This window comes from Microvirga sp. TS319 (assembly GCF_041276405.1).
In the GTDB taxonomy this organism is placed as follows: domain Bacteria; phylum Pseudomonadota; class Alphaproteobacteria; order Rhizobiales; family Beijerinckiaceae; genus Microvirga.
The window spans coordinates 1,372,501-1,429,633 of record NZ_JBGGGT010000001.1; the positions used below are offsets into that span (position 1 = coordinate 1,372,501).

Genomic DNA, 57,133 nt, shown 5'->3' on the forward strand with positions numbered 1-57,133 from the left:
GACCGCCTCGTTGATGATTTCAGCCGGGAAACGGAAGCCGCGGTACGAGTTGGGAGTCATGCTCATGCCCGAGCCCCTGCCACAGACCTGAACTTTACCTAACCTGACAGTACCCGAGGATGGGGAGGTTCGCTGGTTGAAGGGCCTCTTACCAAGCAGCAGAGTGAAGTCGCCGTTTCCAGCGCTCCTGGCGCGGGAGTTGAGCAGCGGCCTCACGTCTGGTGTGCCGACGATGATCGGTCTGCGGTGATCTATTTACAGGCAGAGCTCCAACCCCTTGCGTTTCAGATGCTGCCTCTGGCTGGGACAAAGGCTCGGGCTCTATCACCGGATCGACTATCTTTGAGGCCTTCTTCCGGGGCTTCCGTGGCTTTGTCTTCGTGCTCTCGGGCTCTTGAACTTGATCCTCAGGAATAGGTGACGCGCCTTCTTCACCAGAAGGAGCGCCTGCCTGAGCCAGAACTTCCGGCATCACGGGAGTGTCTGTGGGTGCATCAATCGCGCCTTTAGAGGAAATCGTAGTCAGGTCGAACTCTATCTGCCTCTGCTGGAGCTTTGATCTTGAAGTGCCCTTGCGACGAATAGGCTCGACGACCTCCGAGTTGCTCCACACTGGCTCAAGGATGCTGGCCAGGATGCGTGGGGCAGCCGCTGGCTGAGCGATCGCTTGCGGCTCTTCTTTCTGGACGATCGTTGGGGCTTGAGCCGGCGTCAGCGCGAACAGACGCGTTGGTGCGAGTTGATGACGCTGTCCATGAGTGCGGGACTTCTTGATCTCAACAGAAAAAGGTTTTGGTTTTCGCTTCATCACAGATGCTGATTGTGAGCTTGAAAAATGATGACCTAAGGGCTTGCTTGTGCGAGTTCAAGGTCAAGGACTTATGTTGCTGTTCCTCCAAACTCTTGGAGAGTTCAGTTCAGAACCAATTCTGCATTTGCGTCCGTCTAAGCAGCACGCCGGGTGAACAGCCTGTGCAACAGGCCAGGCTTGTCCCTTCGCGTGCTGATCTCGGCCACCCCACTCTTCAGCCGGCGCGCGGCATCAAGATAGGCCCGAGCCGGTGCGCCGCCGGGGTGGCCCAAGGTCACCGGCGCTCCAACATTCGAGGAGCGCAGCACGTCCCCGCTCTCCGGGATGATTCCGAGCAGCGGAAGGGACAGGATCTCGAGCACGGTCTCCACCGTCGTGATCTCCCCGCGCCGGGCCCGAACGAGATCGTAACGGGTGAGGAGTAACTGCTTCTCGATGCGTTGTCCGTTCTCGGCTCGTGCGGTCTTCGCATCGAGCATGCCGATGATGCGGTCTGCATCGCGGATCGACGATACCTCCCGGTTCACGACGACCACGGCCACATCGGCATGCCGCATGGCCAGGGTCGCGCCTTTCTCGATGCCGGCCGGGCTGTCGCAGATGATCCATTCGAACAGCGCCCGCAGTTCGGCCATGATGCGGGCCACGCCGTCGTCGGTCAGGCTGTCCTTGTCGCGGCTCTGCGAGGCCGGCAGGAGCGCGAGCGTGTCGAGGCGCCTGTCGCGGGTGAGAGCCTGCGCGAGCTTGGCCTCGCCCTTGATGACGTTGATCAGGTCGAAGACCACCCGGCGCTCGGCCCCCATGACGAGATCCAGGTTGCGCAGCCCAACATCGAAGTCGACCAGAACAACCTTTTGGCCGCCCTGAGCCAGGGCCGCACCCAAGGCTGCCGTCGAGGTGGTCTTGCCGACGCCGCCCTTGCCGGAGGTCACCACCAGGACCCTGCCCTGCCTGGGTTTCGTCTTCGCCTTGGAGTGCTTTGGCCTTGGCTTCTTCATCGCTGGCATCTTTCAGGAGAGACCGTGAGGAGGCACGGCACCCACGCAAGCACAGACGGTTCAAGCAGCGGCAAAACGGAACGGAGCCGGAACGAACGCGAGCGGCAACAGCCATGCCCCCGATCAGCGAACCTATTCGGCGCCCAGAATGGTTACCAGACCGTTAAGATGGCTAATCCACTCCATCGAGGTGCGATGAAAACCCTTCTGATCGCGTATCATTCGATGACCGGAGGCACCCGTCAGATGGTAGAGGCTGCGGCCCGTGGCGCAGCTTCGGAGCCGACCGTTCGCGTGCGCCTGCTTCCGGCGCCGGATGCTCAGGCCGCCGACCTCCTCGAGGCGGACGGCTACATCTTTGGCACTCCCGAGAACTTGGCCGCCATGGCCGGACTGATGAAGGACTTCTTCGACCGGACCTACTATCCGGCGCTTGATCGTATCAGCGGGCGCCCCTACGCGACGCTGATCTGCGCCGGCGGCGACGGCCACAACGCCGCGCGTCAAGTGGAGCGCATCGCGACCGGGTGGCGGCTCAAAGCCATTGCGGATCCGCTGATCGTCTGTACCCACGCCCAGACACCGGAAGCGATCCTGGCCCCAAAGGTCATCGGTCCAGACGATTTGATGCGCTGCGAAGAGCTCGGGGCAGCTCTGGCGGCAGGAATGAGCATCGGGGTGTTCTAGGAAGCCTGGCGCAGGGGCCTATCGGAGCAGACATTCTCTGTTGCGAGGAGCCGGACCGGGCTGAACCGGGAGGAGGCAGCTGCTAGCCTTCAATGGGTGGCGTTGGAACCGCCTTCGAGTGCACCTCCCTTTTCCAGAACGATCTGCCCAAGGGCTGCGAGCGCATGCGCCATCACGTTGGACCGGTCGCTGTCGGGCGCGAGCAGGATTAGGTCGGCGAGACTCTCGACCATCATGGAGGCCATCTCGACCAGGTTGGTGTCGCCGCGTGCAAAGCGCTCCTGCACAAGCTGGTTGATCTCACAGTGCAAACAGTCGGACATTTCATTTCCCTCTTTGGCAGCGGATCAGATCTGGCCTGCGCGCGACGCCGCTTTAGCAAGGCTTTTAGGAGCTGTCTCGCCAAGATGCGGGTGCGAGCGAGCCGCTGTGACAAGGAGGAGACTACACCTTCGCGCTGTCAAAAGTACCACGAGCTATCGGCCATGCTGGGCCTGCAGAGCCCGGGCCAGCTCGCGAATGATGGCATCATCAATTCCAGGATCATCGATTTCCTCATCCGCCTTGGTGTCCGATCCAGGTACCGGCGTCTCTGACGGCGGAGAGGAGCCGGCCGCCCGGTTGTAACCGATCTGCAGCCGGCGCTGGATGTAGCTCGTCGACGCCTTCTTGTGCCGGAGCACAATTCCGACAGCCTGCTCGTAGATGTCCGACGCTCCCAAGCCCACATCGTCATCCTCTGCAGGAAGCTCCGGCGCTTCGAGGTCCTCGGCCTCCTCGTCATCCGCCGTCACGGCATCGAGGTAGACCGGCTCGCCCTGGCGCTTGAGGTGGTTGACCACCTTTTCCACTTCCTCGTCGGAGCAGAAGGGGCCGTGGACACGGGTGATGCGTCCGCCGCCGGCCATGTAGAGCATGTCGCCCTGGCCCAGGAGCTGTTCGGCGCCCATTTCCCCCAAGATCGTGCGGCTGTCGATCTTGGACGTGACCTGGAACGAGATGCGGGTCGGGAAGTTCGCCTTGATCGTGCCGGTGATCACGTCGACCGAGGGGCGCTGGGTCGCCAGGATCACGTGGATGCCGGCGGCGCGCGCCATCTGGGCCAGGCGCTGGATCGCGCCTTCGATCTCCTTGCCGGCCACCATCATCAGGTCGGCCATCTCGTCCACGATCACCACGATGTAGGGCAAGGGATCGAGATCCATCACCTCGTCCTCGTAGATCGCCTCGCCCGTCTCGCGGTCGAAGCCGGTCTGCACCGTGCGGGTGATGGTTTCTCCGCGCGCCTTGGCTTCGCTCACGCGGGCGTTGAAGCCGTCGATGTTGCGCACCCCGAGCTTCGACATCTTGCGATAGCGGTCCTCCATCTCGCGCACCGCCCAGCGCAAGGCGATGATCGCCTTCTTCGGGCGGTCACCACGGGGGTGAGCTACCGACGGCCTCCATGAGAGGACCCGTGTCAGGATCATCGTCGGTCGTAGCATTCGGCATGATCGGCGTGAAGGTGTTACCCAACCTGAACGGTTGAATGGAAACGGTACTTGCCTGCCAGGCAAAGCTCGCTGTCACCGGCGCAACCCAAGAGGCGTTCTGCAAACGCTGAGGCCCTCCTTCAGAGGTCATTGCGTCCTCGCGTAGGGATGCTGTCACGTCTGTCTCGACCGGGTGAAGAGCTTCTACTGGAGGCACCGGCTCGACAGCTTCCGCACCCGTTGTGGTCCTTGTTTCAAGAGCCATGCTTGGTTCGGTGCTTTCCTCTGGCTCACCTCCGAACTCCGCTTCGATCTGGGCAAGTTGGCGATGCACAACAGGAGCCGATTGGGGCTGTGGCGTCGACAGAAGCTGCCCAACCGAGGGTGATGCGGGGCGTTTTGAGGAAACCAAAGGGCGGCGCTCGGAAATAGATCTGGGGCGGGTCAAATGAGTTTCTTTCAATTCTGTTTCTTGTTGTGATGCCCGGCCCGGATGGTCTGGGATGCGGGTCAAAACGAGATTCCGGTCGACCACAAACGCCTTCCACCAGCCCGGTTCCGGCAGGCCTGCGGCCGCTCACGGCATCGTCTAGGAGAGATTGGTCGCGCCATAATCCTGACGATCCGGCGCAAGACGGCGGCGCGGCGGACAAAACGGGGGTTTCGAGATCGGTCGCATGATCTCTGGGCACCTGGATGCCGCGTGTTCGGCGCTGTTAAGGATCCCCAATGATTTAGGCACAACAGGTAAAAGGAGGGTTAGAGGCGAGACGTGGAGCTCAGGCTGAGGACGTGTCCCGAACGCCTTCAGATGTTCCAGCCTCTTCGAAGGAAGAGATCTGTCTTCAGCCGAGTGCAGCAGCATCAACGAAGCTTACTTGGGTCCTGTTGTCGAAATACGACACAGTCAGTGTTTCTGCTGTACTGACCTAGTGTTGACACTCCGTTCATGTCTAGTGCGCATCCTCAGCCGAGCACAAGGCTGCAGCAACACAGGACTTATGTCAGTCAGGGGTGCACCATGAGCGATACGCACGCAAGTCAACGAGGATCGGTAACCAAGCTCCAACCCGTCGCGGCTCCGCCCATTGATGAGAATACGGCTTCCGTGATCGACCTGTTGCAGGAACATCTGCGGCTCGCCCGCGAGGGAAAGCTGCGCTCGCTTGCCGTGGTGTCCGTGTCCGCCGATGGCTCGGCGATTGGAACCCAGTGGTCGTGCGATCCTTGTGATATGGCATCCTTGCAAAGGCCAACGTGGCGCACTGGTGTCCGAGGCGAACCCTTCGTGACGGCCATTCAAGATTGAGGCCGGAAACTACACCGTCGCGTCCCACGAGGACGCTTGCGCCCTGGCACTGCGAGCCTACGCAGAACCAGCGTGTCGCAGGTCCTGATGCAGCAGGCTATAGTACAGCAAGTTGGTCGCGCCCTGCGACGTTAGGACCTCGGAGAGCGAGCATTCTTCGTCGGAGGCTTTCAGTATCGCATGAGCGACAGGCCCACCAACCTCCCAGCGACCCACAAAACATCGACGATATTCCCCATGAAGCCGGAAGACAGGTACGTTGTCATCGACGTCGAGACAGCGCAATCGTATGATCATATCATCGAAATCGCCGCTGTTGAGGTCATCGGCAGGACGATCTCGCCTCGCACGTTTGTCCGACGGGTCAAACCCCGGTCAGCCATGAGCCCTTTCTGCTACGCAGTGCATCGCATTTCGTTGGCCGACCTGGAGGAGGAGCCGTACTTCGAGCATGTTGTTCACGACCTGATTGACTTCGTGGGCAACGACACCATCATCGCTCACAATTACGCTTACGAGTACAATACGCTCAAACGAGAGTTCGAGCGTGCAGACCAGCCGACCTATGCAAGAGACCGCTTCGTGTGCACCATGGCTCTGGCGAAGCGATCCGGTCTTCCTGGCAAACTCCGTCAGGCCTGTGCACAAGTTGGCATCGGCATTGCTCACTTGCGGGCCGAGCACGATGCCTTGAACGATGCACTGCTGGCTGCTCATCTGTTTCTGGAGCTTAGCCCGATCGAACAATGAAACCGGTCCCGCCGTCGCGCGAGCCTTGATTTCGCGCTGATCGGCGATCGATGGACTGCCTTACAAGGGACGTCACGCCGGTGCATGACGGCCATGAGGCTTCCAATCATTGCCATATGTTGCGAACGAGAGCCGCCGATGGCGCGCTCACAGGTCCGTATAGCCCTTGTGCTGCTGGGCTGTCGCCCAGGTCTCCAGCGCCTGAGCGGCTTGGGTCTCATCGGAGAAGATCTCGACCCGCTCCCAGCCTCTGGATCCGACCGGCCCCAGTTGCGGACCAGCCGGATCGTGCCGAACAGATCACGCTCGATCATCAGGCTGAAGAACCGCGCCCTGCCCTGCTCCGAGGCACGCCGGTAGAGCACCCGGTGGTGCCGGATGGGCGAGCGGGCATCGGGCATTTCCCAGCGGTCCTTACGCGGGTTTGCCTTTCGGGTGTGTCCGCTCCATGTCGCGCATCATGGCGTCCTCGATCTCGTCGAGGTTGACTCCGACGGATTCACCGCGGGTCTGCGCCTCGGGCCGAGTGACGGTCCTCTGCGCTGGGGCGGAGAAGCGGCTGTCCAGCGTATCGACCAGGCTGTTGAGCGCGGCATCGGACAGCGAGATCTCCGGAGCCACATCGAGCCCTCCCAGGGCCATGGACCGATGAGTATAGCGAAGATCTCCCGTCACCTCAGGGCCAAACCACTCGGGAGGACCACCCCCCACGCCTCCTCTGCGGTGTCAAACGCCAGGGTGACGAGGTGCAGGACACAGGGGCGGAGGATTTTGTCGACCAGGGCCGGATTGTCGCCGAGCGGCAGGACGGTCCGGCTGTAGTCGACTGCGCCGGCGCAGGCCCCGAGCAGTGCCTCGGCCTGGGCCCGCGGGATGTCGGCCTCGTCCTCGACCTCGCCGTGAGAGCCGGCCGCGGTGAGGATCAGCACGCCTCTGTCCTCCTCGAGGCGGACCCAGGCGGACCGCTCCCGCTGTTGGGGAAAGAAGCCTTCGATGTAGCGCAGCCCACCCCGCTCGCGCCGGATCAGGCGGGCGAAGGACGGGGGAAGGACAGGGGAAGGAGAAAGTGGCGAACAGTCATGAAACCAAAGAACTGAAAGGGATTGCGGACGCCTGCTCTTGGTACAGGGTGGGCGACGAGCGAGGCAACCCTGAAACCTGCAATATGGTCTCTGCTCAGCGCTAAGCCCGAGACTTCCCACGCCGGCCTTCGTGCCTTATCAAGCGACGCTAGAACGCTTCGTGCGCAAGGCTGTTAGGACCGGTGTCGGCGCGCCGAGCGCATGATCGAGGATCGCGCCTGCTATGATTGCGGCCTTGGCGAGTTGATCGCCCGTGACGAGATCGCGCTTGTCCTTCGGCGTCAGGAGAAAACGCAGGGCTGATTGCGGCCGGTTGAAGCCAGCCAACAGGCGAAAGGCCGGAATGCCATCGGCGGCGAAATTGGCGTGGTCGGAGTTTTCCTTGAAGGGCTCGAACATGTCGAGGGACAGATCAGTGTCGCGCAAGGCTTCCCTCAAGAAGGCTGGAAGCGCCACGAAATCGGATGTCAACGCGGTGAAATGATCGTCCCCGGCGACAGCATCGAGGTTAATGTTAAGAACGATCCTTTGGCGCTCCGCCTCGCTCAAACCGTCGAGCCAGCGGCGCGAGCCACCGAGGTTCCACTCCTCCGCTGAGAAGAGGCAGATTTTGACCGTGCGTCGCAGCGGCGCCGGCTGCGACGCCACCGCCCGCGCGAGGGCGATCGCCACGGCAAGGCCGCTGGCATTGTCGATAGCGCTTTCCCCCAGCGGATGTCCGTCCACATGAGCGCTGACAACGATGGTCTCACCGCTCTCGCCGGGGAAGGTGGCGACGATCGTTGCGAGAAGCGCAGTCACATCGCGCCCGACGCAGACGATCCTCGCGCTGACGGCGCTTCCTCCGGAGTCCGTGAGGCGCACCGCCGCCTCTGCGCTGAGCCCCAGCGCCGGAATGCCACCCTTGCCGGTGCGGCCGTTCGACCCGGAAATCGGTCCGACGCCGGCTTCGGGAAACGCGATGAGGAAAGCCGCGGCACCGCTCTCTTCGGCGAGGCGCACTTTCACGTCCCGATGCATGTGATCGTGCATGAACGGGTATTCGTGCCGCACTAGCGCGATACGGCCGGCGAGTCTGTGTCGCTCGCGCGCGAAATCCTCAGGTCGGCCGAGACCGAGATCCACGACCTCGGCGGTCAGCCCCTCGAGCGCGGTCGAAGCCGTGCCGAGGAGCGGCGTCGCGGGGAGGACCTCGCCGCTATCCGCGTGAGTGAGGCTGACCCTCACCGCCTCCCACACGGGAAAGGCGTCCTCACTCACAGTCACGTGGCTGCCGGAGATTGCCCTAAGCCGGTCTGCAGACCAGCGGGCGGCCTCGCGCTCACCAGCGGTGCCTGCGAGGCGCCCGCCAAAACTGCAGAGGGTGTGAAAATCGGCGAGAAGTGCGTGATCAGCGCCCAGAGTGCGCAGGATGGCTGGGAGATCGTTCGCCGAGCGATAAACTGTCATGGGACTTGCTTAAATCTGTGGTGCGAACTTGGACAGGCGCCGGGCGGTGCCTGTCCGATGGACGATCGAGGCGGGATCAATTCTTGGGCGAGACGTCGGTATTGAACCACTTCTCGCTTAGTTTCCGCACCGTTCCGTCGGCGATGGCTGCTTGAATGGCACTGTCGAACAAATCACGCAGATCCATGTCAGCGTGCCTGACACCGACGGCGACACCGTCGCCAAGAAGGCCGCCGACGAAGGATGGGCCGGCCTGCACGAGATCAGCCATTTCGGGCTTGGCGAGGCTGGCATTCATGGCGATGACCGTCTCGAAAACCAGATCAATGCGGCCGGCCGCGAGATCAAGATCGTGCTGATCGGTGGTCTTGTACTCGCGGATGTCGACGAGGCCCCTGAAGTACTTTTCCGCGAAGGCCGAATTGGTGCTCGAGGTCTGAACCCCGACGGTCTTGCCCTTCAGCAGCGCCTTCATCTCCTCGATGGCAGCCGTCGCTTTCTCTTCGTTGGCGGAGATATCGAGCAAGGTATTCGCATGGGGCAGCTTGGCGAGGGGCGACGTCTTCACAACGGCAAAGCCGTTTGGCGGCTTGGCGTAGGGCCGCGAGAATCCAATCGCCTTGAGCCGTTCGGAGGTTTTGCTCATGCCAGCCATGATGGCGTCGTACTTCTTGGCCTGGAGAGCCGGGATGATTCCGTCCCAATCCTGCGCCACGATCTCGCACTCGACCTTCATGCGGGCACACAGATCGTTAGCCAGATCAATCTCGAAGCCGTCGAGCTTGCCTCCGGGCCGGGTGAAGTTCCATGGCTCGTAGGCGCCCTCCGTCGCGATTTTCACTTTCGTCCACTTCGTCTGCGCCTCGACAGCCGGAGCGATCATAAGGGCCGCGCATGCAGCTAGCCACAGGGTGGTCTTCTTGGACATCGTCGTCTCCGTGTCAGGTAATCAGGTTTCGTTCTTGTCGTCAGCGTCAGCGTCAGCCGTCGCCGGCCTCTTCGTAAGTGCGTAAGGACTCCTCGAGCGTGGCAAGGAAGGCCGCCGCCACCTGCGATGCTGGCCGCTGCGGTTGAAAAATCAGGAATTCGTAGAAGAGCGCGGGTGCGAAGGGCCTGACGGCCAGGCCGCGGCTCTCGAAGAGCGATGCAGTGATGGGGTCAAAGATGGCAGCGCCGAGGCCCCGCAGGACGAGTTCACCTTCAGTGGCGCTCATGTCCACTTCGGCCGCAACCGTCCATTCACTTTCGGCCTCATCGAAGAGCCGCCGCAGGGAATGGTGGAACGGGCGATCCTGCGCTGGGACGATCAGCGGATGCCCCGAAAGATCCCGAGGCGTGATGACAGATTTTTGGGCGAGGGGATGGCCAGGCGGCAGCGCGCAGACGGATGACAGCCGATGCCGGCTCATGTTGAGGAAGCGCCTGTCGAGCGGCGGCTCGGCCAGACCGATGTCGAAGGCCTGCGCCAGCGCCATCTCGTTCAGGCGCGGCGAGTTGGCAGTCTGCAAGCGGACATGGACATCGGGGTGAGCCAGCCGGAACGCGGCGATGACCGGCGGCAGAATCGCGGTCGCGCCCAAGGGATGACTGATGAGATGGAGTGCTCCGGCCCGGTTATGCTGAATCTCCTCAGCGAGATCAGCGAGCCGCGCCAAACCCGAGAGTGCACTCCGGGTCGCCTCGTAGAACCGGATTCCCTCCGGCGTCGGGCGTGAGCGTCCCTTGGCATGCTCGAACAGCGGAAAACCCACGCGCCGCTCCAGGCGCTGGATCGCGTTGGTCACAGCAGGTTGCGAAATGCCGAGACGCTCAGCCGCACGCGTGACTGCTCCAAGCTCGATTACGAGCCGAAAAGCCTCCAGATGACCGCTCTCAAAGTTATAACTCATTGAATGATAACCCATCATCCAGTAAATAAAGGGCTATTTTTTCAGTTAAGGCAACCGAAAAGAAAGTTATAACTCAAGCTCGTTGGATTGATCCCTGTTTTTTGAACGGCTCCAAACTCGGGGATCAGATGAGGGTTTCCACCATTAGGGGGCAGCACAAGATCTGTTCCTGATTATACGCTAAGCTAGAACGAACAAAGAACCTTCATTTTCGTCCGGTCAGATCATGCGGCGCGGGCCATGGCCTTCGGCAGTCGCAAGGGGACCTATGGCGGAAACTGGGTGATGACGGTGTGAGAAGGGCGGCGTATCGAGGCGGGTGTCGAGCCTGCCAGAACCTCTTCGAGAGAGCGAGACGCCATGAACGAGACTACCAATGTTTTCCGCTTTCGTCAGCCCGATACGATTGACGATCCTCTGACGGATATTCTTCGAGCTGGTGCTCGCAAGTTACTGGCCCAAGCCATTGAGATCGAGGCTGAGGCCTATCTTGCCAGCATGCGCGACTTGAGGCTGCCGGATCTTTCCCGGCACCCATCATCAGCGCTGCTGGCTGCACAAGACCGCCAATGTGCTCAACAAAGTGCCGAAGTCGGTGCAGCCCGGCATGAAGGCGGCCCTGCGCGAGATCTACCTCGCCCCGACCCGCGCCCAAGCCGAAGTCGCTGTTGATCTGTTTGAGGGCGCGTATGGGGCGCGCTATCCCAAGGCGGCGGAGTGCGTGCGCAAGGACCAGCGGGCGCTGATGGCCTTCTATGATTGGCCCGCTGAGCATTGGATCCATCTGCGGACGACAAATCCCATTGAAAGTGGGTTCGCGACGGTGCGGCATCGGACCGTGCGCACCAAGGGCTCGTTGTCGCCAACCACCGCCCGGCTGATGGTGTTCAAGCTGGTGATGGCAGCCGCGAAAAACTGGCGTCGGCTGATGGGCGAAAACCAGTTGCCGAAGGTCATCGCGGGTGTCAGGTTTAAGGACGGCAGTGAGGTCATTCCGATGCCGACAAACAGCGCCGCCTGACCGGCCCTGTCACCTAAAATCCGTCATAGCTCTCCTCCTTCGGCTCAATAGCCATACTTCAGGGAGGATCACTTTTCAGGAGGCAGACCACTGCGCTTGAGGCGGCGGGCATAGTCCGGTCCAAACTTCAGAGCCCAGCGGCGGACGGTCTCATAGGAGACCGCAGTACCGCGTGCGAGCAGCATCTCTTCGATCAACCGCAGGCTCAGAGGAAACCTGAAGTACAACCAGACCGCATCGGCGATGATCTCAGGTGGAAAACGATGGCGCTTGTAGCTGACGGGCTTGGTCATGGCAGTCGATCTACACGGCCCGCCGTCAGGACCGAGTTAACCTGACAACACCGCCTCGCCATGGGCAGAGCGGCCTAGCGGACCATTGGGATCAAGGCGGCATCAGGAAAGCAGGTCTCCTCACGTTGATTTCGCGCTTGCCAGTGGCCGAAGGCAGTGCGGGTTGCAAAACCCACCAGACCATCGACTTTTCCGACATCATGACCCTGGGCCTTCAGGCGCCTCTGCATCGTCCAAATATCGCCTCGCTTCATAGGACCTATTGGCCTCCACGCTGTCAGAAAGCTGGCGCCGCCACGCAGCCGGTCGGCCAGATGGCCGATGAACAGCGCATAGAGATCGGACTCGTTGTACTGCTTGAGCACATAGAAATTCTCCGACACCAGAAAAGCCGGTCCCAGGCGTCCGGCTGGCATCAGCAAGAACGCGGCTGCATCGCTGTTCTCGTCTGACAGGGACGTGTGATCGGCACGCGTGAGCCCAAGCTGGGACCACTCCTTCAGCGGCTTGCCCTGCAAGGGCCCTTCCAGGGTGCAGGAGACGCTTGCCGGAACATGGACCTCGATCCCCCAGCCCCACGCTCGCTTCCAGCCATGTTCGCGTAGATAGTTCGCAATGGAACCGAGGCTGTCGGGCACCGAGCGCCAGATGTCACGTCGACCGTCCCCATCCGCATCAACAGCGTAGCGCAAGAACCTCGATGGCAGAAGCTGCGGCTGCCCCATGGCCCCTGCCCACGAGGACAGCAAGGTCTCCTCTGGCCAGTGATTCTGCTCGAGGATCAGCAGCGCCGCCAGGAGCTCTGGGTAGTAGAGAGCGCGCTGTCGGCCCATGAAGGCCTGCGTGGCCAGAGCCCTCATGGCATGGTGCTTGGGCCTGACGCGGCCGAAATGCGTCTCGCGGCCCCAGATCGCGACAAGGATTTCGCGCGGTACGCCATAGCGCTGCTCCAGTTCGTCGAGAATGGCGGCCCACTTGTCCAGAAGGGTTCGCCCGGCTCTCGCGAGCAAGGTGAGTTGGTCTTCCGAGAAGTAGCGGCCGGGGCTCTGGAACTCGGCTTGCCGCTGATCATCAGGCAGGGGCTCTTGGCCGGGAGGCAGCAGTTCTGGCAAACTCCAGTCGAGCGTGAGGGTCGCAACGGCACGGTCGAACGTCTCGCGCGACACGCCCTGCTTTTGCGCAACGGGCCAGACAGTAACCGCCAGCCACTCGCGGAACTGAGCCTGAGCCTGTTGCCGTGTGTCTGATTGCTGCGCCTGCGCAGGCGAGCGCTCTGCGGCAGCAAGGGCGCAGAGAAGGATCATGACCAAGGCTGCAAGCATGCGGCACAGGTAACGGGCGAGCATCACGAGCGTCCTTGTGCATCGTGCGAAAAGTGGATCCGGTTTTCACTGACGTGGCCCTTCGGGTGCGCACCCAACGATGCGATCTTCCAGAGAGTGAAGCGTGGCATGATCTCGAGGAAACTACATCGGGTCGACGTCTGGAGGGCCTTATGTCCTTTTCTCCTTGAGGGGCATCTCTCGAACTGATGGAGTTCCTAGCCTGTTCACGGCCTGCGAAAGAGAGGAGAGCCAATCAACAATCTTGCCCCGCTCAAGACCTCTCTTGGAGCGGGCGCTCGCGAGGCGCTGCTCTTCAAGCCTCTGTTGGCGCTCGGCCGATTCATTTACAGCAGCGGCAACACGCCCGAAGTAGGCAGCGGGAGCGCCCGCACCGGCAAGAGCAGGGCCGGTTTCACCGCGGCGGCGCCCCATCCAGACGCCAAGCACTCGCTGCTCGCTCCAGCCGATAAACCAAGCATCGGTGTTCCCGGTTGAGGTGCCGGTCTTGCCATAGGCGGGCCAGTGCCTCAACCGCGCCGCGCGTCCGGTCCCATTCTGGACGACTTCACGTAGAACCGACCGTGTTAGCTCGACACACTTCTCCGGGATAATCCTCTCTCGCATAGGAGTGAGAAAGTCGGCCCGGACTTGGCCCCGGCCATCAACCACCGCCAGCACGCCAGATGGGTCGACACGGAAGCCGCCATTGGCCACCGCCGTATAGGCTGCCGTCATGGCCATGACATTGCTCGAGGAGGAGCCGAGGATAAATCCTGCATCAGCCGCAGGACCGGGATCGATACCGATGCGCCGGCTGACGTCGGCTACAGTGTCAATTCCGATCTCTTGTGTCAGTCGCACGGCCGCCGCATTGCGCGATGAAGCAATGGCTTCCTTCAGCGTCGTCTGCCCTCGATAGCCGAGTGCGCCGTTCGACGGCCAGGTCGCTGTAAGCGGCTGGTCTAAGACCCGGCTCTCCGGTGTCTTGCCGGCCACACAGGCGGCTACTAGAAGCGCCAGCTTGGCTGTCGAGCCGACCTGAACATTGGCTTTCAGCGCGTTGTTGAACTGGCGCTGAGACCAGTCAATCGAGCCGATCATCGCCTGCACCCGTCCATTCGGTGCCATCATCACCGCGCCCGCATCATATGCAGGCGGAACGGCGCCTTCCTTGACCATCGTACTGAGATGCTGCTCGGCCAAGTGCTGGATCCGCGGGTTCAAGGTGACGAAGAACCGGATCGTCTCGCCCGGCTGAACGTACCTCTCGCCCCAGGTCTCGACCACCCATTCCGTAAACGCCTGCGGCTGGATCTTGAACTCCGGCAACATGCCGGGGCGGATCCCGGCCGCTTCGGCCTGACGGCGCTCCTTGTCTGTGATCAGGCCCTGCTCGGCCATGAGCTTCAACACGAGAAGCGCTCGTTCATGTGCCCGCTCCCGGGTCGTTTCGCGGAGCGGGTTGAGCCGCGCCGGCGCTTTGACCATTCCGGCCAGCAGAGCGGCCTCGTAGAGGGTCAGATCCTTGGGCTCCTTGCGGAAGTAGTGACGGCTCGCCCGGTACAGCCCGACGATATCGCGTCCGCCGAACTCGACCTGGTTGAGATAGGCGGCCAGAAGCTGCTCCTTCCCGACCGCTTCATCAAAGGGGCCTGCATACCAAACCTCGGCACCTTTGCGCTCGATACGCGTCAGGACGTCACTGGCGCGCAGATCGTGAAACACCAGGTTCTTGAGGAGCTGCATCGGGATCGTGCTGCCGCCACGAGTCAGGCCGCCTTTGAGCACGGACAGAAGCGAGACGACATCAACCCCGCCGTGGTCGAAGTAGCGCCTATCTTCGACGGCCACAATCGCCTGCTTCATCACCTTCGGGATCTCTGAGGGGGTGAGAACGACCGGGCAGCGGCAGTAGGCGTCCCATCCGGTATTGGTGCGGGTGACCATCACTTGTGGTGAGGCCACCAAGAGGCGGAGGGACCGCGGCTGGAGATCCCAGAAGTGCACCGGCTCTACGGCTTGTGCGGCGGGTTCAGGGGAGAGGCTGGCAAGCAGGAGTGCAGTGGCGAATGCCAGAGCGCGGGTCATTGGAGGCCCTATGACGCGCCGACCGATTCGGCGCCCAAGTCTTCAACAAACACGAAGACTATGGCTGAAACCGGTATGACGTTAAGGTCAAGCTGCCTCACGCATACCGAAGCCGGGCGGACCGCCGGCTCTCTTCTTCGAATGCGGACAAGGTCTCAGGTTCTCGAGAACCTTCGCTAGACATGGGCAACTCGGCCTCTGTTGGAAGGGGTTGCACGATTGCCTGACAACCGGAAAGGACTGTGCCCCTCCCCCTCGCCAGCAGGATCTGAGAAGTTCAGAGCCAGCACTCCACCTGAGCGGAAACCCAATTCCTTGGCAGCTATACGGTTGCTGGGCTGCTGAAGGCTTTTCTCAATGTGCCGGTAAGTCATTGAGAACGATGGTGAGCGCGCTGGGACTCGAACCCAGGATCCTCTGATTAAAGTTAGATCCTCTTTTCGGCTTTCAGGCCAGCGGCCGCCGCTTCCAGGTCTGGTCTGAGGGAGTGGGTCAGCAGCCCAACGGACCGGCGGGGCTTTCCGCTGCGGATAGGGACCGGAACAAGATCTCTCAACGATGGGGGGACAGCTCCCGCTCCCGACAATGCCATGGTAAGCACTGTATTGGACGGACGATAGGGAGCGGAGATCCTTCAATCAAGATGCAATTCCCACAGGCGTCGCGTTTTGGGCCGCACTCAAGCAGGAGTTCGCAGCTTAGGACGACCGCCCGCGGACGCGATGCTGCTCCACATTGCCCGCATCCGCATCCATCCAACTGCGCCCCTTTTTTTGCTGCCGCCGGAGCTTCGGGCCCCTGTCCCGCCGTGATCTCCCGTCGGGTCTCCCGTGGTGGGACACAGAGCTGGCAACGAGCTTCTCCTCGATTTTAGCATTGAGGTTTGCTCGGAGGTCTACGACTGCCTCCATGTCCTCGAACACGCCCGGATACCGCTGAGCCAGCCAGAGCCAACTGGTGACGATCTTCACCCGGGCTTCCAGTTTCAGGAGATCGGTGTTGATGCCGAAGTCCGGCGCCTGAACGCGCCCGTCACGCACGTGCTGCCGGGCCCAGTCGAGCAGCAGGTCGACCGCCATTTGCTCCCGGCCATCGACGGGCGCCATCGAGTACGATAGGCGGACGAGGATCGGCAGATCCACGGCGTCGAGGAGTGTTGCCAGTTCGATCATCTCCTCCATGTCTGCCATGCGAAGATCCGGATGGCCGGCAACCAGGGTGTCGTTCAGATGCCGGAGAACACGACCGAGCCGATCAGTTTGCAGTACTTCACTGGCCGACGAAACCGTCTCCTGGTTGGGGCGGACATAGGCCTTTCCCCGCAGCTTGCCGGCGTCGCCTTTCAGGGCATTTCCAATCATGGTCTCGACCTGCGCATAGCCTCCCGCTTCCGGCAGGGCCGTCACAAGCCCTTCGTCATGGTGACCGAAGCGCCCTGCCCGGCCGGCGATCTGCTTGATCTCCATGGCAGTGAGTTGCCGCTCGCGCACACCATCGAACTTGCGCAAGGTGGAGAACACGACGCGGCGCAACGGGCCGATGTTCAGGCCCATGCCAATGGCATCCGTCGCCACGAGAATTTCAGCCTCGCCGTTACGGAAGCGCGCCGCCTCGGCCCTGCGAACCTCCGGTCCAAGGGCGCCATAAACGGTGGCAACCGTGCGCCCGGCCTGCACCAGTTGCGCCCGGAGATCGTGAACATTCCTGCGGGTGAAAGCTACGACCGCATCCCCGCGGGACAGCTTCTTGAGATTGGCCGGAACGCCTTCGACGCGCAGCTTGCCCTTGCGCTTCAGGATCTTCACCTCCAGCCGTTCACCGGTCATCGCGAGCAGGTGCTCGACGAGCGGGATCGCCTCCGGCGCGCCAGTCAGGACCACCAGGCGCGCGGGAGCTCCGATCATGGCCTGAGTCCATGCCCAACCCCGGTTCGGATCACCGAGCATCTGGACCTCATCGATCACGCAGACATCAACCACCCGGTGCAGATCCAGCGTCTCGATGGTGCGAGCGATATGGGTCACGCCTTCGGGCAAAACGCGCTCCTCGCCCGTCACCATCCCCGCGGCCATGCCCGCCTCGCTCATGCGCTCATAGTGCTCCAGCGCGAGGAGGCGTAAGGGGGACAGGATCTCGGCCGTCTCGGCCTCACCGGCGAATTGCAGAGCCTCATAGGTCTTGCCGGAATTGGTCGGTCCGGCCAGGAACAGGAACCTGCGGTTCAAGGAGCGGGCTACCGGAAAGATCGCGGCATAGCGCTCATAGCCGGATGCCTCGCGGATCTGCGCCTCGCGTAGGTGCCGGAGCCGTCTGGCAGCAGCCTTGGAGCGGAGATCGTCGAGCTTTTGCCGCAGCTTGCGCCCAGCCCCGGCCGGGCCGCCCTTGTCTGAGGCATGGATCCGGTCGAGCCTCTCGATCGCAGCCTGAATACCGTCCAGGATGGCTTGGCGCTCTGCAGCGTCGTCATAAGCGGCAAGATAGGTCTCAAGCTCATCGCGCCAGCTTGCCAGTTCCGCCTCACAGACTGCGAAGGTGGCATCGCGCAGCTCGATCAGCCTGGCCTTGAGGGCATCAGATGCCGCGGCAATTTCATCCCGCCCGACACGGGCCGAATCCAGGACCACGGCTGCAACGTCCAGGGGCTCGGCAAAGGCGAACTCGATGACGATATCCGTGGAGCCGCGGTCTAGCAGGATCTGCATAGGCTGGCTGAACACCGCCCGGTAGCCGGCAAAGACGCGCTCCGACTTCCACCGGCCGCTTTCGATCTTGCGGACATCCTCCGCCACATAGATGCCCGTGTTCGTCCGGACAGGCGCGAGGATGCTCTGCCGCCGCCGATGGGCCGCATCATCAATCGGCTGGACGGTAGGGGGATCGACTCTCTTGGGCTTGGAGCGCGCATGTCTTTCGGCATCACCATTCTCCCCCTGCATTCGCCACGCTGGGACCTCGGCCGCCAGCTGGGCAATAGTTTCAGGGTCGAACATGGGAGCTTCAACAATGCGCCCTCGCTTCTGGAGCGTCCGGTACTCGGCAACTGGGATCAGTCCGGCCTCGATCCAGCGCTCGCACTCGGCCGCGCTGGCAAGCAGGAGCCCGGGTAGGTGATTGATGCCGACGAAGGCTTTCGATTTCTTAGACATCTATAATTCCGCAGGGCAAAGCACGTTTGCCATTGCTCCAGACTCGTTGAACGGGCGCCTTCTACCGCAGCATTGGCTACGCGCCGGAGTTCAACTCCGGAAGAGCGCAGTTGTTTTCAGGAGGGTGGTGTTGAGCGCTGCCGCCCGGGGCTTTCGGACACGTTCCTGACTTCGCATGGATTTCGAGGTTTGTGTATGGAGCTGTCAGGTTTTTTCTTGGTTTTAGATGTCGATGGCGGGCTCCGATATCAAGGGATCCGCCGTCGTGGGCGGACTTCATTCACACCATTTGTTCCGATGAAAAGCTCGCCGGCCCGATCCGGCGAGCTCGCTGGAGACAGCAAAGTTTGGTCAGAAGGGGATTATCTGCGCCTCTCAAAAACGTCCATGTTCCTCGTCCGAGGAGACATTTGGCTGCCATTCGGAGCCCAGGTTCCCACATCAATTGTGGAACTGATCAGGCATTCAGGTGTCAACGGGCGTTCTTGACCAGGGCAAGGAGGCAAGTCGCTTCCATATCGCCACCTCTTGAAGCCCGTTGAAGGACTCGCTCGATGGTTTCGCCGTCACCGGGTGAGTGCCGGTCGCCGACGGCAAGCACGTGCTCGTACAAGGCTCGATCCGCTGGCTCGAGGCCCCACACCGAGGCGAACGCCGCCTGTGTCTCCTCCTGGGTGGCGTCGGGGACGTCCGCTGCCACAAAGGCGTAGGCCAACTCGCACAAACCGCCGGCGCCGATCGTCCGGTCCTCCGCAAGTGACCCGAAGGCCCGCCGGACCGCTTGCTCGATCAACTGTTCACGCTCATCGGTCACCAGGGCACCTCCAGCGGCTGTCAGCATCAGGCTACCCGAACTCCCGTCACCGACGATAGGCGGGATCCTTGCAGGTGTTGGCTTCCGAGAACACGACCGGCTGGCGCTCAAGCCCCCACACCCACTCGCCCGCTCGCTCGGGGTGGGCTTGGAAGTGGGCATTGCGTTCAGCCAGGTAGCGGTCGATCGCTGCGTTCGCCTCCTCCGCAGAGGGATACTTGCTGTTGTGGATGACGGCGCGTGCCATGCCGCTGAAGACGGCTTCAATGACATTCAGGAACGGCGCACAGGACGGCAGCGGCACAGCCGTGATCTGCGGCCCACCCCTGACCTGAGCCTCGGCATTCTGCTGCGCCAGCCAGTCCTTGAGCCGGTTCGACGTGTGCCAGGACGCCGCGTCCCAGGACAGGTAGAGCTGACGGCACGCCGCATACTTCGTGGTGAGGATCTCGATCAGCCGGATCATCTCGGCTGTGTTCTTGTTCGCGCTATAGACATGCGTGACCTGGTTCGTCGACAGCTCCAGGGCTGCGGTCAGGATCAGCGTGCCGCGCGCCCTCTGCCGTGCAGGGACCGTCCGGACCGTGCCAGGAGGCGTCAGGGCTGTGCCGCCATGCTGCCTTACAATGAACGGCCCATACTCATCGATCGAGAAGAAGGCTTCGTTTGCTTGCACTGAAGCGAGCGTCGAGCGCAGGGTGCGAACCCTCTCCGAGTAGTCCGGGTCGGTCGATGTGAGCACCTTGCGGGCTTTGAGCCAGCGCCAGCCGGCCTGGTGCGTGATCATGCGGATCGTATCCCGGCACGCTGGGCTGCCTTTCACCGCCAGAGCGTGCTGCAACGTGCGCATGGTCCAGGCCGTCCGATTGATGCCATAGTTGAGCGGCGGCTCATGCAGGATCGTGAAGATCAGCCTCTTCAGGGGCTCGCTATCGACCTTCTTGTGGGTTGGCGGACGGGCGGCAAACAGCGCTGCTGCGCCGCCCCGTTCATAAGCCTGGCAGTAGCCGCCATAGGTCTTTTTCTGGATGCCGGGAAAGGCGCAGATCGCCGGCGGCGGCCAGCCCCGCAAGCTGCCGAGGACCACGAGCGATCGGTTGCGTACGTGGCGGCTATCATCCTGAAGCCGGCCCAGGAGCACGCCCGACCTATAGCGGAATCGTACCGACGCCAAACCTACACGTGGGAATTCGGTGGCGTTTACTCCCGAATACCGAAACGAACTCTTGCCTCGACCTGTCCCCATGGAATGGACCGCCTCGCCGATATGGCTATGCAGAGAGGGCGAAGATTGACCTGAACTCTCCCAGTCCCTCGCAGGTGAAGGTCACCGCCCGTCCGGCATCACGCCGGACCCAACCCTTCTCAAGCAGCCGTGACAGGATCGCGGCTCCCAATGCGCCGCCAAGATGGCTGCGCCGCTCGCTCCAGTCGAGGCAGGCCCGGCACACCGGACGGCGGCCTTTTTCCAACCGGATCAGGTCAATCCCGAACTCACCGAAGAACCCTCTTCCCTTGTCGGTCAGGAGCAACGGATCTTCGCCCGCGATGAAGCCCTGCTGCCTGGCTCCGTGCAGCAGCTCGACTCCTCGTTCGCCCGCGAGGTGATCGTAGCAGATGCGGGCAGCCCGCAATGCAGCATCCTTCGGCCCTGTTCGGACCCGGGTGGCACCCGTGCGCTGGGCCAAGCCCATCAACGCCTCCAGGACCTGCGCCACGTCCGGGCCCGAGAGCCGGAAGTACCGATGCCGTCCTTGCTTCTCCGCCGTGAGCAGGTTGGCGGCATCGAGCTTCGACAGATGCCCGCTGGCAGTCTGGATCGTCACGCCCGCAGCCTCGGCCAGTTCACTCACCGTCAGCGCTCGCCCGTCCATGAGGGCCGTGAGGATGTTGGCCCGGGCCGGATCTCCCAGGAGCGCGGCCACGGAAGCGATGACAGGACCTTCTTTCATACTTCGACCGTAGCCGAAGCAACGCAGTCGGGCAATCGGTTAGAAATCAATTCTCACGCGCTTCAAGAGGACACCCGAGCATGATCACCTGTTTCATCCGCTACGAGATCGACCCGTTCAAGGTCGGTGCCTTTGACGAGTACGCCCGCAACTGGGGCCAGGCCATTCCCCGCTGCGGCGCGGACCTCATCGGCTACTATTCTCCCCACGAGGGCTCGAGCACGGTCGCGTATGGGGTTTACAACATCGAGAGCCTGGCCGACTACGAGGCCTATCGCGAGCGCCTGCGCAACGATCCACTCGGACGAGCCAATTACGAGTTCGCCAAGAAGGAGCAATTCATCCGCCGCGAGGACCGGATCTTCCTGCGCCTAGCCTCGGCACCGTATGCGGATCGGATCCGGCCATGATCGCGGTGATCTTCGAAGTGCGCCCGGCCGAGGGCGAGACGCAGCACTACCTCGATCTGGCGGCCGCCCTCCGCGATGATCTTGTCTCGATCGACGGCTTCATCTCCATCGAGCGCTTCCAGAGCCTAACGGAGCCGGGAAAGATCCTCTCGCTCTCGTTCTGGCGCGATGAGGAGGCCGTGCGGCAGTGGCGCAACCGTCCCGGGCACCGCGCGACCCAGGCCAAGGGACGCAACGGCGTCTTCGCTGATTATCGCCTGCGGGTTGCCAGCGTCATCCGGGACTACGGCCTGCATGACCGGGATCAGGCCCCAGCCGATAGCCGCCGTGTTCATGAGGAGCGCCATGCTGTCAAAGGCTGCTGATCAGGGAATGGTCCGCTCACGTCATCTCGTCGGAGCAGCGCTCGGCCATTTCATCCGCGGAAGACCGGTGAGGCTGGACGATCTTTGAAAACCCTCCTTGGACCTTCAGTCGCTGATCTCCACTGTGGTGGCTTCTGCGACTGAATGCCGGAAGCGACCGTCACGCAAATCTCGGGCCTCCTGAGGGTGCTCGCTTCTGGGAGCGAGGCTCGGCTCTGGGTCAACCTTTCGCATTCTGGCCGCCCATTGAATGTCAGCTCCTGAGCACATAGGCGGACAATGCGCTAGCGTCTCAGGAGTGCCAGGAAGAGACCTTCCGCAGCCCCTCGTTAGGCTCATCCCCATCTGGCCAACTCAAGCTCGACACAGCATTTAGAGAGGAGTAAAATGACTGACTAGTCAGTCAGGAAGCGAGGCAGCGACGGTGGTGGCAAAGCGACATGCCTTTAAGAAAACCCCTGCCCGAAGCGAGAGCGATCGCCAAGCCAAGCTTCAGGCGATCCTCGACGCCGCGCTCGACGTCTTTCTGGAAAATGGTTTCGCAGAAGCCCGCCTCGACGACGTAGCCGCCCGGGCCGGCGTCGCCAAGGGTACGATTTACCTCTACGTGCCGTCCAAGCAGGCCCTGTTCGAGGCACTGGCACAATCCGGAATCGGCGGGGCGATCGGAACGCTCGAGCAAAAGGTACTTGCCCTCGACATTCCAGCCGAGGAGCAGTTCAAGGCCCTCTTTGCTTTCCTGCGCCAAGAGGTGCTTGGCACCCGCCGGGCCGATATCGTGCGCCTGCTGCTGCGGGAAGCGTCCCGCTTCCCCGAACTCGCGGAAATCTATCATCGCGAGGTCATCAGCCGCGGTCTGGGCCTCCTGCGCACCATTGCCGAGCGCGGCATCGCCCGCGGCGAGTTCCGCTCGGACGAGCTCGTGCGGTTTCCCCAGCTTGCCATTGCGCCGGGGCTGGTGGCGCTTCTCTGGACGAGTTTGTTCCAGCGCCTCGAGCCAATCGACGTCGGCGCGATGCTGGAGGCGCACCTCGCCCTGATGATGAAGGCGCTGAAAGGCCCCTCGTCATGAAACGCAGGCTGGCCATCGCTGCTCTTGTGGTCCTGCTCTTGGCGGGCGGAGCCAGCGCTTGGTTCCTGCTGCGCCCATGGGGAGGCGACGTCGGCTTTCAGGGCTACGTCGAAGGCTATTTGATCTTCATGGCGCCGGAAGACGGCGGGCGCATCGGACGCCTTGCAGTCGATTCCGCCGACCGGGTCACGCAAGGCCAACTGCTGTTCGAGCTCGAATCCTCCATGCAGATTGCTCAGCGTAATGAAGCCGACGCGCGGCTGCATCAGGCCAGGGCCCAGCTGACCGATCTCCAGGCTGCTCTGCAGCGCCCGGAGCAGATCGCAATCCTGAGGGCCCAGGAGGAGCGGGCAAAGGCGCAGCTCAGTCTCTCACAAGCCGAGCTCGACCGGCAACGCACTCTCTTCGAGCGCGGCATTGCCGCTAAGGCCCAGTTCGATCAGGCCCGCACGGCCTTCGAGCGCGACCGGGCCGCTGTGGAAGAGGCACAGCGCCAGATCGAAGCCGGACAGATCACTGGTCGTACCGCCGAGATCAGGGCTGCTGAAGCCTCCGTACAGGCCGCCGAGGCGGCTCTCCGCCAAGCCGAGACACGCCTCGCCCGCCGCCAGGTGTTCGCGCCCGCGGCAGCCCAGGTCCAGGACGTCTATTTCCGCGCTGGTGAGACGGTGAGTGCCAGCCAGCCGGTCCTCGCGCTGCTGCCGCCGGAGAACCGGCGCATCCGCTTCTACGTTCCGGAGCCGCGCCTCTCTACCCTTGTGCTGGGCACCCTCGTCGGTGTCTCCTGCGACAGTTGCCCGCCGGGCCTCCAGGCCCGCATCAGCTTCATCGCCCGCGAGGCCGAGTTCACCCCGCCTGTCATCTTCAGCGAGGAAGAGCGCGCCAAGCTTGTCTTCCGGGTTGAAGCGCGCCCCGTCGACAGCGCTGAATTGCCGATCGGCCTGCCTGTGACTGTCACACCCATCGAGACGGAGGCTGGATCATGAGCGCTGACCCGGCCGCCCTGCCCGCGCGCACCTCCGAGGTCGTCATCGACGTGCATGGGCTCACTAAGTCCTTCGGTGGCCGGACGGTGGTGCGAAATCTATCCATGCAGGTCCATCGCGGGCTGATCTACGGCTTCCTTGGCCCCAATGGCAGCGGCAAGACCACTACGCTGCGCATGCTCTGCGGACTGCTGACGCCGGACGACGGGCGCGGCACCTGCCTGGGCTATGACATCCGCACGCAGTCGGCCGAGATCAAACGCCACGTTGGTTACATGACTCAGCGTTTCTCCCTCTATGCGGATCTCTCGATCCGCGAAAACCTCGAATTCGTTGCCCGCGTCTATAACATCGCCGATCCGCACGCGGCGGCCCGCAACGCGATCCGGCGGCTCGGTCTAGAGAACCGCGCCGAGCAGCTCGCAGGTGAATTGTCGGGAGGCTGGAAGCAACGCTTGGCGCTCGGCGCCTGCATCTTGCCGGGCCCACAACTCCTGTTACTCGATGAGCCGACCGCCGGGGTCGACCCGAAGGCACGCCGAGATTTCTGGGATGAGATCCATGTGCTGGCCCATGAGGGTATCACAGTGCTGGTCTCAACCCACTACATGGACGAAGCCGAGCGCTGCCACGAGATTGCCTACATCGCCTACGGGGACCTGCTTACGCAGGGCTCGGTCGATGAGGTGATCGCGAACGCGCACCTGACCACCTATAATGTCACGGGTCCAGAGCTTGCGGATCTGGCAGAGCACCTGAAATCTCTCCCCGGCGTCGACATGGTCGCGCCCTTTGGCACGGCGCTGCACGTGAGCGGACGCGACGCGAAACGGCTGGACGCGGCGACGCAGGGCCTGCGCAAGAGCGGACCTCAGGTCTGGACCCCAGGCCATGCGAGTCTCGAGGATGTGTTCATCGACCTGATGAGCCGCACGAAAGACAACTTCGCATGAGCGCCGGACCGGTCATCACGCGGCGCACGCAGGGCCTTCGGGCTTCTATGGAGCGTATCTACGCCGCCTTCGTCAAGGAGCTGCTGCAGCTTCGTCGCGACCGCATCACGTTCGCGACGATGATCTTCATCCCGCTCTTCCAACTGTTCCTGTTCGGCTACGCCATCAACACCGATCCCAAACACCTGCCGACCGCAGTGCTGATCCAGGACGAGAGCTCGTTTGCACGCTCCTTCCTCGCGGCCATGCAGGTGAGCGAATATTTCGACATCCGGGCGAGCGCTACGAGCGAGGAGGAGCTCGATCATCTCATCCTGTCGGGCCGGGTCCAGTTCGGTGTGCAGATCCCGGCCCATTTCGGCCGCGACCTGATCCGCGGCGAACGCCCCGCCGTGCTGGTGATCGCGGATGCGAGCGATCCCGTGGCGGCTGGAGGCGCGGTGTCGGCCCTACAGGGTCTATCATCGAGTGTCTTCTCTCGCGAGCTTACCGGGCCGGTGGCCAATCTCGCGCCGAAGCCCCTGCCTTACGAATTGCGCATTCACCGCCGCTACAACCCGGCTGGCGAGACACGCCTCAACATAGTACCCGGCCTCATGGGCACAATCCTGACGTTAACTATGCTGATCTACACGGCACTCTCGGTCACGCGGGAGGTAGAACGCGGCACCATGGAGAGCCTGCTTGCCATGCCGATCCGCCCCGTCGAGATCATGCTGGGCAAGATCGGCCCCTATCTGGCAATCGGCGGTCTGCAGGCGGGATTGATCCTCGGGGCCGCCAAGCTCCTCTTCGGCGTGCCCATTATCGGCAGCCTCACGGTTCTCGTGGCGCTGACGCTGCTGTTCATCCTGGCCAACCTGTCGGTGGGCTACACCTTCTCGACCATTGCCGCAAGTCAGCTTCAGGCGATGCAGATGTCGTTCTTCTTCTTCCTTCCGAACATCCTGCTCTCGGGCTTCATGTTCCCGTTCCGCGGCATGCCGGGCTGGGCGCAGATGATTGGGGAGGTGCTGCCCTTGACCCACTATTTACGTATCGTGCGCGGTATCATGCTGAAAGGGGCGGGCTTTATGGATCTTCAGGTCGACGTGCTGGCGCTCGCCGCCTTCACATTGGCGGCGATGATCATTGCCGTCCTGCGGTTTCGTCAGACGCTCGATTGAGCTTCTCAGCGGGAATTTGGCGCGAGTCCTGAGTATAGACCGAACGTATGCAGGGAAGTCTGTAAACGGTTATGCAGCGAGCCGTTGAGCCGGAAGTCTCCTTGGACTCAAACCAAGAAACTCCCTGCCTTTCACGCACGTCCAGTGTTTGGGCCTAAAGCGAACATGCAGACCACTTCCGAGAAGTGCCATGAGCCGACCCTCCTGTCATAGCGAGGTGGAGAAAGTCGGCAGCCCGGATCATCTCAAGTTCGGCATCTCGCATCTTCTCCGGAGTACCGGATCTTCGACTTCCTCAGCGTATTCCTGCGGAGCCAATGCTGGCGCGGTTCCTCCTCCCTCTTCCTTGGCCGCAGGGCTCGGTCGGCTTAACGAAGGATCGAGCCGCGGTCGTCCGACAGGGTCTCGGTTCTTCCGGCACTGAAGGAGCTGGGCACTGCGAGCCTTCAGTATCCCGGGATCGCCGGAGGGAAGCCGTTCCGGCTGCGATCGATGATACGGACGGCATCGTCGAAGCCGATCTCCGGCAGCAGCGGGAGATCCTCTCCGCCGGTCCGGCCCAAGTGGTCCTGGAGTTCGCTCGAAGCGCGGTTCCGGCGGCGGGGGCCGCCGTCCCGGACGGGCGGGATGCTATGGGTGGCTCGGCTGGGTCTCTGCCTTTGTCAGTGCCAGCATTCCCACTGAGGCAGTCACCGCCACTCCAACCAGCCAATTCAGGAACATCCGTCGTGACAGCATGGGTTGCGTCGCAAATTTGGAGCAGAGACGCGACGATGGCTGACACTCCGTTGCAGGTCAGGCGGCAAGCAAATCGAACTGCTCTGCCAGTGAAGGCTGCGGACTGCAGGTATACTTCGCCTGTCCTTTCCGCATCATGTGTACCATCTCGATGCCACCCAAGTTCGCCCGAGCGGATGCCATCGATTTGAATCCGAGCATCGGTCGAACCCGCCGCTTAATAGCGCAATGATCCTGTTCGACACGATTGTTGAGGTAGCGACTCTGTCGGGTTCGGATTGGCTTCAGTCCGCGCCGTGACCGATCCTGGAGCCGGTCAGTGGTATCGCAAGATAGGATCGCCTCCTGGTTCGTTTGGCTGCCATCGATCACGATCTGCCCGGGCCGGCCGTGGCGCTTGAGCGCCTTGCGCAGGAAATGCTTGGCCGCGGTGAGATTTCGGCGCTCGCTGAACCAGAACTCGACCGTGTCGCAATTGCATCGATCGCGCGGTAAAGATAGCGCCACCAGCCTCGGACCTTGATGTATGTTTCGTCGATGTGCCACTTGCCGGTGACCGCTCGCTTGCGGCGGTTGAACCGCTCGAGAAGCTCGGGTGAGTGACGGACCACCCAACGGCCGACCGTGGCGTGATCGATGGAGATGCCCCGCTCGGCCATCATCTCCTCGAGATCGCGCAGGCTCAGACTGTAAGCCAAGTACCACCGGACACAGAGCAGGATGACTGAGCGATCAAAATGTCTGCCCTTGAACACGCAATCCTCCATCCCTGAGCCCCGGGAGGATTGGATAAAACTCTGAAACAAATTGTTGCGACAGATCCACCAGAGCGCCGACACCGCGAGCCGTCATCAGGAGGCGTGCCTGATTCTGACGCGCCAACGCGATGAGGCGGCGCCTGAGGATGTCAATCTGTGGACTTACCTCCTGCAACGCTGCTGGAACCGCCTCAACAGCATCCTTCAGCGGTCCGTTGGCCACCAGTTCGTGCGCACGATCGGTGAACGGCGTTCTCATTCATGAAGAGGAGACTTAAATGAATGGAACCGACATCCAAGGCTGCCTGCGCCCATGACATATACGGTGCCCCTATGCATCATCTGCTGGAGCAGGCTGCCTTCTCATAGCTGCCGCCGATGTGAAAGGCCGATTTGCCTTTGATCTACGCACGAATGCGGCAGCCAGACGCCTTTTCTCGAGGGTAACCGTAAGTATTGACCTTTGATGTCGAATAACCAGTCCCAAGTAGTGCTTCCGCGAATTTGATTGCAACGGTCACGCCATCAATGACAGGTACCCCGGTTGCTACCCTGAGGCGGTCACAGAGCGAGGACATGCCCGCGCAACCGAGAATGATGGCCTCGGCGCGGTCCTCTCGCTTGGCGACCTCAATTTCTCCGAGCAGCCGTTGCTCCGCTTCTGCCGGGTTCTCTTCAAGCCCTAGCACCGGTAGATTGATCGCTCTTACGTTACGACAATGGCGATCCGCACCGTATTCGCTTATCAGATCTTCAATAATCGAAACCGAGCGGGGCAAAGTGGTAACGACGGAGAAACGGCGGCTGATCATCATAGCGGTCTGTACCGCCGCTTGGCAGATACCAATGACAGGGCCCTGAGCCACCTCACGTGCGGCGTGAAGACCTGGATCGTCAAAGCAAGCGATTACATAGGCGTCAACGCCTTGTGACTCACCCTTTCGAATTTCGGCAAGCAATCCGGGCACCGCCATGGCTTCATCCGCCTCACCCTCAATACTCGCCGGAGCACTGATAGGATTGACGGCAGATACCTGAGTATTCTCGTGCTTAACGCGCAACGCGCTTTCAAGAGCCTGAGCAGTCATCGAGGCAGTCGAGTTGGGATTGATGAGGCGAATATGCATGATCGTTCTTTTGGGATGCTGCCTAGTCACGGCAGGGTTCAATAAAGTCGGTGATGGGAGGAGCCTTCAGGACAAACTGACGATCGGAGGCGATGTAATTGTCAGCATGAAGGCGAGCGATTGGCTGGTAGTGTTCGGGATTCACGTAACGTCCATCGGCATCAAGGCAGTCACGTCGTACGTGCATATGGACGACCTCACCCAGCACAAGGGTGCGGCGCGGATAATCGATGAGGCGCTCGACGCGGCATTCGAAAACGCAAGGCGCCTCTTCTGCATAACTGGCGTCAATCTTTCGGCATTGGACCGCATTGAGACCGGCTATGGACAGTTCATCGACTTCACTATCGAATCCGAGGCCGCAGATCAGCATCTGCCGTGACAATGCCAGGTCAACCATATTGATGGCAAAGACCTGTGCCTGGCGTATATTGACCATAGTGTCCTTTTCTTCGCCGGTCGGGCGCGGCTGGATACCGAGTACAACAATGGCTGGATCATGCGAAAAGACATTGAAGAAGCTCATGGGAGCAGCATTGTTGTGTCCTCCCGGCGAACGTGTCGTGACAAGCGCAATAGGACGCGGACCGATAAAATTGGTCAGCAAACGGTAGCGGCCCTGTGGTTCAAGTTCTTCGAAGTCGAATTCCATGAATGCCTCAGCAAACTTACTTTTGTCTACAACATTAATCCGGATTGTCGACAACTTTGCAACGAAAAACGGCCTGAATCAGTTGACAATTTTGCCGAATTCCCGCTTGTCTACCTGCTGGGTAGAGAGGCAGGAACAATCAAATGGGAGCTTCGACAGAGCAGATTGTCGAGAAAGTTTGGCTGTCTATTGCCGAGCGCCGGCTGCGGCCTGGCGTCCAATTGAAGGAAGAGCAGCTGGCTTCTATTTTCAGTGTCAGCCGTGCGCGCATCCGCCAGGCGCTGGCTGCTCTTAAGCGAGATGGCTTGGTCACGATCATTCCCAACCGTGGGGCTTTTGTCTGCAAGCCATCTGTCGAAGAAGCGAGAGACGTTTTTTTCGTGCGCCGCACGGTCGAGCGCTGCGTCGTGCATCGGCTCTGCACATCCATTTCCAAAGCCGATATCAAGCGCCTGCGCGATCATGTTGCGAAAGAGCGGATTGCCATTGCTGAGGATAGTACCACGGACATCATCAAGCTTTCCGGAGGCTTCCACCTTCTGCTTGCTGAGATTACTGGATCGGATTTTCTGTTCAGTACGATGCGCGACCTGATCGCGCGTAGCTCGTTGATCACCGCGGTTTACCGGAATACCAGTAGTCTTAACTGCGGCCCGGATGAACATGCTGAAATTGTCGAGGCAATTGCAAAGAACAAGCCTGACAAAGCGACTGATCTTATGACGCATCATCTGGAGCATGTGGAATCTGAGCTTGATTTAAGTGAAGTGCGCGACCTTTCACATGACCTGCGTGCTGCGCTGGCATAAAACGCCATAGCCATTTGACCTCTCCCCCTTACTCCTCAACCCGCGCTGTTGGCGGTGCTTAGATACTCACCGCATTCTCATCAACCAGATGACAGGCTACACGGGTGCCGTTCGTCATTGTGCGCACTTCAGGCATCTCTACCGAACAGCGGGCTGTGGCGAATGGACAACGCGGATGAAAAGTGCAGCCGGACGGTGGCTTGAGCGGGCTTGGTACTTCACCACTCGACAGTTCGCGATCTCTGTTGGGCGATACGATATTCGGTATCGTTTGCAGCAATAGCCGGGTGTATGGATGTTGTGGCCGCGCAAAAAGCTCTTCAGTGTCGCCTTCCTCGACAATCCGCCCCAAATACATGACAGCGATGCGGTCAGACATATGACGCACAACACTCATATCATGACTAATGAAGAGATAGGTCAGCCCAAGTTCATCCTGAAGCTTCCGCATGAGGTTTAGAACTTGCGCTTGCACGGAAACATCAAGGGCCGATGTTGGCTCGTCACACACCAGGAACTCCGGCTCGCTCGCCAGAGCGCGTGCGATGGAAATACGTTGGCGTTGTCCGCCGGAAAACTCGTGCGGAAATTTATCTCCGTCTGACGGCGAAAGTCCTACAGTAAGTAAAAGCTCCCCCACCCGTTCGTTGATTTCGGAGGCATTCTCGCGCAACTTGAGCTCGCGTAATGGTTCAGCGATGATATTCTTGACCCGCCAGCGCGGATTGAGCGAGGCATAGGGATCCTGGAAAATCATTTGAGCGGACAGCCGCGCGCCATTGCGCCCCGAGGCAAAGTGCAACTTCCCGCTGCTTGGCCTGTGCAGACCTGTTACAAGCCGCGCCACAGTTGATTTGCCACAGCCGCTCTCGCCAACAATGCTAAGGCAGCCTCCCGCAGGAACCGCAAAGCTAATATCATTGACAGCATGAAGGAATTGACGGGATTTACGTTCGACCAAACGGTTGAGCCAAGGGGCGGAGACGTCGAATATCTTAACTAATCCTTCGACGGTCAGCGCCGGAGTTACTTGTGCTGAAATCGTCATGCGGTCCCTCCCGCGTTGACCCAGCAAGCACTTGCACCGGTGCCGACTGGAATGAGTTCAGGCCGTTCACGCACACAGCGGGGCCCAGCGGATCTGCAGCGCGGGTTGAAGGCGCAGCCATCTGGAATTGCATCAAGCCGTGGCATGGAACCGTCAATTTGGTTGAGCTTTTTCACGCGCGCTCCAAGCGACGGAATTGAGGCCATCAAACCCTGGGTATAAGGATGGCGTGGCGCGTGAAGGATTTGCTCAACCGGACCAATTTCAATGAGGCGCCCGGCATACATAACCGCGACCCGATCCGCCGCCTCAGCGATGACCCCCATATCATGAGTGACAAGCATGACCGCTGTCTGCTTTTCCTTGCATAGTCTCCGCAGTAGACAAATGATCTGTGCCTGGATCGAGACATCGAGCGCGGTTGTCGGTTCGTCGGCGATAATCAATTTGGGCGAAGCTGCAAGCGCCAGCGCAATAACGACACGCTGGCGCATCCCGCCAGAGAACTGATGAGGGTAGTGATCGATACGCTCCTCTGGTGAAGGAATACCAACATCACGCAACAACTGTACCGCGCCCTTGTGCGCTTCCATCTTGCTCATGGCCAGATGGTGACGAATGGTTTCGGTAAGCTGCGCACCGACTGTAAACAGCGGATTCAGCGAGGTCAGGGGGTCCTGAAAGATTGCGCCGATTTCGCGTCCGCGAATTTGTTCCATCGCGCGGTCGTTCAACGTATCGATCCGCCGGTTGCCAAGCCAGACCTCCCCGGCTGAAATCCGTCCTGGATGTTCGAGCAAACCTTGTATGGCGAGCCCCGTCATGGACTTGCCGGCGCCGGATTCACCGACCACGCCCAGAATCTCACCCGGCTGGACCGACAGGCTGACATCCGCAAGCGCGGTGACTGTCCGGTGCCGCCCGGGAAACTCTACACAGAGGCCGCGGACTTCGACGACGGGCTGCTGTGCGTCACCCATGGGCATCTACCTCAATCGGATAGCTGGGGGAAAAGATTTCGGAAATCGGTGGATGGCCCCAGCTTCGTTCGGGATACTTAGCGATAAGCCCATCATACTGAGCTTGGGCCCGAGAGCGCGCCGCTTCCATGTCAAAACCTGCAACCTTGCGCTCCAGCATGGACACGCGACCATCGACAAAGACGGCGCGCGTCACCTTGCCGGAGCCGCCGGTAACCAGGGTGGTAATCGGATCGATCGAGGGCGCCATCACTGTATCGTCGAGGTCGAAAACGGCAATATCCGCCCTCGCACCGGCGGAAAGACGGCCAAGATCGGAGCGGCCGAGCGCGCGCGCCCCACCGAGAGTTGCGGCGTCGAACAGATCGGCCGAGCGCACCTGATCCGGCACACGATCATTGATACGGCAGGTGATAAGACCAACCAACAGGTTCAGGAGCATATCGGCGGGGCTGGTATCCGTGCCCATAGCGATATTGATGCCACGCTTTCGACAGGCGGAGAACGAGTTGAGGGTGCTGCCACCGCGCCCAGAGACAATTGGGCAGTGCACGATCGTCACGCCGTGCGACGCATAGAGCGTAAGATCTTCTTGCGTCGCATTGGTGGCATGCGGCGCAATCAGCCGTTCGCTCAGCAGGCCCATACCTGCAAGCCAGACTGGCGCGGTGGTGCCGTGCAACATTCGCACTGTATCGACCTCCATCGAACCTTGCGCCATGTGCAGCCGGAACTTGCAGCCAAGGTCGCGAGCGGCCGCGTCGGTGCGCTGCAACAAAGCAAGTGTCGAGGTTTCGACTCGATCCGGCGCCAGCATGCCTCGGATGAGATCGCCATGCCGCCCGCTTTGGCGCTCAATATAGGCGACAGCATCGTTGAGACCCTGAAAGCCGCGCTCCTCGTTGAAGACCGGAACCAGGTGGCCTGGCCTCTCCAGAACCATGCCGCCCGAACGATAGGCAGGGCTCAAATAGACACGCAGGCCAAGCTCGCCGGCGGCATCCGCCGCAGCATCGAATTCAGCGACCGTTTCGCCCCACTCGCGATAGAAGAGCGAAGCGATGGGGGCGGCAGTGGTGATGCCGTTCAGGAGAAGCTGGCCAAAAGCAAAACGCTTTTGGAAGGCCAATTCCTCCTGGGTGTACATTTCGTAAGGACCTGAATCGACATAGGAGCGTGGCCAGACACGGCCTTTGGCCCAACCTGGATGGTTATCTATGCCAAGGACGGTGGTATCGAGATCGGACAGCGCGTCGAGATCAATGAAACCAGGGCTGATCAATGCATTGCCGAAGTCGATCCGTCGGGCCACTTCGCCCGGGAAACGATGCCCGACGAAAACAATCTCGCCGTTCTCGAACACGACCTCGCCATTCGGCAGAAGACGATGGCTACCATCCTTGTGACCGACCACCCAGCTTGCCGTGATCAGAGAGCGCCCGCCGGGTCGCTGGCCGAGTGCCAGCGTCGTGAAATCTTCTTCGATCATGGCATGTCCACCACTGCCTGTCCCCGCCTGGCCGTAACGCGTCCACGTTTGATAACCAGTGGACGTGGGGCGACATCGACCACGGCATGGGCGAGGGTTTCTCCGGTCAGCAGCGTGAGATCCGCATTGCAGCCAATCTCGAGGCCATAGTCCTCAAGACGCATAACATCTGCGCCGCCCTGCGAAACAATGTGAAGCACTTGTTCCAACTCGGCATCTGAGCGCACGCCATTCTTCATCCCGATCACCTTGGCGCGATCGAGCATGTCCGGTTGCCCCCATGGCCCCCAGGTATCACGAATACCGTCGCAGCCGCCGCCGACGCGCACACCTGCTGCCTTCAGGCGCATGATGGACGGCACGGTGGCTGAGGGAGCGCCCGTTGTAAGAATAGCAATATCGAGCTTTGCAATCTCCTCGATCAGCTTTCCGACGCGAATATAATCATTCATTCCAAGCGCGAACGCATGGCTGATTGCAACCTTGCCCTCCATGCCGTTGGCGCGGACACGCTCAAAAATGAGTTCCATCGTGAAAGCGCCGAGATCACCAACCTCATGCAGATGAATGTCGATCGAGACGCCATGTTTCGCGGCGAGCCCGAAGAGAATGTCGAGCTGTCCTTTGGGATCACGGTCTATACCACAGGGGTCTATGCCGCCTAGCACTTCACAGCCCTGCTTCAGCGCCTCGTCGAGCAGATCAGCCGTCCCCGGCATGGCCATCACGCCAGACTGAGGGAAAGCGACGATTTCAATGTCGATGATACCGTCGAGCGTCTCGCGTGTTTCCCAAACGCCCTCGACCAGGGACAGCTTGTGAACCGGATCAATATCGACATGGCTCCGGATATGGGTGCTACCATGAGCAACGAGGCCAATGGCATGGCGCATCGACTGGCGATGCGGATCAATGCCAATGGCGCTCCGGTTTTCCCGCTCAAAGTCGATCCGCTCCCGCAGGATCGCGGCACGGTTGTTCACATGCCACGGCATGCCCCAGGTGGTCTTGTCGAGATGAGTATGTGCATCAATCAGGCCAGGAACCACGATCGAATTGCCGCCATCCTCCACGGGTTGCCCTGGCTCGGGCTCAAAATTCCCCAAACCGGCAATCTTTCCGTCCTTGATGAGGATATCGCAGGCCCTGCCACCCATCGGCCGGACATTGCGGAGCAGAAGATTGTTCATAGAACTTACCTCAGTTTCGGGTTGAGTGCGTCGCGCAGCCAGTCGCCCAGCAGATTGACGGTGACGACCAGCAGGCAAAGCTGGATAACCGGAAACAGGACGATCCACCACGAGCCGGAGAACAGGTACTGGTTCCCAATACGAATCAGGGTTCCGAGCGATGGCTGACTCGGGGGCATCCCGATGCCGAGAAAGGACAGTGTGGCTTCGGTGAGGATCGCCATGCCGAAATTAAGCGTCGCGGCAACAAGAACTGGTGTCAACGTGTTGGGTAGAATGTGTTTCGCCATAATGCGGTGGGCCGGAACATGGATCAGTCTGGCCGCCTGCACATAATCTTTTCCGGACTCAACGATCGCCTGCGCGCGCACCGTGCGGGCATATTGAACCCAGGCCGACAGTGCAATGGCGAGAATGAGAACGGCGGAGGCTCCGGCTTCGCGGAAGCCGGGCGGCAGCATCTGGCGGATGATGGTCGAGACGAGAATGGCGACAAGAATAGTGGGTATCGACAACGTAACGTCGCCGATGCGCATCAGAAGATTATCGATAAAGCCCCCAAAATAACCGGACACGAGCCCGGCCGTCATCCCGATCAGGAGCGACAGTGCAACCGATGCGATGCCAATAATTATGGAGATACGCGTCCCGTACAGGATCGCAGACAGCATGTCGCGTCCTTGCGTATCCGTACCGAGCAGGAAAGGCCACTCGCCGCCATGCTGCCATATAGGCGGCAGCTCTGCTTTCCACATGTCCAGTTGAGCGCCGTCATACGGGTTCTGAGGCGCGATTAGCGGAGCGAAAATTGCAGTCATGATCAGGATCGCGAGGAGAGCGGCGCTCGCCATTGCGGTCTTGCTGTGAGTGAACGACCACCATATGTCGCTCCGTCTCATACGTTTCAGGAGTGATGGTTGACCGATCTTCGCGTTCGTCATCGTTGCCATTTGTGATACCTGGATGCTCATCGATTTGCCCTCGCTGACTGTTTCAACGGGCAGTGCGCAAGCGGGGATCGATGACTGCGTACGCAATATCCACCAGCGTGTTGAGCACCACAAAGATGAAGGAAATAATGCATAGATAAGCCGCCATCACGGGAATATCGAGGAACGTAACGGCCTGAATGAACAGCAACCCCATGCCCGGCCATTGGAAGACGGTTTCGGTAATAAGCGCGAAGGCAATCAGTGACCCGACATTCATTGCAGTCAGAGTGACAACCGGCATCAGACAGTTTCGAAGCGCATGGCGGAAGTAGATGCGCCAACGCGGAATGCCCCTGGCACGCGCGAACTTCACATAATCGGACCGCAGCACTTCCAGCATTTCGGCACGGACGAGGCGCATTACCAATGTGACCTGGTAAAGCGATAAGGCAATAGATGGGAGGAGAAGGGCAGCACGGCCGGTCGGCGTGAGCAAGCCCGTCGACCACCAGCCAATCTGGACGACATCGCCTCGCCCAAACGCAGGCAGCCAGCCCAAGGTGACCGAGAAGACCAGGATTAACAGAATTCCGACGACGAAGCTCGGCAGAGATACGCCGACGATCGAGACGAACTGGAGGCTCTCCGTATACCACTGGCCGCGCCTGATGGCCGTAAGCACTCCGAGAGGTATCCCGACTACCAGTGATATCAACGTCGCAAGTAATACGAGTTCAAGCGTCGCTGGGAATCGTTCGCCGATGAGTTTAAGCACCTCCTGCCCATTACGATAGGAAATGCCGAATTCCCCCTGAGCTGCATTGACGACGAAACGCGCGTATTGTGTCAAAACACCATCGTTCAATCCAAGACGTTCGCGTAGGCTGTCGCGGTCAGCCTGCGTCATCTGTTCATTGGCCATCATCTCGACCGGATCACCAGCCAGTCGGAAGATCAGAAAAGCGAGCATGGCAACTGCAAGCATCACTAATATGGCATTTGCCAAGCGCTTTATGATAAAAACCAGCATAAAGATTCCCTCAACGGCGTATTGCCACGGATCGGCTTACGTCCCGTGGCAATAGGGACGAATTACTTGGCGAAGTGCGTCAGCCAGTGGCGGGGCTTGTTGTCGGCGGCCTGAACGACCCGGTCGATCTTATCTGACATGACCCATGCCATCGGCTGCTGATGCAACGGGAGCATCACGATCTCATCCTTGACCATTTCAAGCGCCCTAGTTTGCAGAGCCAACCGTTTCGCCCGGTCCATCTCTGTTGAGGCCTGCACAATCAACTTATCGATTTGGGGATAGCTCCAACCACCCCAGTTAAACACCCCGGCATTGTCGCTCTTCGATTGTATCATCTGCAAAAGGATCGAATAGCTGTCGAGCATAGGCTCATTGGCCCAGCCGATCAGATATACGTCTGCCTTGCCGCTGGTTCGTTTCGGTGCCTGGGCAGCGGCCGGCGCGATATCCAGCTGTGGCTTGAATCCAGCGCGGTTCAGCATGTTTACAATGCCCTGGCAGAGCTCTTCCTCGTTCACATAGGCGTCCGTCGTACAGACCAGCGTGAATGGATAATCTGTTGCACCTGCTTCTGACAGAAGTCTCTTTGATACTTCTCTATCAAAATCCGGCGTCTTGTCTAACTCTGCAGTATAACCGGGGATTTCAGGAGCAACGATGGTGCCGGCTGTTCTGGATTTTCCGCGCATAATGCGCTTTTGGATCAATTCGCGGTCCAGCGCGTAGGCGAACGCCTGACGTACACGCAGGTCATTGAACTTGTTCTCTGATCCGCTCGCCAGCTTCGGCCGTCGGTTGAATCCGATCATGACCGTGCGCAGATCGGTGCGCTCCATCATCTTCAGCCCCGGCTGCGCAGACAAGCGAGGCAAATCCTGAGCAGGAGCATTCTCAGTAAAATCAACCTCTTGTGACAGGAGTGCTGCCACGCGTGTAGCGGCTGAGGTGATAGGGATAAACTCTATCCGATCAATGTTATGTTTCTTCTCATCCCACCAGCTGCCGTTAACGGACAATATGGTCCTGCTATCGGGTACGCGGCTCTCCAGCTTAAAGGGTCCAGTGCCGTTAGTATTGTAAGTGGCGTAGCCCTCAGTCTTTGCGCCAACGTCGGTCGGCTTTTCGGAGTTGTTTTTGACCAGCCAGCCTGCGTCAAATATGTGAATGTTGGTCAGATCATTGAGAAGCAGCGGATAGAGACCCGTTAGCTCAATGTCGACCGTGTAATCATCAACTTTCTTGGATGACTTATAGGCTGGCAGATTGCCGCGCAGCGGAGAAACTGGGTCGCTCACGCGCTTCAAGGAGGCGAGCACATCGTCAGCGGTGAAATCTGCACCGTCGTGAAATTTGACGCCCTTACGTAGGTGGAAGCGCCAAATCGTGTCGGAGACGGCCTCCCAGGACTCCGCCAGTGCCGGTTCGATCGTCAGATTGGCATCGTAGCGAACGAGTCCCTCATAGATGTGGTTGAGGAAGGAAAGGGTGTAGCTATCACCATAAGAATAAGGATCCAGCGAGTAAATGTCACGGGATGCGCCCCATTTAAGGGTTGCCGCCTGCGTGGGCCAAGCGAGGCCCAGGGCGATGGATGTTGCGAGACCGATTTTCTTCAGCATCAGATTGTTCCACTTCTAGAGAGCCACGCCTCCTTTGGTGGAGGTCTGTTCTATGTGCAGTCTCGCGCAGCTTGCGCGGTGTTTCGTTTAGCGCTCTACACTCTCGAACCGCGTTCGTAGCGAAGTAGCGATCGTGGGCTTCAAGCTAGTATCGCGAGCTTTCGTCCAGCTTGTTGAGCCGGGGGATAAATCCAGGCGGTGCAATACAGGCGCAACACACCCTGTAGCTTAGAGCACCGGCATCTCGTTGAGTCGTTTGATCCGGCGCGACATTGCTGGTTGGGCCGTTTTTGCAGCTGCTGTGAGCAAAGGGGCGAGCACCTGGGTCACAGTCATTCTTCCTCCTCCTGATCAGACGTATCTCTGATCTTTCAGTCATCATGATGGAGCCCGTATTTTTGTCAACATCATTGTAGACGATTTCTCCGGACTTGGATCGAGACGTTTGTCTGCAGAATCGTCTCGGACTTCAAGGGGCGTGCCAAGGGTCGCTTATGAACGGACGTTGGGCCGCTGTTACAGGCACGGTCACACGTGCGAAGGAGACTCGACTATTTCCAGATGGGATAGCTTGAAGGAAACAGCTCCTCTACTGTTCGATGCCGCCAGCTCCTATCGGGATATTTTTCGATCAGCCGGTCAAATTGTCTCTGCGCCTGGTGACGCGCCGCGATCATGTCAATGCCGACTAACTTCCCTTCAAGCATCGACAGGCGTCCATCAACAAAAACGGCTTGCGTGACCTTGCCTGACCCGCCGGTCAACAATGTGGTTATAGGATCGACACTTGGTGTCATATACAGGTCGTCAAGGCGGAATATTGAGATGTCGGCGCGCGCTCTTGGAGCGAGACGGCCAATGTCCGTGCGGCCAAGTGCCCTTGCCCCACCCAGTGTGGCTGCATCGAACAATTCGGCAGACCGCACAGCATCCGAGTTCTTTTCGCTGACGCGACATGTGATGAGGGCGATTAGCAGATTCATGAGCATATCGGGAGGCGCAGTATCTGTAGCCATGCCTACATTAATGCCGAGATTACGGCAGGCCGAGAACGAGTTCAGAGTACTGCCCATTCGCGCCGAGACGAGCGGTGAATGGGCGATTGAAACACCATTCTCCGCATAGAGGCGCAGATCGCTGGCGGTTGCATAGGTTGCATGAGGAGCAATCAACCTCTCGCTCAAGAGACGATTGTCTTTCAGCCATTGTGGCGCAGTGACACCATGGAGCTTGCGCATGGTGGCGAGTTCCATCGCGCCTTGCGCCATGTGCAATCTCACCCGACAATCAAGGTCCTGGGCTGCCGCCATTGTCCGCTGCAGGAGCGGGAGCGTGCAGGTTTCCACTCGGTCCGGCGCAAGCATGCCGTTTACAAGGCCGCCATGGCGGCCATGCTGGCGCTCGATAAATGCTATGGCGTCCTCAAGGCCGCGTAGCCCCCTCGTCTCATCGAACGATGAATCAAACTGGCCCGGCTCGACCAGCACCATACTGCCGGAACGATAGGCGGGGCTCAAGAAGACACGCAGTCCTAAGTCGCCGGCCGCATCGGAAGCGGCATCAAACTCCGCTACCGTCTCGGCCCATTCTCGATAATAAAGCGATGCAATCGGCGCGGCGGTCGTGATGCCATTGAGCAGCAACAAGCCGAACGCGAACCGTTTCTGAAAAGCAAGTTCTTCAGGCGTGTACATCTCATATGGACCACGTTCGACGTAGGATCGTGGCCAGATACGGCCCTTTGCCCAACCCGGCTGATTATCCGTCACAAGAAGGTAAGTATCGAGATCTGATAGAGCGTCGAGATCAATCAGCCCCGGGCTGATGAGAGCCTTGCCAAAGTCGATGCGCTGTGTCACCTCGCCATGAAAGTGCGGTCCGGCGTAAATCACTTCACCTTGTTCGATGACAAGCTCGCCATTCGGCACGAGATGATGACTATCGTCCCGATAAGCGAGCAGCCATTCAGCACACATCAACGTGCGCCCTTCCGGCCGCTTTCCGAGAGTGAGGTACTGAGAAAAATCTGAGGTCATGCGGCACTGCCGATTTCGTGTCACAATCCCGTCCCTGAGATGAAAGCCTTCACGGCATTGCTGTACTTTGGGCAAGGATCCGCGCTAGGGACAGGCACCTATCTAAAGAGCGCTTCACCATTCGATGAAACGCTCTTTGGATGCTATCATTCCATGTACAGAGCAGCTACTTCGCCACCTGCGTCAGCCAGTGGCGTGGCTTGTTATCGGCACGGAAGTCCACGCTCTTCACCTTGTCCAACATAGCCCACGCTATGGGTTGCTGGTGCAGCGGGATAAGGAGCACTTGTTCCTTAGCGATCTTCAAAGCCGCCTCTTCGAGTGCGAGGCGCTTTTCAGTATCTGGCTCTCGTGCAGCCTGGTCAACCAGCCTATCAATCTCAGGTATCGACCAGCCACCGAAGTTTGACACGCCAGTGGAACCCTTACGCGTAGACAACACCTGGGACAGCAGTGAATAGGCATCGAGAGTTGGCTCGTTCGCCCAACTCAGATTAAAGACATCGGCCTTGCCAGTTGTTCGTTTCGGTTGTTGTACCGCGCGTGGCCCAATGTCGATGGTGGGTTGAAAGCCGCTGCGCTTCAATAAGTTAGCGATCCCGCTGCAAAAATCCTCTTCGTTGATGCTCTCATCGTTCATGCACAGATAGGTGAAAGCAAGATTCTCTTGACCGGCGTCTGCCAGCAGTTTCTTTGCAGCGCTCGGATTCGCCGGCTGATAGACATCGAGGGACTTTGCGTAGCCTGCAATGTCCGGCGCAATCAATGAGCCGGAAGGGCGTGCGAGCCCACGCATGACCTTGCTGTTGATCAGTTCACGGTCGATAGAGGCCTCAACAGCCTGACGGACTCGGAGGTCATTGAACGGGTTGGGGCGCCCGTCTTCCAGTTTTGCCTTGCGATTGAAGCCGATGAATACAGTACGGAGTTCGGTGCGTTTCTTGACGTTGATGTTTGGCGAGGACTCCAGCCGCGGCAGATCTTGGATGGGTGCGGAATCGATCAGGTCGACTTCGCCGGAGAGCAGTGCCGCGACACGTGTCGAGGCAGAGGATATGGGGAGGTATTCAATACGGTCGAGGTTGTGCTTCTTTTGATCCCACCACTGGTTGTTGGTGACCAGAGTCGTTTTGCTGTCCGGAACGCGGCTTTCGAGTTTGAACGGGCCGGTCCCGTTGGTGTTATGGGTTGCGTAGCCTTCGACCTTCGAGGAAAAGTCGGTCGGTTTCTCAGTGTTGTTGTCCTTCAACCACTGCGCACTGAACATGAAGATGTTGGTCATATCGTTCAGGAACAGCGCTGTCGGGGCAGAAACCTCAATATCAACCGTGTAATCGTCGACCTTCTTGCAGTCGACATACAGCGGAATATTGCCGCGCAAAGGCGACGCCGGATCAGAAACTCGCTTCATCGAAGCGACTACGTCATCAGCATTGAAGTCGTCACCATCATGAAACTTGACGTCCTTACGGAGGGTGAAGCGCCAGTACTTGTTATCGACGAGTTTCCAGTCTGTGGCCAGTGCCGGTTCGATCTTGAACTCCGGCCCATAACGGACCAGGCCCTCATAGATATGATTGAGAAACGCGAGATTTGACGTTGATGCAACCGAGTCCGGGTCGAGAGAATAAATGTCCGCCCGGCTCCCCCATTTCAAAGTGGCAGCATCCGCAGGCGCTACGATAGCAGCTGTTGTCAAAGCAGCGACCAAAAGTCTTTTCAACCGAGACATGCTCTTTCCCTCAGACCGGTATTGGTTTGTTATGAAGTTCGCTTTTCTTAATTCTTATGCTGCCATCATTCTTATTGCCGATTGGATTGTCAATGATATTGTAGACAATTATGGCAAATCTGCTCGACAGCAAGTTGGCCGCTGACATAGCTTGGCACCATGCAATAACTCGGGGTTAGGGAATGGCTGGAATCCTTCTGCTTCATGGAACGATTGTCACGGTCGACAGAGAACGACGTATTATCGAAAATGGGGCACTGGCAGTTTGTGGTGACAAGATCGTAGACATCGGCACGTCTGACGAGCTCGCGCCACTGCACCAAGACAAGCAAATTATTGATTGCCGGGGCAAGCTTATCGTTCCTGGTCTGATCGATGCGCATGGCCATGCCGGGCACGCACTGATACGCAGCATTGCCGCCGATACCAACTCACTATGGATGCGCATCGTCACGCCAACCTATTATCATTATGTGACGCGTGATTTTTGGTATGCGGACGGACTCGTGTCCGGCCTTGAACGTTTGCGTGCGGGCGTGACGACGTCAGCGAGCATCATCACCTCCATGCCTCGCAGCGACGATCCTGTGTTCGCGATCAATCATGCCCGTGCGTATTCCGAGCTTGGCTTGCGCGAAATCATCTGCGTCGGTCCAGCTGGTATGCCCTGGCCTCATCCGGTTACACGCTGGGAGAGTGGCCATCCTGAGCCGCGCAATGTTTCATTCGAAGAGATGATAGAGGGCGCGGAAGTTGTAATCGAAACACTGAATGGTAGCGCGGATGGGCGCATTAAGGTGTTTCTGACGCCTTTCACCATCGTCCCCTCAGTCGAACCATCCGATGCATCGACGCCGGATGTCGCGGTTCGTTTGACCGAGGGTGACCGGATGCAGGCGCGGCGCGTGCGGGAAACTGCGCGTAAATGGGGCGTGCGCATCCATTCCGACGCTTTTGCCGGCCAGATTCGCATGGCATTTCAGGATAAGGAGAATGCAATCCTCGGACCCGACGTGCATTTGCAGCACTGCTGGGGCATCTCTCATGAGGAAATCGATATCCTGGCGGAGACAGGAACACATGTTACCCATGCGCCTCCTGGCAGATCTACGCCCATTCTGGAGATGATGTCGAAAGGCGTTCCAGTCGCAATAACGTCAGACGGTGCTTCGCCCAGTCGTCATTTCGATATGCTCCAGACCGCACGCCTCGCGCAATTCACTCAGCACCTGCTGCACAACCACAACCGCTATATTCTGCCGCCAGGCAAGGTGTTTGAGATGATCACCATCGACGCTGCACATGCTATCGGCATGGGCCACGAGATAGGGTCCCTGGAAGTCGGGAAGAAGGCCGATATCGCCATCATCGATATGCGCAAACCCCATCTTGCACCCAACTGGATGCCGGTTCATAGACTCATTCATCAAGTTCTCGGCAGCGATGTTGAAACCGTGATTGTCGATGGAAAAATTCTCATGAAAGAGGGAATCGTAATGACTGCCAATGTGGAGGACGCGTTGGCATTCGGGGACGCCGAAGCAAGGGCACTCGTCGAACGAGCCGGGTTACAGGCCCATATGCATGATCCTGGTTGGGGAAAATTGCACCGTACATTCCGCGAACCAGTGATTCCGCCAGCGCCACCCGTTTCGTGATTGGGCTGCCAACTGAGCAAGCAGTGTTGCGCTTGACCAAGGACACCCGAACAGAGAAGCTCCTTTCGTTGCTTGAGACGACGCAAACACATAGGTTGCAAGCGCTGATCGCCGCGAGAAGACCGGCACGAGTCCAATGTTATGTTGCCTGTGCAGATCGACTGCGTCTGAGGCCAATCTCAAATGCGCGGTAACGGCACATCGAGACATCCATCCCAAGCCACGCCTTCTGAACTGCGTGCCGATCCGCTTCACCATCGCGGAAGCCGATGGCCATTACCACGTGCCGCTCCTCGTCTCGCCCTGGAGCTATTCCACCTATCGCGGAAGCTGACCCCCATGCCTGACACCACCTATCCCCGCGACCTCGTCGGTTACGGCCGCACCCCGCCCCATCCGCGCTGGCCGGACAATGCGCGGATCTGCGTTCAGTTCGTGATCAACTACGAGGAGGGCGGCGAGAACAACATCCTGCACGGCGACCGCGCCTCGGAGGCCTTCCTGTCCGAGATCGTGGGCGCGCAGCCCTGGCTCGGCCAGCGCCACATGAGCATGGAGTCGATCTACGAATACGGCTCCCGCGCCGGCTTCTGGCGTCTGTGGCGGATGTTCACCGCGCGCAAGATGCCCGTCACCGTCTACGGCGTCGCGACCGCGCTCATGCGCAATCCGGACGCGGTGGCGGCCATGAAGGAGGCGGATTGGGAAATCGCCAGCCACGGCCTGAAATGGATCGACTACCGCGACTTCTCGGCGGAAGAGGAGCGGGCGCATATGAGGGAGGCGATCCGCATCCATACCCAGGTGACCGGAGAGCGCCCGCGGGGCTGGTACACGGGACGCACCTCGGAGCACACCAACCGTCTCGTCGCGGAAGAGGGCGGGTTCCTCTACAGCGCCGATTCCTATGCCGACGAGCTGCCCTACTGGGAGCCGCACGACGATCGCGTCCAGCTCGTCGTGCCCTATACGCTCGACGCCAACGACATGCGCTTTGCCACGCCCCAGGGCTTCAATGCGGGCGACCAGTTCTTCGCCTATCTCAAGGATTCGTTCGACACGCTCTATGCGGAGGGCGAGAGCGCGCCGAAAATGCTCTCGGTCGGGCTGCATTGTCGGCTCGCGGGTCGTCCGGGGCGGGCGGCGGCGCTGGCCCGTTTCCTCGATTATGTGGCCTCGCATGAGGATGTGTGGGTCGCCCGGCGGATCGACATCGCCCGGCTGTGGACCCGCTATCACCGTCCGGCGGATCTGCGGCCGAGCACGATGAGCAGGGCCGTCTTCGTCGAGCTGTTCGGCGACGTGTTCGAGCATTCATCCTGGATCGCGGAGCGCGCCTACGAATCAGGCTTCACGGCGGCGCAGGACACGGCGGAGGGCCTCCATGCCGCCCTGGTGCATGTCCTGTCGGAAGCGACGCGCGACCAGAAGGGGGCTCTCATCCGGGCGCATCCCGATCTGGCCGGGCGCCTGAAACTCGCCGATCTGACGGCGGATTCGCGCCACGAGCAATCTTCCGCCGGGCTCGACAGCCTGATGCCGGCGGAGCGCGAGCGCTTCATCGCGTTGAACGACGCCTACAAGGAGAAGTTCGGCTTCCCGTTCATCATGGCGGTGAAGGGGCGGACGAAGGACGAGATCCTGGCGGCCTTCGAGGAACGGCTGCAACACGACCCGGAGCAGGAGTTCGAGACCGCCATCGTCCAGATCGAGCTGATCGCCCTCCTGCGCCTCAAGGAGCGGCTACTGTCGCGGACTGACCTCTTCTCGTCTCCAAATTGACGGGATGAGCGACTTGCCAACGGACGCAGGAGGCGCGCGAGCCTCCCCGCTGGCTGTACCTTTGCTGCACGTTAACCTAAGGAATTTTCATGACGAAGCCAATGACGAGACCGCCGGCTCAGTCCCGCTCCTACTATGCTCCTTCGGGAGGACACCCGCCGCAGACGGATCTACTTACCGACCGCGCGGTGTTCACCCAAGCCTACGCTATCATCCCGAAAGGAGTGATGTGCGACATCGTGACGAGTTTTCTCCCGTTCTGGGACGATACGCGGCTCTGGGTGCTGTCGCGTCCAATGTCGGGGTTCGCCGAAACGTTCTCGCAATACATCATGGAGGTCGCTCCAGGAGGCGGCAGCGATAAGCCAGAGCTGGACGTGAAGGCTGAAGGCGTGTTGTTCGTGGTGGAAGGCGAGCTCACCCTGACGCTTGCTGGCAAGACCCACACGATGACCTCCGGCGGATATGCCTTCATCCCGCCGGCGAGCACCTGGTCAGTCCGCAATCACGGCAGCGGACCGGTTCGTTTCCACTGGATCCGCAAAGCCTACGAGGGCGTCGACGGGCTCGGTGCACCGGACGCACTCGTTCTCAATGAGAACGACATCGCACCCTCGCCGATGCCGGGCACCGATGGCCGATGGGCGACTACCCGCTTCGTCGATCCAGCGGACCTGCGTCACGACATGCACGTGACCATCGTTACCTTTCAGCCGGGCGCGGTCATCCCCTTCGCCGAGACGCATGTGATGGAGCACGGTCTTTATGTTCTGGAAGGCAAGGCCGTCTACCGGCTGAACCAGGATTGGGTGGAGGTCGAGGCGGGCGACTACATGTGGCTCCGTGCCTTCTGCCCACAGGCCTGCTACGCAGGCGGGCCTGGCCCGTTCCGCTATCTCCTCTACAAGGACGTGAATCGACACGCGAAGCTGCGGCCCTGAATGGGGATTTTCAGGCTATCGTTAAGGAGGACGGAACGTGACTGCATCAATTATTGTCCAGCCGCTGACCAAGGAAGGATTCGCGCCTTTTGGGAAAGTCCTCGAAACAGCGGGTGCCGAGACGCGGCTCATCAATGCCGAAACTTGCACGCGCTTCCATGCACTCGCCACCGTCGAGACGCGTGGAGAGTGTGGGCGGGCAATCGTAAGCCTCTTTCAGGCCAAGCCGATAGCGCTCCCCCTCCGCCTATCGATGATGGAGCGGCATCCGTTGGGAAGCCAAGCCTTTTGGCCATTGTCGGGTGGGGACTGGCTGGTCGCAGTAGCCCCGGACGAGAACGGACGGCCGGGCGCACCGCTCGTCTTTCGCGCTAGCGGCAGCCAAGGTGTCTGCTATGCACCAAACGTCTGGCATCATCCCTTGCTCGCGCTCGATCAAGTCTCTGAGTTCTTGGTCGTTGACCGGGATGGACCCGGCCTCAACCTCCAAGAGACGTATTATGAGACGCCCTACGCGATTGCCACTTACTAAACCAGATCGCGCGGGCGTTACTTTAGAGTTGCACGGCACGCAATGTTGTAGCATGCAATGCGCAGGTCCCTACGATTCAGTCTCACCACTTCAGAAACCTAGTGAGTGGGGATAACAGTCCCTGACAGGGCAGGTTCGGTGCCACGAGGACTGGAGCGGCCCGTTGTTCCGAAGCGAGCGGCAGGCCCGACACCACGCTCTTCTTCGAGCCGCAGAACACCGCGGCGATCTCGTCGCCCCTGGGGAAGCCAAACCGCGGGCGATAAGGATGGTGACGGCCAGCACGACCATCAGCAGCACCAGACACAGCAGCGCCGCGAGTGCCACGCTGGCCGGCGGCAGCCGCGGCCACAGGCCATCGACCACCGACTGCGAGAATTCCGTGTAGACGATCAGCAGGATGACTCCCTGGTCGAGTTGGCCGATCCGGCGCTCGTGACGGACCATGATACCGGCCGGCCAGGGCGGACGATCTGGCCGGCCTCGAATGGGACCAAGAGCTGAAGGACTACGTCACGTAGAGCCTTGGCGAGGTCAAAGCTGCGCTCGACCGAGGTCTGGGTCATTGGCGACAGCAGCACCAGCGTCACCAGCAAGCCGAACACATTCGAGGCCGCCGAACTGCAGATGGCCGCGGGCACGTTGCCCTAGGCTATAGCGGTGAACGCAATGGAGGACGACACCACCGACGGTAGGGCAGCCAAACAAAGGAAACCCAGGAGCAGGTCGGCCGGCATCCACGCGGACGACGGGAGGCCGAACGGCATTGCCGCCACCAGAAACACCACGAACGTGATCGCGAAGATGAAGAGGTGCAGCCGCCATTGAACAAGCCCTTGGAGCACCACGTCCTGCAGGAGGGCCGCGCCGTGGACGAAGAACGGCAGCCCAATGCCGAGGATTTCGAGGGTGTCGAGGATCTCGCCAACCGCGTCTTGTCCGGGAAGGACGCTAGCCACGGCAACGGCCGTCATGATCAGCAGGAGAAACGGGTTGATCCGATTCTCGCGCTTTGAGGCAGACAACCTTGACCTGCCTTGTGTTTGGCTGCCGACGCTTCCGCAGCGAGGCCGAACAGTCGACGGACGGAGAATACACCGCTAGTCTGATGACGATGCTCAACTTTGCCCCGCCCATGAGTAGTCGCACCGCAGCATCGATTGGCGCTTGGCTTGCGCTGACGGTTGCCGCGGTGACCACGGTCGCGACCGTCAACTTCGTCCGCGTCCGCGACGGCTTCGAGGTCGAGGCCCGCACCCTGCACCGTGTCGTCTCACAGCGGGCCGATCAGCATGACGCGCACTTGACGAGCCTCGCGGCCGTGCTGGCCAGCCCCGACCGCTCGTTCACGACGGTGAGTGCGGTCGCCGAAGCCGTCCTACGCTTCTACCCCCGGATCACGGCCATTGACATCGTCGGCTTGGCGTCCCTGCCGAATCTTGTGTTCACGACCCGAGAGCTTCAACCTGGCAGGCCAAGGCTTGATGGGCTTGCGGCAGCCGCTGCCAATCTCGCAGCTGGACAAGCAGTTGTGCTGGCTGAACCGCACGGCGCCGAAGCCTATCACCTGATCAAAAAACTCCCCGAAGCGACGGCCCAGGCAGGTATCCTGGTGATGACGGTCGACGCGCGGCGGCTGATTGAGCCTGAGGGCGACCTGCCAGCGGGGACAAACCTTGCCCTTTACGATCTGTCCGGCCGCGAACTCGTTTACGTGGGGAGGCCAGCTTCATCCGTTGGGCTCCTGCCGAGCCTCGTCTTCGAGAAAGCGCTCGGCAGCCGGTCCCAGCCCCTCCTTCTGCGGGCTGCCCGGCAGCCCGGATTCGGCGAGCTTCTGCCGCCTCTGGCCGCTGCGCTTGTGGCAGCCATCACCGGGATCGGGGTACTTCTCGCAGGTTTCGTGCTGCGCGAGCGCCGGGCGACCCGGGAGGCCCGCGAGCGGGCAAGCTTTCATGAACACCAAGCGAAGCTCGCGCATGCCATGCGGGTCAACACCGTAGGCGAGATGGCCTCCGGCATCGCTCATGAGCTCACCCAGCCGCTGACCGCCATCCTCAGCCGCAGCCAGGCGGGCCTTCGCCTCGCCCGTTGCCCCTCCCCTGATTGGGGTGAAATCATCAGCGCACTCGACGCGAACGTTCGTCTCGCCAAGCGGGCCGGCGACATCCTTGCGCGTTTGCGCGCCTATGTGTCGAACAGCCGGCCGGCCCCCGAACCCGCAAGCCTCAACCGGCTGGTTGCCAACGTCGCGGAGCTGATGTGGGGCGATCTGGAACGCCGCGGCATCGCTCTGGAGCTTGATCTTGCCCCGAGTGACCTTGTTGCTGTGGTCGACCGCGTGTCCATCGAGCAGGTCGTGCACAATCTCGTCCGCAATGCCGCAGACGCCGTTGAGATCCTGGCGCAGGAGCGGCGGACGGTGACGGTCACAACAACCGCCGACGGCGACATGTCCGTTATTGCGATCCGAGACCAGGGCCCTGGGATCCTTGCCACGGACCTGCCGCGCCTGTTTGAGCCGTTCTTCACCACCAAGCCGGGTGGCATGGGCCTCGGCCTGCCGCTCTGCGAGCGCATTGTCGAGTCCTTCGGCGGGCGGATTACGGCGGCGAATGCTCCGGAGGGGGGTGCGGTATTCACGGTTCGCCTGCCAAGGCTCGGCGACCGCCGGAAGGAGGCTGCCGAGTGACGACGCTGTCCCGCACCGTGTTCCTCATCGACGATGATGAGGACGTTCGCGACGCGCTCCAGATGCTCTTGCGGGCAGCCGGGTTCACTGTCGAGGCCTTTCCAAGCGCCCTCGCCTTTCTGGAGCGACGGGACCAGAAGGCGGAAGGATGCATCGTCGCCGACGTTCGGATGCCTGGCCTCTCGGGCCTTCAGCTCCTGGAGCGGCTTGCGGCGGAGGGCGAGCGCATGCCGGTGGTGGTGATCACCGGCCATGGAGACGTCAATGCCTGCCGACGCGCCTTCAAGGGCGGCGCTGTCGACTTTCTGACGAAACCAGTCGACGAGCAGGTGCTGATTGAAGCCATCGAGGCGGGCCTCGCGCAGCTTGACGCGCGGCGACGTGAATCCAGTGAGGCCGATGAGGCGGGGGCGCTGCTGGCCCGCCTCACGCAACGCGAGAACGAGATCCTCGACATGGTGGCCCGCGGCTGGATGACGAAGGAGATCGCCCGTGCCATGGGGGTTTCACCGCGCACGGTTGAAACCCACCGTGCCAACCTCGCGGAAAAGCTTGGCACGACTTCGGTCGCCGAGATGGTGCGCCTCGTTCTCCTGGCCCGCCCGCCCCATACATCTCCGTAGGACTACGCAGAGCGCTCCGGTACCACACCGATAACCCGCCGGGCGTCGGATGGCTAAAGTCCAGGCGTCGAACAAACCGGGACCCGAACGATCCCACCGGAGAAGTGCCATGTCGAACATTCGCAACGCCATTGTCGCAGCGCTCACCCTGGCTCCTGCGGCCGCTGGCGCCGAAGTCCTTCAGGAACGCAACATGCCGCTGGCTATTGCCCAGGAGCTGGCTCAGGCCACGGTCGAGGCGTGCACCGCCAAGAACTTCAACGTGACGGCGACGGTGGTGGATCGCGCCGGTCTCGTGCGCGCGGTGCTGCGGGCCGACCGGGCCGGGCCGCACACCATCGAGGCAAGCCGCGCCAAAGCCTACACGGCAGCGTCTGCCCGCAACACCACCACCGCCATCATGGAAAATGCCGACAAGAACCCGGCAGCCCGGCACCTGGCAGCCATCGAGGGCTTTCTGCTGCTCGGCGGCGGCGTGCCAGTAAAGGCTGGCGACGAGGTGATTGGAGCCATCGGGGTTGGTGGCGCTCCGGGCGGGCACCTTGATGAGGAATGTGCGAATGCCGGCCTTGCCAAGGTGCAGGCGAAACTGAAGTGACCACCAACGCAGTGGCTGGCATGATTGCCAGCCACCATCACACGGGGAGACGGACGATGGCCAATCCACTCGTGCTGGCCGGATTGCTCGTGATCTGGTTCCGTCGCAAATCCGTAGCGGGGACGAGAAAGTGGCAAGTGCTTCGTATCACGCTTATGCGGCGAGCAACTTGAACTGCTCAGCGAGCGACAGTTGATGAGTGCAGGCGTACTTCGCCTGTCCTTTACGCATCATGTGCACCATCTCGATGCCGCCGAGGATCACACGGGCAGTGGCCACGGACTGGAACCCGAGCATCGGTCGGACCCGCCGCTTGATAGCCCGATGATCCTGGTCAACTCGGTTATTCAAATAGCGGCTCTGCCGGATGCGGATTGGCGTTAGCCCACGCCTTAATCGGTCCCGCAGACGGCTCTCTGCATCGCACCGCAAGATTGCCTCACGATTGGTCTGACTGCCATCGATGACGATCCGCTCCGGTCGGCCATGCCGCTTGAGGGCCCTGTTCAGGAACCGTTTGGCGGCAGAAAGATTGCGCCGTTCGCTGAACCAAAACTCAACCGTGTCGCCATGGCTCCCAATCGCCCGGTAAAGGTACAATGGGGTGGACGCCCCTCCGGCAGCGCCTAGCTGCCAAGGTTGTAGCATTTGCAACCATAACTAAGAGGCTCGTCCATGCAGACGCTTGATATCATCGGCATCGATCTGGCGAAGAATGTGTTTCAACTCCACGGCGCAAGCAAAACCAGCGCCGTGCTGTTCCAGAAGAAGCTGCCGCGAGGCAAGCTGCTGACGTTTCTGGCCGCTCAGCCCCTGTGCACGATCGCGATGGAGGCCTGTGCGAGTGCCCACTGCTGGGGGCGCCAGATCAGCACCTTGGGTCATACGGTGAGACTGATCGCTCCCAACTACGTGAAGCCCTTCGTCAAACGGCAGAAGAACGATGCAGCCGACGCACAAGCCATTTGCGAGGCCGCTCAGAGGCCCACTATGCGCTTTGTCGCCGTCAAGAGCGAGGAGAAGCAGGCCTCCCCCATGGTGTTCAAGGCCAGAGACCTCTTGGTGCGCCAGAGAAGCCAGATCATCAACGCTCTACGTGGGCATCTCACCGAATTCGGCATTATCGCACCTCAGGGGCCTAGGCATATCCACACGCTCGTCGCGGCAGTCGAGGATTCGGCCTCGAGCCTTCCTGAGATCGCACGGTCCGTCTGCCGGATGCTCATTGCAACCTTGGGGGAGCTCAACCAGAAGATCGGTGAGTTGGACCGGGAGATCATGCAACGAGCCCGGCAGGACGACGAGATCCGCCGCCTGATGACGATCTCTGGCGTTGGTCCGATCACGGCAACAGCTCTGGAGGCCTTGGCTCCGGCAGCCGAGACTTTCGACAAGGGCCGGGACTTCGCGGCCTGGATGGGGCTCACACCCAAACAGAATTCATCTGGCGGGAAGCCCCGATTGGGCAAGACATCAAAGATGGGGCAGCGCGACCTGCGCCACCTGCTCATCATCGGCGCCACAGCGGTTGTCAGATCGGCAACCAGGCATGGCACGGCTGCGCACTCCTGGCTCGGGCGGATGCTGCGCTGCAAACCGCCGCTGCTGATTGCGGTCGCCCTAGCTAACAAGATGGCGCGGATTGCCTGGGTGCTGATGGCACGGGGAGGAGTTTATCGAGCTTCGGGACCTGCCGCATAGGCAGGGTAACCCGAGGGACTGCCGGAGGATGTGAGAAGGTCAAACAGAGGTTTATGGGACAACGGTTGATCAAACGAGATCAGAAGAACCAGTCGTTGGATGGGTGCCTCGAGCGCGCAGGTACATGTTGGATCTGGTCCGCGGACTTCCATAAGGGCCTGCGGCGCTTGGACAGCCGCTTCGAGAGGCCGGACACACGTCAGCACCCGATCACAGTCCCAAGATCATACGTTATGATTTTCCTTGCATTCCACGGGGCGTCCACACACATCCAGCGCCCCCTAACCTTGATGTAAGTTTCGTCGATATGCCATTTCCGGCTGACTGCACGCTTCCGGAGGTTGAAGCGGTTGAGCAGTTCGGGCGAATAGCGCACGATCCATCTGTGAATGGTCGCGTGATCGACCGAGATACCCCGCTCGGCCATCATCTCCTCGAGATTTCGCAGGCTGAGATTGTAAGCCAAGTACCACCGGATGCAGAGCAGGATTACTGAACGATCAAAATGCCGGCCCTTGAACACCACGCCCTCCACTACTGTGACGGAGGTCACCGTAGCTGAAACTCTGAAACGGAATATTTGCGACGGAACCCTTCCGCGAAGCTCCATCATGCGGCGACAGCTGTCGACCGCGAAGACGACCCTGCTCCCGGCACACGCTCACGCCGCGCTCCTACGATCCGCTTAGGCCGAGCTCTCCTTAGTCCCCCTCGGCCCTGATCCCAGTGTCGAGCCGGTGAGTTTTTGAAAAACTACTTGCAAAATGGCGTGCGATTAGACGACCCCATCAGAACCCTTCGGGACCGTACAAAGCGCTATGCCTTTTTCAGTTCGGCATACATGTTCTGCTCTGCCTTGTACCCGAGAAGGAGCTCCGTGTATCCGATGTCCCAGTCCATGCCTTCGTTGGCGGACATAGCGTTGACGACAATGCCGAATGCGGGCCAGCGGCTTGCATCGGCCTTCACGGCGGCCTCAAAGGCGCGTCCGAAATCTTCGTTGGAGAGCCACATGTTGCGATACCAGCGCAGATCCCGCCTGCCCTCATCGTCTGTAGGCTCCGGCCCAACTCCATATTTGGGGTCGCCCGCAAGATTGATGGTGCTCGCCAGGTTTTCTCCGGGTTGCGTCCAGCCGATGCGAACGGCAACCGCCGTCATGCGCCCTGCCGAATGAGCCGCCATATCCACGCAGAGGCGCTCGCTCATGAGCTTGGAGACCGCATAAGCCGTCGAATCCATGAAGCCGTGGCCCGTATCCCACTTGGTCCCGGGCGCTGGTGGGATCGATGTCGTCAGACGTCCCGGCCCTATGGTGTCAGCGAGCGGCACGTCCTTGTACCCTCCCATCACATGATTGGAGGAGGCAAAGACGAGACGGCGCACACCTGCCTTTTGGGCTGTCGCAGCCACGTTGAAGGTCATGTCGAAGGAGGCTGCGGAGTCCTCCCATGTGGCGTCGGTGTGAGGATTCTGCGCCGCAAAGTGAATGACCGCATCAATGCCGTGAAATGCTTCCTGCCAAGCGGTGCCCACCTGAAGCAGATCACCCGCCACCAGCCTCAGGCGCGCGGTGGCCTCTGGAGAGAAAGGCGCCACATCGGTCGTCATGTCGATACCAATGATCGAGCGGCACCATTCCGTGCGGGCCAGCCATTCGATGATCTTGCGCCCGAGATTTCCACCTGCTCCCGAGACGAGGACGGATCGAGGAGAATAGATATGTTCCATGCCTGAACTCTTGCGTATCTTTAAGCGGATGATCAAACGACGGCCGTGTGGCTTTTCCGTCAGAAGAATGTCCGGATGGCGCCCGCGACGTCATAGGCGCCGTCGACGACGAACATGACTTGCCATTTGTCGAATGCCGTACAGGGATGCGACACTCCCAATCCCACCATGTCGCCTACCTGGAGTGGACTGTCAGGTGGAACGGTCATGTGAGCATGCTGATCTTTGAGCCCGACGATCGTGTGTTCGCCCGGTACCTCGTGGACTCTGTCCTCTCCCAGCCGATACCAGTGAAGAGCAACGGGCAGATGCACGTCGTAGGAGAGGTCCCGTTTGCCGGCGGCCAGGATTACCTTAGTCGGTTCCGGGCGTGACTGGACATACGCCCAGACCTCCAGGGCATTCGTCGGAGAGGGGCCAAGATCGGCAAGGGCGGGCTTGCGGTGCAGCAGGCGCTCGATGGCGCGGGTGTACATCGCGGCATTGAGGCTGATGTAGCATCCGCTTCGGGTGAGCACCTGACCAGGTCGCCCCAGATCGGCAGCACAAAAAGCATCGGCCACGAGGTCGAAGAACGCCGATCCTCCCGCCGACAGGAGAACCGGTCCCTCCGCAAATAGGCTCTCCCGCGCGCAGGTTTCCGCGATCGGTACCAGATAACGTAAGAAATCCTCGATGGAAGCCTCGGTCGGGTCGGTGTTCAGCCCCTCGATTCCTTCCACGCCCCTTAGCGCCAGATGTGGCGATGCAACTTCCTCCGCACGGGCAACCGTAAGCGCCTCCTCGACGGTCCGGCAGCCCGCACGACCGCCGCGACTTCCGCCCTCCAAAAGAACGTTGAGGGGCCGGCCGGCAGGATTACGGGCAAGGGCTCCGGCCAGTATTTCGACACCGCGCACGGAATCGACGAGACAATAGAACTCGAACGAAGGATCGTTCCGCAGTTCCGAGGCCACATAGTCGATCGCCTGACGGCCGATCAGCTGGTTTGTGAGAACCACCCAGCGGTGGCCGAATGTCCTGCACACGCGGAGCTGCTGCAGAGTTGCAACCGTCATGGCCCATACTCCAGCATCAATCTGGTTCTGGAACAGCTGCGGGCTCATGGTCGTCTTGCCGTGAGGAGCGATGATGACGTCCGCTGCCTCGCAGAACTTGCGCATCCATTGCTCGTTGCGCTCCAGGGCAGACTTGCGAAGGACATCTGGCGGGAGCGCAACATCCTCCCGCAGAATGTTCCACCCTCGCCCGGCAACCTCTACAATGGGAATGTTCACTTCAGTCGAGGGCATGCCCTCGACGAGTTCGGTCAACGGCTCAAGCAAGTCTTCGATCTGCCTCATGTCGTTTCTCCCGGCAGAAATCTCGCGTATCCGCGTTCCATCCTTGGTTTCCCGATCTCAGGCGCGAGAAGGTTTGATTTTGAAATCATGGCCTTCGGGAAGAGTCTGCCCGCCATCCACGACGATTGTCGTGCCAGTGATGTAGGCCGCCTCCTCGGAGGCCAGGAATAGAACCGTGTGAGCAATGTCTCTTGGTGTTCCAAGGCGGCCGAGAGGCACGGCCTGCTCCATCATCCGGATGAATTCGGGGCTCCGGCTCGCCTGCATGCCTTCGGTCAGGATATTGCCCGGCTCGACGCCGTTGACCGTGATGCCGTCACCGGAAAACTCCAGCGCGGCGGACTTGATGAATCCATTGATCCCCGCCTTCGTGGCCGAGTAGTGTCCGTGGCCTGGGCTGGTCACGCGCGGACCGGTGATGGACGAAGTGAAGACCATTCGCCCATAGCCGTTCCTGCGCATCGGGTCGAGTGCCGCCTTGGCCGCCAGGAACGTTCCTTTGAGATTGACCGCCATCACCCTGTCCCACTCCTCGGGATCGGTGTTCTCGATCAAGGTCCAGGGATAGATGCCGGCATTCTGAACCAGGATGTCCAGCTTGCCGAAAGCATCCTGTGCCGTTTGCACGATCCGTTCTGCATGGTCGGCCTGCGAGATATCGGTTTTCACGAACCGTGCGACAGGATCGCCGCCGAGGCGCGTAACGGTCGCCTGAGCCGCCTCGACTTCCATGTCGCCAATGACGACGCGCGCCCCTTCCTCGACGAAGCGCTCCGCGATGGCGGCGCCGATGCCTCGCGCAGCCCCAATCAGGACGGCAATCCGCCCTTCCAGTCTTCCAGGCATTGTACGGCTCCTTGTTTCAGGTCAGGCTGCGACGCAGAGAGGTTTTCATCGTGTCGAGGAGGATGGCCGCGAGAACCAGTGCTCCCCTGATGACGAGTGTGTAGTGAGGCGGCATTCCCATGACGTTGATCGCAGTCGAGATCGAACTCAGGAGAAGCACGCCGGCAAAGACGCCTGACAACCTGCCGACACCGCCTTTGAGGCTCACGCCTCCGATCACGACGGCCGCGAACACCTCGAAGAGCATGCCCGTTCCCAGGTTTGCCGTCGCCCCGGCTGTGCGGGAGGCGAGCAGCCAGCCGGCGAAACCTGCGATGCTGCCGGAGAGGATGAGGGTGGTCGCAATGAGATGCCTGACCCGGATTCCGGCGCGAAATGCAGCGGTTGCATTTCCGCCGACCATGATGATGTGACGGCCGAGCGGCGTCTTCGCCAGGATAAACGCGAAGACCGCAAAGACGAGAACGGTGATCCAGACCAGTAGGGGCACCCCCACGATCGACGTCGT

At 60.4% G+C, this 57,133-nt stretch carries 50 protein-coding genes and 6 pseudogenes (1 of these 56 cut by a window edge); 20 read left to right on the plus strand and 36 right to left on the minus strand.

Annotation, left to right across the window (positions count from 1 at the left end):
- Nucleotides 1-148: 148 nt before the first annotated feature.
- Together AB8841_RS06260 and minD are read right to left on the minus strand one after the other, a co-directional pair.
- Nucleotides 149-808, minus strand: a complete 660-nt coding sequence (locus tag AB8841_RS06260; RefSeq protein ID WP_370434958.1) for a hypothetical protein — start codon at nt 806-808, stop codon at nt 149-151.
- A 137-nt stretch (nt 809-945) separates the two neighbouring features.
- A complete protein-coding gene (gene minD / locus AB8841_RS06265; protein WP_370434959.1) occupies nt 946-1,809 on the minus strand; it encodes a septum site-determining protein MinD in 864 nt (287 codons plus the stop codon).
- Between the two features lie 195 nt (nt 1,810-2,004).
- Between minD and AB8841_RS06270 the strand changes: the two genes are divergently transcribed.
- Nucleotides 2,005-2,496 carry a flavodoxin family protein gene (locus tag AB8841_RS06270; protein WP_370434960.1) on the plus strand — a complete coding sequence of 164 codons (492 nt, stop codon included), beginning with the start codon at nt 2,005-2,007 and terminating at the stop codon, nt 2,494-2,496.
- Between the two features lie 89 nt (nt 2,497-2,585).
- Here AB8841_RS06270 and AB8841_RS06275 read toward each other — a convergent pair whose 3' ends face one another.
- Entirely contained in the window at nt 2,586-2,819 is a 234-nt protein-coding gene (locus tag AB8841_RS06275; RefSeq protein WP_370434961.1) for a hypothetical protein, read from the minus strand.
- Nucleotides 2,820-3,083: 264 nt separating this feature from the next.
- Nucleotides 3,084-3,986 (minus strand): annotated as a pseudogene (locus tag AB8841_RS06280) (FtsK/SpoIIIE domain-containing protein); the annotation flags it as partial.
- A 1,003-nt stretch (nt 3,987-4,989) separates the two neighbouring features.
- Here AB8841_RS06280 and AB8841_RS06285 point away from each other — a divergent pair.
- Nucleotides 4,990-5,277 carry a hypothetical protein gene (locus AB8841_RS06285; protein ID WP_370434962.1) on the plus strand — a complete coding sequence of 96 codons (288 nt, stop codon included), beginning with the start codon at nt 4,990-4,992 and terminating at the stop codon, nt 5,275-5,277.
- Between the two features lie 237 nt (nt 5,278-5,514).
- Nucleotides 5,515-6,027 carry an exonuclease domain-containing protein gene (locus AB8841_RS06290; RefSeq protein ID WP_370434963.1) on the plus strand — a complete coding sequence of 171 codons (513 nt, stop codon included), beginning with the start codon at nt 5,515-5,517 and terminating at the stop codon, nt 6,025-6,027.
- A gap of 414 nt (nt 6,028-6,441) precedes the next feature.
- Here AB8841_RS06290 and AB8841_RS06295 read toward each other — a convergent pair whose 3' ends face one another.
- The 5 genes from AB8841_RS06295 to AB8841_RS06315 all read right to left on the minus strand — a co-directional run bounded on the left by AB8841_RS06295 (nt 6,442) and on the right by AB8841_RS06315 (nt 10,447).
- Nucleotides 6,442-6,702, minus strand: a complete 261-nt coding sequence (locus AB8841_RS06295; RefSeq protein WP_370434964.1) for a hypothetical protein — start codon at nt 6,700-6,702, stop codon at nt 6,442-6,444.
- Nucleotides 6,699-6,956 (minus strand): hypothetical protein, encoded by a 258-nt coding sequence (locus AB8841_RS06300; protein ID WP_370434965.1) that lies wholly within the window; start codon nt 6,954-6,956, stop codon nt 6,699-6,701. The genes AB8841_RS06295 and AB8841_RS06300 overlap by 4 nt, the downstream gene beginning before the upstream one ends.
- A 291-nt stretch (nt 6,957-7,247) precedes the next feature.
- Nucleotides 7,248-8,558 carry a M28 family peptidase gene (locus tag AB8841_RS06305; protein ID WP_370434966.1) on the minus strand — a complete coding sequence of 437 codons (1,311 nt, stop codon included), beginning with the start codon at nt 8,556-8,558 and terminating at the stop codon, nt 7,248-7,250.
- A 76-nt stretch (nt 8,559-8,634) separates the two neighbouring features.
- Nucleotides 8,635-9,486: a transporter substrate-binding domain-containing protein gene (locus AB8841_RS06310; RefSeq protein ID WP_370434967.1), complete on the minus strand. Its 852-nt coding sequence runs from the start codon at nt 9,484-9,486 to the stop codon at nt 8,635-8,637.
- Nucleotides 9,487-9,538: 52 nt separating this feature from the next.
- Nucleotides 9,539-10,447: a LysR substrate-binding domain-containing protein gene (locus tag AB8841_RS06315; protein ID WP_370434968.1), complete on the minus strand. Its 909-nt coding sequence runs from the start codon at nt 10,445-10,447 to the stop codon at nt 9,539-9,541.
- 520 nt (nt 10,448-10,967) lie between these two features.
- On the opposite strand from AB8841_RS06315, the pseudogene AB8841_RS06320 reads away from it, so the two are divergent.
- A pseudogene (locus AB8841_RS06320) lies at nt 10,968-11,468 on the plus strand (transposase); the annotation flags it as partial.
- 92 nt (nt 11,469-11,560) lie between these two features.
- Here the strand turns inward: AB8841_RS06320 and AB8841_RS06325 are convergent.
- From AB8841_RS06325 to AB8841_RS06355, 7 genes and pseudogenes are all read right to left on the minus strand, one after another.
- A pseudogene (locus AB8841_RS06325) lies at nt 11,561-11,761 on the minus strand (IS6 family transposase); the annotation flags it as partial.
- Nucleotides 11,762-11,835: 74 nt separating this feature from the next.
- Nucleotides 11,836-13,107, minus strand: a complete 1,272-nt coding sequence (locus AB8841_RS06330; RefSeq protein WP_370434969.1) for a lytic murein transglycosylase — start codon at nt 13,105-13,107, stop codon at nt 11,836-11,838.
- Between the two features lie 147 nt (nt 13,108-13,254).
- Nucleotides 13,255-15,174 carry a transglycosylase domain-containing protein gene (locus AB8841_RS06335; RefSeq protein WP_370434970.1) on the minus strand — a complete coding sequence of 640 codons (1,920 nt, stop codon included), beginning with the start codon at nt 15,172-15,174 and terminating at the stop codon, nt 13,255-13,257.
- A 698-nt stretch (nt 15,175-15,872) separates the two neighbouring features.
- Complete coding sequence (locus AB8841_RS06340) at nt 15,873-18,320, minus strand: helicase-related protein (RefSeq protein ID WP_370434971.1); 2,448 nt, start codon at nt 18,318-18,320, stop codon at nt 15,873-15,875.
- A gap of 472 nt (nt 18,321-18,792) precedes the next feature.
- Entirely contained in the window at nt 18,793-19,134 is a 342-nt protein-coding gene (locus AB8841_RS06345) for a hypothetical protein (RefSeq protein ID WP_370434972.1), read from the minus strand.
- Nucleotides 19,135-19,180: 46 nt separating this feature from the next.
- Nucleotides 19,181-20,221 (minus strand): IS630 family transposase, encoded by a 1,041-nt coding sequence (locus tag AB8841_RS06350; RefSeq protein ID WP_370434973.1) that lies wholly within the window; start codon nt 20,219-20,221, stop codon nt 19,181-19,183.
- A 184-nt stretch (nt 20,222-20,405) separates the two neighbouring features.
- The gene (locus AB8841_RS06355; protein WP_370434974.1) at nt 20,406-21,086 is read right to left on the minus strand and encodes an ArsR/SmtB family transcription factor; all 681 of its coding nucleotides are present in this window, start codon (nt 21,084-21,086) and stop codon (nt 20,406-20,408) included.
- Nucleotides 21,087-21,166: 80 nt separating this feature from the next.
- Here AB8841_RS06355 and AB8841_RS06360 point away from each other — a divergent pair, with 80 nt between their 5' ends.
- The 6 genes from AB8841_RS06360 to AB8841_RS06385 all read left to right on the plus strand — a co-directional run bounded on the left by AB8841_RS06360 (nt 21,167) and on the right by AB8841_RS06385 (nt 26,038).
- Nucleotides 21,167-21,496: an NIPSNAP family protein gene (locus tag AB8841_RS06360; RefSeq protein ID WP_370434975.1), complete on the plus strand. Its 330-nt coding sequence runs from the start codon at nt 21,167-21,169 to the stop codon at nt 21,494-21,496.
- The gene (locus AB8841_RS06365; RefSeq protein ID WP_370434976.1) at nt 21,493-21,861 is read left to right on the plus strand and encodes an antibiotic biosynthesis monooxygenase; all 369 of its coding nucleotides are present in this window, start codon (nt 21,493-21,495) and stop codon (nt 21,859-21,861) included. Before AB8841_RS06360 ends, AB8841_RS06365 begins: the two co-directional genes overlap by 4 nt.
- Before the next feature lie 427 nt (nt 21,862-22,288).
- Complete coding sequence (locus AB8841_RS06370) at nt 22,289-22,933, plus strand: TetR/AcrR family transcriptional regulator (protein ID WP_370434977.1); 645 nt, start codon at nt 22,289-22,291, stop codon at nt 22,931-22,933.
- Nucleotides 22,930-23,919, plus strand: coding sequence for an HlyD family secretion protein (locus AB8841_RS06375; RefSeq protein WP_370434978.1), 990 nt, complete (start codon nt 22,930-22,932; stop codon nt 23,917-23,919). The genes AB8841_RS06370 and AB8841_RS06375 overlap by 4 nt, the downstream gene beginning before the upstream one ends.
- A complete protein-coding gene (locus AB8841_RS06380) occupies nt 23,916-24,872 on the plus strand; it encodes an ABC transporter ATP-binding protein (protein ID WP_370434979.1) in 957 nt (318 codons plus the stop codon). The genes AB8841_RS06375 and AB8841_RS06380 overlap by 4 nt, the downstream gene beginning before the upstream one ends.
- On the plus strand, nt 24,869-26,038 hold the full coding sequence (locus AB8841_RS06385; RefSeq protein WP_370434980.1) for an ABC transporter permease: 1,170 nt from the start codon (nt 24,869-24,871) through the stop codon (nt 26,036-26,038). The genes AB8841_RS06380 and AB8841_RS06385 overlap by 4 nt, the downstream gene beginning before the upstream one ends.
- Nucleotides 26,039-26,833: 795 nt before the next feature.
- Here AB8841_RS06385 and AB8841_RS06390 read toward each other — a convergent pair.
- The 4 genes from AB8841_RS06390 to AB8841_RS06405 all read right to left on the minus strand — a co-directional run bounded on the left by AB8841_RS06390 (nt 26,834) and on the right by AB8841_RS06405 (nt 29,313).
- Nucleotides 26,834-27,531, minus strand: a protein-coding gene (locus AB8841_RS06390) for an IS6 family transposase (protein ID WP_370435556.1) whose coding sequence is annotated in 2 segments (ribosomal slippage) — nt 26,834-27,255 and nt 27,255-27,531 — 699 coding nt in all. Because the reading frame shifts where the segments join, the coding sequence is not laid out codon by codon here.
- A complete protein-coding gene (locus tag AB8841_RS06395; RefSeq protein WP_370435594.1) occupies nt 27,509-27,793 on the minus strand; it encodes a hypothetical protein in 285 nt (94 codons plus the stop codon). Before AB8841_RS06395 ends, AB8841_RS06390 begins: the two co-directional genes overlap by 23 nt.
- A 145-nt stretch (nt 27,794-27,938) precedes the next feature.
- Nucleotides 27,939-28,661: an aspartate/glutamate racemase family protein gene (locus AB8841_RS06400; protein ID WP_370434981.1), complete on the minus strand. Its 723-nt coding sequence runs from the start codon at nt 28,659-28,661 to the stop codon at nt 27,939-27,941.
- 22 nt (nt 28,662-28,683) lie between these two features.
- Nucleotides 28,684-29,313, minus strand: coding sequence for a flavin reductase family protein (locus AB8841_RS06405; RefSeq protein WP_370434982.1), 630 nt, complete (start codon nt 29,311-29,313; stop codon nt 28,684-28,686).
- Between the two features lie 143 nt (nt 29,314-29,456).
- On the opposite strand from AB8841_RS06405, the gene AB8841_RS06410 reads away from it, so the two are divergent.
- On the plus strand, nt 29,457-30,122 hold the full coding sequence (locus tag AB8841_RS06410; RefSeq protein WP_370434983.1) for a GntR family transcriptional regulator: 666 nt from the start codon (nt 29,457-29,459) through the stop codon (nt 30,120-30,122).
- A gap of 58 nt (nt 30,123-30,180) precedes the next feature.
- Here the strand turns inward: AB8841_RS06410 and AB8841_RS06415 are convergent, their stop codons facing one another.
- From AB8841_RS06415 to AB8841_RS06455, 9 genes are all read right to left on the minus strand, one after another.
- The gene (locus AB8841_RS06415; protein WP_370434984.1) at nt 30,181-31,170 is read right to left on the minus strand and encodes an ABC transporter ATP-binding protein; all 990 of its coding nucleotides are present in this window, start codon (nt 31,168-31,170) and stop codon (nt 30,181-30,183) included.
- On the minus strand, nt 31,167-32,150 hold the full coding sequence (locus AB8841_RS06420; protein WP_370434985.1) for an ABC transporter ATP-binding protein: 984 nt from the start codon (nt 32,148-32,150) through the stop codon (nt 31,167-31,169). Before AB8841_RS06420 ends, AB8841_RS06415 begins: the two co-directional genes overlap by 4 nt.
- Entirely contained in the window at nt 32,143-33,636 is a 1,494-nt protein-coding gene (locus tag AB8841_RS06425) for an amidohydrolase family protein (protein WP_370435557.1), read from the minus strand. The genes AB8841_RS06420 and AB8841_RS06425 overlap by 8 nt, the downstream gene beginning before the upstream one ends.
- Entirely contained in the window at nt 33,636-34,829 is a 1,194-nt protein-coding gene (locus AB8841_RS06430; RefSeq protein WP_370434986.1) for an amidohydrolase family protein, read from the minus strand. Before AB8841_RS06430 ends, AB8841_RS06425 begins: the two co-directional genes overlap by 1 nt.
- 5 nt (nt 34,830-34,834) lie before the next feature.
- The gene (locus tag AB8841_RS06435; protein WP_370434987.1) at nt 34,835-35,800 is read right to left on the minus strand and encodes an ABC transporter permease; all 966 of its coding nucleotides are present in this window, start codon (nt 35,798-35,800) and stop codon (nt 34,835-34,837) included.
- Nucleotides 35,801-35,822: 22 nt separating this feature from the next.
- Nucleotides 35,823-36,791 (minus strand): ABC transporter permease, encoded by a 969-nt coding sequence (locus AB8841_RS06440; RefSeq protein ID WP_370434988.1) that lies wholly within the window; start codon nt 36,789-36,791, stop codon nt 35,823-35,825.
- A 62-nt stretch (nt 36,792-36,853) separates the two neighbouring features.
- On the minus strand, nt 36,854-38,413 hold the full coding sequence (locus tag AB8841_RS06445) for an ABC transporter substrate-binding protein (protein WP_370434989.1): 1,560 nt from the start codon (nt 38,411-38,413) through the stop codon (nt 36,854-36,856).
- 551 nt (nt 38,414-38,964) lie between these two features.
- The gene (locus tag AB8841_RS06450) at nt 38,965-40,449 is read right to left on the minus strand and encodes an amidohydrolase family protein (RefSeq protein ID WP_370434990.1); all 1,485 of its coding nucleotides are present in this window, start codon (nt 40,447-40,449) and stop codon (nt 38,965-38,967) included.
- 166 nt (nt 40,450-40,615) lie between these two features.
- Entirely contained in the window at nt 40,616-42,181 is a 1,566-nt protein-coding gene (locus tag AB8841_RS06455; RefSeq protein ID WP_370434991.1) for an ABC transporter substrate-binding protein, read from the minus strand.
- 182 nt (nt 42,182-42,363) lie between these two features.
- On the opposite strand from AB8841_RS06455, the gene AB8841_RS06460 reads away from it, so the two are divergent.
- The 5 genes from AB8841_RS06460 (at nt 42,364) to AB8841_RS06480 (ending at nt 47,094) form a co-directional block, all read left to right on the plus strand.
- Nucleotides 42,364-43,839 carry an amidohydrolase family protein gene (locus AB8841_RS06460; RefSeq protein WP_370434992.1) on the plus strand — a complete coding sequence of 492 codons (1,476 nt, stop codon included), beginning with the start codon at nt 42,364-42,366 and terminating at the stop codon, nt 43,837-43,839.
- 136 nt (nt 43,840-43,975) lie between these two features.
- Complete coding sequence (locus AB8841_RS06465) at nt 43,976-44,173, plus strand: hydroxyisourate hydrolase (RefSeq protein WP_370434993.1); 198 nt, start codon at nt 43,976-43,978, stop codon at nt 44,171-44,173.
- Between the two features lie 5 nt (nt 44,174-44,178).
- Complete coding sequence (gene puuE / locus AB8841_RS06470; protein ID WP_370434994.1) at nt 44,179-45,621, plus strand: allantoinase PuuE; 1,443 nt, start codon at nt 44,179-44,181, stop codon at nt 45,619-45,621.
- A gap of 89 nt (nt 45,622-45,710) precedes the next feature.
- Nucleotides 45,711-46,562, plus strand: a complete 852-nt coding sequence (locus tag AB8841_RS06475; RefSeq protein WP_370434995.1) for a bifunctional allantoicase/(S)-ureidoglycine aminohydrolase — start codon at nt 45,711-45,713, stop codon at nt 46,560-46,562.
- A 37-nt stretch (nt 46,563-46,599) separates the two neighbouring features.
- Nucleotides 46,600-47,094 (plus strand): ureidoglycolate lyase, encoded by a 495-nt coding sequence (locus AB8841_RS06480; protein ID WP_370434996.1) that lies wholly within the window; start codon nt 46,600-46,602, stop codon nt 47,092-47,094.
- 82 nt (nt 47,095-47,176) lie between these two features.
- Here AB8841_RS06480 and AB8841_RS06485 read toward each other — a convergent pair.
- Nucleotides 47,177-48,068: pseudogene (locus AB8841_RS06485) on the minus strand (bile acid:sodium symporter).
- 161 nt (nt 48,069-48,229) lie between these two features.
- Between AB8841_RS06485 and AB8841_RS06490 the strand changes: the two are divergent.
- From AB8841_RS06490 to AB8841_RS06500, 3 genes are all read left to right on the plus strand, one after another.
- Nucleotides 48,230-49,783, plus strand: coding sequence for a sensor histidine kinase (locus tag AB8841_RS06490; protein ID WP_370434997.1), 1,554 nt, complete (start codon nt 48,230-48,232; stop codon nt 49,781-49,783).
- Nucleotides 49,780-50,406: a response regulator transcription factor gene (locus AB8841_RS06495; RefSeq protein ID WP_370434998.1), complete on the plus strand. Its 627-nt coding sequence runs from the start codon at nt 49,780-49,782 to the stop codon at nt 50,404-50,406. Before AB8841_RS06490 ends, AB8841_RS06495 begins: the two co-directional genes overlap by 4 nt.
- A 109-nt stretch (nt 50,407-50,515) precedes the next feature.
- Entirely contained in the window at nt 50,516-51,004 is a 489-nt protein-coding gene (locus AB8841_RS06500; RefSeq protein ID WP_370434999.1) for a heme-binding protein, read from the plus strand.
- A 153-nt stretch (nt 51,005-51,157) separates the two neighbouring features.
- Here AB8841_RS06500 and AB8841_RS06505 read toward each other — a convergent pair.
- Nucleotides 51,158-51,604 (minus strand): annotated as a pseudogene (locus AB8841_RS06505) (transposase); the annotation flags it as partial.
- 75 nt (nt 51,605-51,679) lie between these two features.
- Between AB8841_RS06505 and AB8841_RS06510 the strand changes: the two are divergent.
- Nucleotides 51,680-52,705 (plus strand): IS110 family transposase, encoded by a 1,026-nt coding sequence (locus AB8841_RS06510; RefSeq protein ID WP_370435000.1) that lies wholly within the window; start codon nt 51,680-51,682, stop codon nt 52,703-52,705.
- 271 nt (nt 52,706-52,976) lie between these two features.
- Here the strand turns inward: AB8841_RS06510 and AB8841_RS06515 are convergent.
- The 5 genes and pseudogenes from AB8841_RS06515 to AB8841_RS06535 all read right to left on the minus strand — a co-directional run.
- Nucleotides 52,977-53,228, minus strand: a pseudogene (locus AB8841_RS06515) (transposase); the annotation flags it as partial.
- A 293-nt stretch (nt 53,229-53,521) separates the two neighbouring features.
- A complete protein-coding gene (locus AB8841_RS06520) occupies nt 53,522-54,436 on the minus strand; it encodes an NAD-dependent epimerase/dehydratase family protein (RefSeq protein WP_370435001.1) in 915 nt (304 codons plus the stop codon).
- Between the two features lie 59 nt (nt 54,437-54,495).
- Nucleotides 54,496-55,779, minus strand: coding sequence for an alanine racemase (locus tag AB8841_RS06525; RefSeq protein ID WP_370435002.1), 1,284 nt, complete (start codon nt 55,777-55,779; stop codon nt 54,496-54,498).
- Nucleotides 55,780-55,836: 57 nt separating this feature from the next.
- The gene (locus AB8841_RS06530; RefSeq protein WP_370435003.1) at nt 55,837-56,625 is read right to left on the minus strand and encodes an SDR family NAD(P)-dependent oxidoreductase; all 789 of its coding nucleotides are present in this window, start codon (nt 56,623-56,625) and stop codon (nt 55,837-55,839) included.
- A 16-nt stretch (nt 56,626-56,641) separates the two neighbouring features.
- Nucleotides 56,642-57,133, minus strand: the 3' end of a protein-coding gene (locus tag AB8841_RS06535; RefSeq protein WP_370435004.1) for an ABC transporter permease. It continues 549 nt past the right edge of the window; 492 of the gene's 1,041 nt are visible here — the last part of the coding sequence; the start codon falls outside the window, past its right edge; the stop codon is at nt 56,642-56,644.

What these genes read in the sequence shown, in the direction of transcription:
- AB8841_RS06260 (WP_370434958.1), bottom strand. Translation starts at nt 808, where the DNA reads ATGAAGCGAAAACCAAAACCTTTTTCTGTTGAGATCAAGAAGTCCCGC.
- minD (WP_370434959.1), bottom strand. Translation starts at nt 1,809, where the DNA reads ATGAAGAAGCCAAGGCCAAAGCACTCCAAGGCGAAGACGAAACCCAGG.
- AB8841_RS06270 (WP_370434960.1), top strand. Translation starts at nt 2,005, where the DNA reads ATGAAAACCCTTCTGATCGCGTATCATTCGATGACCGGAGGCACCCGT.
- AB8841_RS06275 (WP_370434961.1), bottom strand. Translation starts at nt 2,819, where the DNA reads ATGTCCGACTGTTTGCACTGTGAGATCAACCAGCTTGTGCAGGAGCGC.
- AB8841_RS06285 (WP_370434962.1), top strand. Translation starts at nt 4,990, where the DNA reads ATGAGCGATACGCACGCAAGTCAACGAGGATCGGTAACCAAGCTCCAA.
- AB8841_RS06290 (WP_370434963.1), top strand. Translation starts at nt 5,515, where the DNA reads ATGAAGCCGGAAGACAGGTACGTTGTCATCGACGTCGAGACAGCGCAA.
- AB8841_RS06305 (WP_370434966.1), bottom strand. Translation starts at nt 8,558, where the DNA reads ATGACAGTTTATCGCTCGGCGAACGATCTCCCAGCCATCCTGCGCACT.
- AB8841_RS06310 (WP_370434967.1), bottom strand. Translation starts at nt 9,486, where the DNA reads ATGTCCAAGAAGACCACCCTGTGGCTAGCTGCATGCGCGGCCCTTATG.
- AB8841_RS06315 (WP_370434968.1), bottom strand. Translation starts at nt 10,447, where the DNA reads ATGAGTTATAACTTTGAGAGCGGTCATCTGGAGGCTTTTCGGCTCGTA.
- AB8841_RS06330 (WP_370434969.1), bottom strand. Translation starts at nt 13,107, where the DNA reads ATGCTCGCCCGTTACCTGTGCCGCATGCTTGCAGCCTTGGTCATGATC.
- AB8841_RS06335 (WP_370434970.1), bottom strand. Translation starts at nt 15,174, where the DNA reads ATGACCCGCGCTCTGGCATTCGCCACTGCACTCCTGCTTGCCAGCCTC.
- AB8841_RS06340 (WP_370434971.1), bottom strand. Translation starts at nt 18,320, where the DNA reads ATGTCTAAGAAATCGAAAGCCTTCGTCGGCATCAATCACCTACCCGGG.
- AB8841_RS06355 (WP_370434974.1), bottom strand. Translation starts at nt 21,086, where the DNA reads ATGAAAGAAGGTCCTGTCATCGCTTCCGTGGCCGCGCTCCTGGGAGAT.
- AB8841_RS06360 (WP_370434975.1), top strand. Translation starts at nt 21,167, where the DNA reads ATGATCACCTGTTTCATCCGCTACGAGATCGACCCGTTCAAGGTCGGT.
- AB8841_RS06365 (WP_370434976.1), top strand. Translation starts at nt 21,493, where the DNA reads ATGATCGCGGTGATCTTCGAAGTGCGCCCGGCCGAGGGCGAGACGCAG.
- AB8841_RS06375 (WP_370434978.1), top strand. Translation starts at nt 22,930, where the DNA reads ATGAAACGCAGGCTGGCCATCGCTGCTCTTGTGGTCCTGCTCTTGGCG.
- AB8841_RS06380 (WP_370434979.1), top strand. Translation starts at nt 23,916, where the DNA reads ATGAGCGCTGACCCGGCCGCCCTGCCCGCGCGCACCTCCGAGGTCGTC.
- AB8841_RS06385 (WP_370434980.1), top strand. Translation starts at nt 24,869, where the DNA reads ATGAGCGCCGGACCGGTCATCACGCGGCGCACGCAGGGCCTTCGGGCT.
- AB8841_RS06395 (WP_370435594.1), bottom strand. Translation starts at nt 27,793, where the DNA reads ATGAGAACGCCGTTCACCGATCGTGCGCACGAACTGGTGGCCAACGGA.
- AB8841_RS06400 (WP_370434981.1), bottom strand. Translation starts at nt 28,661, where the DNA reads ATGCATATTCGCCTCATCAATCCCAACTCGACTGCCTCGATGACTGCT.
- AB8841_RS06405 (WP_370434982.1), bottom strand. Translation starts at nt 29,313, where the DNA reads ATGGAATTCGACTTCGAAGAACTTGAACCACAGGGCCGCTACCGTTTG.
- AB8841_RS06410 (WP_370434983.1), top strand. Translation starts at nt 29,457, where the DNA reads ATGGGAGCTTCGACAGAGCAGATTGTCGAGAAAGTTTGGCTGTCTATT.
- AB8841_RS06415 (WP_370434984.1), bottom strand. Translation starts at nt 31,170, where the DNA reads ATGACGATTTCAGCACAAGTAACTCCGGCGCTGACCGTCGAAGGATTA.
- AB8841_RS06420 (WP_370434985.1), bottom strand. Translation starts at nt 32,150, where the DNA reads ATGGGTGACGCACAGCAGCCCGTCGTCGAAGTCCGCGGCCTCTGTGTA.
- AB8841_RS06430 (WP_370434986.1), bottom strand. Translation starts at nt 34,829, where the DNA reads ATGAACAATCTTCTGCTCCGCAATGTCCGGCCGATGGGTGGCAGGGCC.
- AB8841_RS06435 (WP_370434987.1), bottom strand. Translation starts at nt 35,800, where the DNA reads ATGAGCATCCAGGTATCACAAATGGCAACGATGACGAACGCGAAGATC.
- AB8841_RS06440 (WP_370434988.1), bottom strand. Translation starts at nt 36,791, where the DNA reads ATGCTGGTTTTTATCATAAAGCGCTTGGCAAATGCCATATTAGTGATG.
- AB8841_RS06445 (WP_370434989.1), bottom strand. Translation starts at nt 38,413, where the DNA reads ATGCTGAAGAAAATCGGTCTCGCAACATCCATCGCCCTGGGCCTCGCT.
- AB8841_RS06450 (WP_370434990.1), bottom strand. Translation starts at nt 40,449, where the DNA reads ATGACCTCAGATTTTTCTCAGTACCTCACTCTCGGAAAGCGGCCGGAA.
- AB8841_RS06455 (WP_370434991.1), bottom strand. Translation starts at nt 42,181, where the DNA reads ATGTCTCGGTTGAAAAGACTTTTGGTCGCTGCTTTGACAACAGCTGCT.
- AB8841_RS06460 (WP_370434992.1), top strand. Translation starts at nt 42,364, where the DNA reads ATGGCTGGAATCCTTCTGCTTCATGGAACGATTGTCACGGTCGACAGA.
- AB8841_RS06465 (WP_370434993.1), top strand. Translation starts at nt 43,976, where the DNA reads ATGTTATGTTGCCTGTGCAGATCGACTGCGTCTGAGGCCAATCTCAAA.
- puuE (WP_370434994.1), top strand. Translation starts at nt 44,179, where the DNA reads ATGCCTGACACCACCTATCCCCGCGACCTCGTCGGTTACGGCCGCACC.
- AB8841_RS06475 (WP_370434995.1), top strand. Translation starts at nt 45,711, where the DNA reads ATGACGAAGCCAATGACGAGACCGCCGGCTCAGTCCCGCTCCTACTAT.
- AB8841_RS06490 (WP_370434997.1), top strand. Translation starts at nt 48,230, where the DNA reads ATGAGTAGTCGCACCGCAGCATCGATTGGCGCTTGGCTTGCGCTGACG.
- AB8841_RS06500 (WP_370434999.1), top strand. Translation starts at nt 50,516, where the DNA reads ATGTCGAACATTCGCAACGCCATTGTCGCAGCGCTCACCCTGGCTCCT.
- AB8841_RS06510 (WP_370435000.1), top strand. Translation starts at nt 51,680, where the DNA reads ATGCAGACGCTTGATATCATCGGCATCGATCTGGCGAAGAATGTGTTT.
- AB8841_RS06520 (WP_370435001.1), bottom strand. Translation starts at nt 54,436, where the DNA reads ATGGAACATATCTATTCTCCTCGATCCGTCCTCGTCTCGGGAGCAGGT.
- AB8841_RS06525 (WP_370435002.1), bottom strand. Translation starts at nt 55,779, where the DNA reads ATGAGGCAGATCGAAGACTTGCTTGAGCCGTTGACCGAACTCGTCGAG.
- AB8841_RS06530 (WP_370435003.1), bottom strand. Translation starts at nt 56,625, where the DNA reads ATGCCTGGAAGACTGGAAGGGCGGATTGCCGTCCTGATTGGGGCTGCG.